The sequence below is a fragment of the Kitasatospora sp. NPDC001683 genome, assembly GCF_053596495.1.
Genome location: NZ_JBSFGK010000017.1, coordinates 1 through 54,422, shown reverse-complemented (window position 1 = coordinate 54,422; position 54,422 = coordinate 1). Strand labels below are relative to the sequence as shown.

Annotated in this window: 50 protein-coding genes and 5 pseudogenes; 18 read left to right on the top strand and 37 right to left on the bottom strand. The window is 74.1% G+C overall.

Annotation, left to right across the window (positions count from 1 at the left end; genetic code table 11):
- Positions 1-168: 168 nt before the first annotated feature.
- From ACWCYO_RS12085 to ACWCYO_RS12075, 3 pseudogenes are all read right to left on the bottom strand, one after another.
- A pseudogene (locus ACWCYO_RS12085) lies at positions 169-411 on the bottom strand (DUF6629 family protein); the annotation flags it as partial.
- Positions 412-538: 127 nt separating this feature from the next.
- A pseudogene (locus ACWCYO_RS12080) lies at positions 539-763 on the bottom strand (DUF6629 family protein); the annotation flags it as partial.
- Between the two features lie 233 nt (positions 764-996).
- Positions 997-1,836: pseudogene (locus ACWCYO_RS12075) on the bottom strand (DMT family transporter); the annotation flags it as partial.
- Positions 1,837-2,102: 266 nt separating this feature from the next.
- On the opposite strand from ACWCYO_RS12075, the gene ACWCYO_RS12070 reads away from it, so the two are divergent.
- Complete coding sequence (locus tag ACWCYO_RS12070; RefSeq protein ID WP_188302898.1) at positions 2,103-2,366, top strand: dsRBD fold-containing protein; 264 nt, start codon at positions 2,103-2,105, stop codon at positions 2,364-2,366.
- A 461-nt stretch (positions 2,367-2,827) separates the two neighbouring features.
- On the opposite strand, the gene ACWCYO_RS12065 is transcribed toward ACWCYO_RS12070, so the two are convergent.
- Entirely contained in the window at positions 2,828-3,295 is a 468-nt protein-coding gene (locus tag ACWCYO_RS12065) for a hypothetical protein (RefSeq protein ID WP_270141716.1), read from the bottom strand.
- A 188-nt stretch (positions 3,296-3,483) separates the two neighbouring features.
- Between ACWCYO_RS12065 and ACWCYO_RS12060 the strand changes: the two genes are divergently transcribed.
- A complete protein-coding gene (locus ACWCYO_RS12060) occupies positions 3,484-3,612 on the top strand; it encodes a hypothetical protein (RefSeq protein ID WP_449784168.1) in 129 nt (42 codons plus the stop codon).
- Between the two features lie 189 nt (positions 3,613-3,801).
- Here ACWCYO_RS12060 and ACWCYO_RS12055 read toward each other — a convergent pair whose 3' ends face one another.
- Both ACWCYO_RS12055 and ACWCYO_RS12050 read right to left on the bottom strand, forming a co-directional pair.
- On the bottom strand, positions 3,802-4,050 hold the full coding sequence (locus ACWCYO_RS12055; protein WP_449784167.1) for a hypothetical protein: 249 nt from the start codon (positions 4,048-4,050) through the stop codon (positions 3,802-3,804).
- Between the two features lie 83 nt (positions 4,051-4,133).
- A complete protein-coding gene (locus ACWCYO_RS12050; protein ID WP_449784166.1) occupies positions 4,134-5,024 on the bottom strand; it encodes an alpha/beta fold hydrolase in 891 nt (296 codons plus the stop codon).
- A 200-nt stretch (positions 5,025-5,224) separates the two neighbouring features.
- Between ACWCYO_RS12050 and ACWCYO_RS12045 the strand changes: the two genes are divergently transcribed.
- The gene (locus ACWCYO_RS12045; RefSeq protein WP_270150804.1) at positions 5,225-5,683 is read left to right on the top strand and encodes a MarR family winged helix-turn-helix transcriptional regulator; all 459 of its coding nucleotides are present in this window, start codon (positions 5,225-5,227) and stop codon (positions 5,681-5,683) included.
- Positions 5,684-5,729: 46 nt separating this feature from the next.
- On the opposite strand, the gene ACWCYO_RS12040 is transcribed toward ACWCYO_RS12045, so the two are convergent.
- A complete protein-coding gene (locus ACWCYO_RS12040; protein WP_449784165.1) occupies positions 5,730-6,656 on the bottom strand; it encodes an AEC family transporter in 927 nt (308 codons plus the stop codon).
- Between the two features lie 187 nt (positions 6,657-6,843).
- Between ACWCYO_RS12040 and ACWCYO_RS12035 the strand changes: the two genes are divergently transcribed.
- Positions 6,844-7,302 carry an HD domain-containing protein gene (locus ACWCYO_RS12035; RefSeq protein WP_270141707.1) on the top strand — a complete coding sequence of 153 codons (459 nt, stop codon included), beginning with the start codon at positions 6,844-6,846 and terminating at the stop codon, positions 7,300-7,302.
- Between the two features lie 292 nt (positions 7,303-7,594).
- Here the strand turns inward: ACWCYO_RS12035 and ACWCYO_RS12030 are convergent, their stop codons facing one another.
- Positions 7,595-7,969, bottom strand: coding sequence for an aggregation-promoting factor C-terminal-like domain-containing protein (locus ACWCYO_RS12030; RefSeq protein ID WP_449784164.1), 375 nt, complete (start codon positions 7,967-7,969; stop codon positions 7,595-7,597).
- Between the two features lie 499 nt (positions 7,970-8,468).
- Entirely contained in the window at positions 8,469-10,079 is a 1,611-nt protein-coding gene (locus ACWCYO_RS12025) for a carboxyl transferase domain-containing protein (protein WP_449784199.1), read from the bottom strand.
- Positions 10,080-10,367: 288 nt separating this feature from the next.
- On the opposite strand from ACWCYO_RS12025, the gene ACWCYO_RS12020 reads away from it, so the two are divergent.
- The 3 genes from ACWCYO_RS12020 (at position 10,368) to ACWCYO_RS12010 (ending at position 12,266) form a co-directional block, all read left to right on the top strand.
- Positions 10,368-10,760: a ribonuclease gene (locus tag ACWCYO_RS12020; protein WP_270141703.1), complete on the top strand. Its 393-nt coding sequence runs from the start codon at positions 10,368-10,370 to the stop codon at positions 10,758-10,760.
- Positions 10,761-10,830: 70 nt separating this feature from the next.
- Complete coding sequence (locus ACWCYO_RS12015) at positions 10,831-11,502, top strand: TetR/AcrR family transcriptional regulator (RefSeq protein ID WP_449784163.1); 672 nt, start codon at positions 10,831-10,833, stop codon at positions 11,500-11,502.
- Between the two features lie 209 nt (positions 11,503-11,711).
- Entirely contained in the window at positions 11,712-12,266 is a 555-nt protein-coding gene (locus ACWCYO_RS12010; RefSeq protein WP_270141700.1) for a universal stress protein, read from the top strand.
- A gap of 8 nt (positions 12,267-12,274) precedes the next feature.
- On the opposite strand, the gene ACWCYO_RS12005 is transcribed toward ACWCYO_RS12010, so the two are convergent.
- The 5 genes from ACWCYO_RS12005 to ACWCYO_RS11985 all read right to left on the bottom strand — a co-directional run bounded on the left by ACWCYO_RS12005 (position 12,275) and on the right by ACWCYO_RS11985 (position 16,033).
- A complete protein-coding gene (locus ACWCYO_RS12005; RefSeq protein ID WP_270141698.1) occupies positions 12,275-12,763 on the bottom strand; it encodes a hypothetical protein in 489 nt (162 codons plus the stop codon).
- A gap of 32 nt (positions 12,764-12,795) precedes the next feature.
- Positions 12,796-13,509 (bottom strand): alpha/beta hydrolase, encoded by a 714-nt coding sequence (locus ACWCYO_RS12000; RefSeq protein ID WP_449784162.1) that lies wholly within the window; start codon positions 13,507-13,509, stop codon positions 12,796-12,798.
- 368 nt (positions 13,510-13,877) lie between these two features.
- Positions 13,878-14,483, bottom strand: coding sequence for a DUF7691 family protein (locus tag ACWCYO_RS11995; protein WP_449784161.1), 606 nt, complete (start codon positions 14,481-14,483; stop codon positions 13,878-13,880).
- 34 nt (positions 14,484-14,517) lie between these two features.
- Positions 14,518-15,309 (bottom strand): VOC family protein, encoded by a 792-nt coding sequence (locus tag ACWCYO_RS11990; RefSeq protein ID WP_449784160.1) that lies wholly within the window; start codon positions 15,307-15,309, stop codon positions 14,518-14,520.
- A gap of 88 nt (positions 15,310-15,397) precedes the next feature.
- Positions 15,398-16,033 carry an alpha-ketoglutarate-dependent dioxygenase AlkB gene (locus tag ACWCYO_RS11985; protein ID WP_449784159.1) on the bottom strand — a complete coding sequence of 212 codons (636 nt, stop codon included), beginning with the start codon at positions 16,031-16,033 and terminating at the stop codon, positions 15,398-15,400.
- A 65-nt stretch (positions 16,034-16,098) separates the two neighbouring features.
- Between ACWCYO_RS11985 and ACWCYO_RS11980 the strand changes: the two genes are divergently transcribed.
- Together ACWCYO_RS11980 and ACWCYO_RS11975 are read left to right on the top strand one after the other, a co-directional pair.
- Positions 16,099-16,692, top strand: coding sequence for a hypothetical protein (locus ACWCYO_RS11980; RefSeq protein ID WP_449784158.1), 594 nt, complete (start codon positions 16,099-16,101; stop codon positions 16,690-16,692).
- 132 nt (positions 16,693-16,824) lie between these two features.
- Complete coding sequence (locus ACWCYO_RS11975; RefSeq protein WP_270141686.1) at positions 16,825-17,346, top strand: universal stress protein; 522 nt, start codon at positions 16,825-16,827, stop codon at positions 17,344-17,346.
- 33 nt (positions 17,347-17,379) lie between these two features.
- On the opposite strand, the gene ACWCYO_RS11970 is transcribed toward ACWCYO_RS11975, so the two are convergent.
- The 11 genes and pseudogenes from ACWCYO_RS11970 to ACWCYO_RS11920 all read right to left on the bottom strand — a co-directional run bounded on the left by ACWCYO_RS11970 (position 17,380) and on the right by ACWCYO_RS11920 (position 30,870).
- Positions 17,380-18,993, bottom strand: a complete 1,614-nt coding sequence (locus ACWCYO_RS11970; RefSeq protein ID WP_449784157.1) for an amidohydrolase — start codon at positions 18,991-18,993, stop codon at positions 17,380-17,382.
- The gene (locus ACWCYO_RS11965) at positions 18,990-19,832 is read right to left on the bottom strand and encodes a PaaX family transcriptional regulator (RefSeq protein WP_449784156.1); all 843 of its coding nucleotides are present in this window, start codon (positions 19,830-19,832) and stop codon (positions 18,990-18,992) included. The genes ACWCYO_RS11970 and ACWCYO_RS11965 overlap by 4 nt, the downstream gene beginning before the upstream one ends.
- Before the next feature lie 50 nt (positions 19,833-19,882).
- The gene (locus ACWCYO_RS11960) at positions 19,883-20,635 is read right to left on the bottom strand and encodes a maleate cis-trans isomerase family protein (RefSeq protein WP_449784155.1); all 753 of its coding nucleotides are present in this window, start codon (positions 20,633-20,635) and stop codon (positions 19,883-19,885) included.
- A 16-nt stretch (positions 20,636-20,651) separates the two neighbouring features.
- Positions 20,652-21,545 carry a fumarylacetoacetate hydrolase family protein gene (locus ACWCYO_RS11955; RefSeq protein ID WP_449784154.1) on the bottom strand — a complete coding sequence of 298 codons (894 nt, stop codon included), beginning with the start codon at positions 21,543-21,545 and terminating at the stop codon, positions 20,652-20,654.
- 15 nt (positions 21,546-21,560) lie between these two features.
- Positions 21,561-22,682, bottom strand: a complete 1,122-nt coding sequence (locus ACWCYO_RS11950) for a cupin domain-containing protein (protein ID WP_270141677.1) — start codon at positions 22,680-22,682, stop codon at positions 21,561-21,563.
- Positions 22,679-23,650: a carbon-nitrogen hydrolase family protein gene (locus tag ACWCYO_RS11945; protein WP_270141675.1), complete on the bottom strand. Its 972-nt coding sequence runs from the start codon at positions 23,648-23,650 to the stop codon at positions 22,679-22,681. Before ACWCYO_RS11945 ends, ACWCYO_RS11950 begins: the two co-directional genes overlap by 4 nt.
- A 2-nt stretch (positions 23,651-23,652) precedes the next feature.
- Positions 23,653-26,034, bottom strand: a complete 2,382-nt coding sequence (locus tag ACWCYO_RS11940; protein WP_270141673.1) for an oxidoreductase — start codon at positions 26,032-26,034, stop codon at positions 23,653-23,655.
- Positions 26,031-26,366: an acyl-CoA thioesterase gene (locus ACWCYO_RS11935; protein WP_449784198.1), complete on the bottom strand. Its 336-nt coding sequence runs from the start codon at positions 26,364-26,366 to the stop codon at positions 26,031-26,033. The genes ACWCYO_RS11940 and ACWCYO_RS11935 overlap by 4 nt, the downstream gene beginning before the upstream one ends.
- A gap of 171 nt (positions 26,367-26,537) precedes the next feature.
- Positions 26,538-28,151: pseudogene (locus ACWCYO_RS11930) on the bottom strand (AMP-binding protein); the annotation flags it as partial.
- 204 nt (positions 28,152-28,355) lie between these two features.
- A complete protein-coding gene (locus ACWCYO_RS11925) occupies positions 28,356-29,417 on the bottom strand; it encodes a hypothetical protein (RefSeq protein ID WP_449784153.1) in 1,062 nt (353 codons plus the stop codon).
- 142 nt (positions 29,418-29,559) lie between these two features.
- Positions 29,560-30,870 (bottom strand): hypothetical protein, encoded by a 1,311-nt coding sequence (locus ACWCYO_RS11920; protein WP_449784152.1) that lies wholly within the window; start codon positions 30,868-30,870, stop codon positions 29,560-29,562.
- A gap of 341 nt (positions 30,871-31,211) precedes the next feature.
- Between ACWCYO_RS11920 and ACWCYO_RS11915 the strand changes: the two genes are divergently transcribed.
- The 7 genes from ACWCYO_RS11915 (at position 31,212) to ACWCYO_RS11885 (ending at position 37,079) form a co-directional block, all read left to right on the top strand.
- A complete protein-coding gene (locus ACWCYO_RS11915) occupies positions 31,212-32,393 on the top strand; it encodes a peptidoglycan-binding protein (RefSeq protein WP_270141667.1) in 1,182 nt (393 codons plus the stop codon).
- Between the two features lie 169 nt (positions 32,394-32,562).
- On the top strand, positions 32,563-32,913 hold the full coding sequence (locus ACWCYO_RS11910) for a hypothetical protein (RefSeq protein ID WP_449784151.1): 351 nt from the start codon (positions 32,563-32,565) through the stop codon (positions 32,911-32,913).
- 71 nt (positions 32,914-32,984) lie between these two features.
- Positions 32,985-33,992, top strand: coding sequence for an LLM class flavin-dependent oxidoreductase (locus ACWCYO_RS11905; protein WP_449784197.1), 1,008 nt, complete (start codon positions 32,985-32,987; stop codon positions 33,990-33,992).
- Positions 33,993-34,558: 566 nt separating this feature from the next.
- On the top strand, positions 34,559-34,942 hold the full coding sequence (locus ACWCYO_RS11900; protein WP_270141663.1) for a hypothetical protein: 384 nt from the start codon (positions 34,559-34,561) through the stop codon (positions 34,940-34,942).
- Between the two features lie 121 nt (positions 34,943-35,063).
- Positions 35,064-36,164, top strand: a complete 1,101-nt coding sequence (locus tag ACWCYO_RS11895) for a hypothetical protein (protein ID WP_449784150.1) — start codon at positions 35,064-35,066, stop codon at positions 36,162-36,164.
- 82 nt (positions 36,165-36,246) lie between these two features.
- Positions 36,247-36,699 (top strand): roadblock/LC7 domain-containing protein, encoded by a 453-nt coding sequence (locus tag ACWCYO_RS11890; protein ID WP_270141661.1) that lies wholly within the window; start codon positions 36,247-36,249, stop codon positions 36,697-36,699.
- A 5-nt stretch (positions 36,700-36,704) separates the two neighbouring features.
- Positions 36,705-37,079 carry a hypothetical protein gene (locus ACWCYO_RS11885; RefSeq protein ID WP_196952843.1) on the top strand — a complete coding sequence of 125 codons (375 nt, stop codon included), beginning with the start codon at positions 36,705-36,707 and terminating at the stop codon, positions 37,077-37,079.
- A gap of 62 nt (positions 37,080-37,141) precedes the next feature.
- Here ACWCYO_RS11885 and ACWCYO_RS11880 read toward each other — a convergent pair whose 3' ends face one another.
- The 11 genes from ACWCYO_RS11880 to ACWCYO_RS11830 all read right to left on the bottom strand — a co-directional run bounded on the left by ACWCYO_RS11880 (position 37,142) and on the right by ACWCYO_RS11830 (position 47,426).
- On the bottom strand, positions 37,142-37,582 hold the full coding sequence (locus ACWCYO_RS11880; RefSeq protein ID WP_449784149.1) for a DUF6188 family protein: 441 nt from the start codon (positions 37,580-37,582) through the stop codon (positions 37,142-37,144).
- An 11-nt stretch (positions 37,583-37,593) separates the two neighbouring features.
- Entirely contained in the window at positions 37,594-38,796 is a 1,203-nt protein-coding gene (locus tag ACWCYO_RS11875; RefSeq protein ID WP_449784148.1) for an NUDIX hydrolase, read from the bottom strand.
- A 212-nt stretch (positions 38,797-39,008) separates the two neighbouring features.
- Positions 39,009-39,707: an SDR family oxidoreductase gene (locus ACWCYO_RS11870; protein ID WP_449784147.1), complete on the bottom strand. Its 699-nt coding sequence runs from the start codon at positions 39,705-39,707 to the stop codon at positions 39,009-39,011.
- A gap of 285 nt (positions 39,708-39,992) precedes the next feature.
- Complete coding sequence (locus tag ACWCYO_RS11865) at positions 39,993-40,745, bottom strand: GDSL-type esterase/lipase family protein (protein ID WP_449784196.1); 753 nt, start codon at positions 40,743-40,745, stop codon at positions 39,993-39,995.
- A complete protein-coding gene (locus ACWCYO_RS11860; RefSeq protein ID WP_449784146.1) occupies positions 40,634-40,879 on the bottom strand; it encodes an SGNH/GDSL hydrolase family protein in 246 nt (81 codons plus the stop codon). Before ACWCYO_RS11860 ends, ACWCYO_RS11865 begins: the two co-directional genes overlap by 112 nt.
- A complete protein-coding gene (locus ACWCYO_RS11855; RefSeq protein WP_449784145.1) occupies positions 40,854-42,080 on the bottom strand; it encodes a glycosyltransferase in 1,227 nt (408 codons plus the stop codon). The genes ACWCYO_RS11860 and ACWCYO_RS11855 overlap by 26 nt, the downstream gene beginning before the upstream one ends.
- Positions 42,077-43,303: a glycosyltransferase family 4 protein gene (locus ACWCYO_RS11850; protein ID WP_449784144.1), complete on the bottom strand. Its 1,227-nt coding sequence runs from the start codon at positions 43,301-43,303 to the stop codon at positions 42,077-42,079. Before ACWCYO_RS11850 ends, ACWCYO_RS11855 begins: the two co-directional genes overlap by 4 nt.
- Before the next feature lie 112 nt (positions 43,304-43,415).
- Positions 43,416-43,604, bottom strand: coding sequence for a YegP family protein (locus ACWCYO_RS11845; RefSeq protein WP_270141651.1), 189 nt, complete (start codon positions 43,602-43,604; stop codon positions 43,416-43,418).
- A 764-nt stretch (positions 43,605-44,368) separates the two neighbouring features.
- On the bottom strand, positions 44,369-44,572 hold the full coding sequence (locus ACWCYO_RS11840) for a hypothetical protein (protein WP_449784143.1): 204 nt from the start codon (positions 44,570-44,572) through the stop codon (positions 44,369-44,371).
- A 1,289-nt stretch (positions 44,573-45,861) separates the two neighbouring features.
- Positions 45,862-46,617: a thioesterase II family protein gene (locus ACWCYO_RS11835; protein ID WP_449784142.1), complete on the bottom strand. Its 756-nt coding sequence runs from the start codon at positions 46,615-46,617 to the stop codon at positions 45,862-45,864.
- Between the two features lie 26 nt (positions 46,618-46,643).
- Positions 46,644-47,426 (bottom strand): aminotransferase class IV, encoded by a 783-nt coding sequence (locus ACWCYO_RS11830; RefSeq protein ID WP_449784141.1) that lies wholly within the window; start codon positions 47,424-47,426, stop codon positions 46,644-46,646.
- A gap of 168 nt (positions 47,427-47,594) precedes the next feature.
- On the opposite strand from ACWCYO_RS11830, the gene zapE reads away from it, so the two are divergent.
- Together zapE and ACWCYO_RS11820 are read left to right on the top strand one after the other, a co-directional pair.
- Positions 47,595-48,659 carry a cell division protein ZapE gene (gene zapE / locus ACWCYO_RS11825; protein WP_270141643.1) on the top strand — a complete coding sequence of 355 codons (1,065 nt, stop codon included), beginning with the start codon at positions 47,595-47,597 and terminating at the stop codon, positions 48,657-48,659.
- 67 nt (positions 48,660-48,726) lie between these two features.
- A complete protein-coding gene (locus ACWCYO_RS11820) occupies positions 48,727-54,279 on the top strand; it encodes an SDR family NAD(P)-dependent oxidoreductase (protein WP_449784140.1) in 5,553 nt (1,850 codons plus the stop codon).
- A 47-nt stretch (positions 54,280-54,326) separates the two neighbouring features.
- Here the strand turns inward: ACWCYO_RS11820 and ACWCYO_RS11815 are convergent.
- Positions 54,327-54,422 (bottom strand): annotated as a pseudogene (locus ACWCYO_RS11815) (MarR family transcriptional regulator); the annotation flags it as partial.

Here is a 54,422-nt window from a genome sequence, read left to right as displayed (position 1 = left end):
CATCGAGCGGCAGGGAGGCGGGAGCGAGGGCAAGTCGGCAGCGCAGGCGCGAGTCGCCGGGCGGACACGCGCGGATGAGGTGATCGCCACCGGTTCATCGACGGTTGGTGGCGGGCGCCCCGACCAGTGGAGGAGCAGGAGGCTGGCCAAGGCCGCGAGGGCGCACCAGGTGGACATGAAAGCGAATCGCCAGAGCAGGGCGCAGAGGACGGCGCCCGTTCCGGTGACCAGGCCGAGGCGGCGGAGCAGACGGTCGCCGCTGAGGAGGAGGGAGCCGACCGTGGTGAGGAGATAGCCGGCGAGTAGGAAGGCCGGGTGCGGGATGCCGATGGCGTAGCCGAGGGTGTGGCCGTGCCGGGTGGCCGTCACCGGGTGGGAGACGACGGCGGCCGCGAGCGGGATCGCGATCACTGCGCCCAGCACAGTCAGCTGGACGAGCCCACCGGCGGCGGTGCGGGCCGACCGGGTGCCCGGGCTCGCAGGCCGCCTGCCACACCCCGGCGGGGACCAGGACGGGCAGCAGCGGCAGGGCGATCACCGCCCAGGCGGTGCGGGCCGCCTCGGCGAGGGGCGGGGGCAGCTCACCGTCCGTACCGAGCCAGACCAGTGCCTCGACGAGTTGGTGCACGCTCAGCATCAGCGGGAGCGCGGCGAGCGAGAAGGGCTGCGGCCACCCGGACCGCCGGGCGCGCACCAGGCAGGCCACGCCGACGCCCGCGACCGCCCCGCCGACCACGGCGTCCGCCTGGGCGCTCCAGCGCATCGGTTCGCCTACTCGCCCTTCGCGTTCGCGTCGGTGTCGGTGTTGGTGTTGGTGTCATCGCGCGCGTCACCGCCACTGACCTGGTCGGGCGCGGGGTGTTTCCTGCCGTTGCCGTTGCCGTTGCCGTTGCCGTTGCCGTTGCCGTCGCCGACCCGGTCCCGGCTGCCGTCACCGATGGCCGGCTCGTCCTCCGGCGGCACCCCGATGCTCTCCAGGGTGTCCCGGACGCTGCCGGGCATCGCCGGATGCCGTCCGATCACGATCACCCCGATCACGATCGCCACCAGCCCGGCGGCCTCCCAGGCCAGCGCGCCCGGGGTGACCCGCAGCCGGTCACCGAGGAAGCCGACTGCGCAGGCGATCCCGGACAGCGGCTGGGCGGCGGTCAGCGCCGGCAGGGACATCCGCAGCGGGGCGGCTTCGAAGGCGCTCTGCACCAGCAGCAGCCCGACCACGCCGGCCGCCACCACCGCGTACGGCTGCCAGGTGCGCAGCACCACCGCCAGCCCGCTGTGGTCGAGGCGCTGGGTGGTGGTGCGGGTCAGGGCGTCCTGCAGGCCGTAGAGCAGTCCCGCGGCGAGTGCCAGCAGGGTGGCCTCCTCGAACAGCGGCAGCCGCCGGGCGAGCGTGACCAGTAGCAGGGTCAGCCCGACCACGGTGCCGACCACCAGCCAGTGGCGGAGCTCCCCGGCGGGTGGACCGCCACCGGTCGGCTGCCCCGCCACGATGAACGCCGTCACCCCGAGGCCGAGCAGCAGCACCCCCGCCCAGCCCGAGCGGCCGAGGGTCTGACGGGTCAGCACCCGGGAGAGCGCCATGGCGAACAGCAGGTTGGTCGCCAGCAGTGGCTCGACCAGCGACACCTCGCCCTGGTTGAGGGCGAGCGCGGAGAGGAGCAGACCGCTGACCATGAACCCGGTGCCGAGCAGCCACTCGGGCATCCGCATCAGGTCCAGCAGCAGGCGCCAGTGCAGCATGTCGGCACGAGGGGCCCGTTGCGCCGCGTGCTGCTGGAGGACGAAACCGAGTCCCAGACAGCAGGCCGCGCTCAGAGCGAGGAGGAAGACCGCCACGGAGGGACCACCAGGTTGTCGCTGCCCCGCGCCGCGCCGGCGGGTCCGGGGGAGGGTCGGCGGTCGCGGCGCGCTTCCGTCAGCGTACCGCCGTCGCACCGGTCCGGGCGGATCGGACGCGGCGGTACCGCGCCGGCCACCGCGGCAACTGCCGCGCTTGCCGCCACGGGCGAGGCGGGCGCACGCTGGTGTGAGCGGCCACCACGGGCCCACCGCCCGGGTCGGCCCGGACCGGTGCGACGGGGGCCGGCGCCAGGAGGTGTGGCATGCACAACCAGTGGGACGTGGAGCTGAGCTTCGACGAAGACGGCGTGCACACGGTGTGCGACGCCAGGTTGACGGGCGCGAGGGCGCCGGGCCTGAGCGCGCACGGCGAGGCCGAGAAGAGTGCGGAGGACCGTCCGCTCGCCAGGATCGGCGAGGAGGTCGCGGCCTCCAGGGCCCTGGAGGAACTGTCCCGCAAGCTGCGGGCCCAGGCCACCGGGGAGATCGAGGACGAGGGGCACCGCCCGGGTTACCTGATCTACTGACGATCGACCGACGGCGTTCTGCACGTCGGTACGGGCGGTACGGGCGGTACAGCCGGTACAGCTCGGGGTGGTCGTGCGGGCATGACCACCCCGAGGCGGGTACTGCCGGATTCAGCGGGGTACCGGTGGCCCACAGCGACCAGCCCTCACCGCCGTGGAACTCGGCCATCCGCCGGTCGCCGTCGAAGAAGTCCGCGCACCGCGCGTCGGCGGGCTCGCGGCTGGTCGGCTCGGAGCCCGCCGCCGGATCGGGCGCCGGCACCTCGCTGCCCGCCCAGCTGTGGAAGCCGGTGGTCGGAATCCCTGCCGGCGCCGGCCGGCCGTCCGCCCGGATGGGAGTGGGAGGGCTGCGGGGCGACCGTGCGCAAGCGCCAAGTGTCCTTTGCAACAAGAGACTTGCATGTACGTCGGGTTCCGGTCGCCGTGCGGCAGGACGGTCCGTGGGCTGCCGGAGCGGTGGACTACCGGAGCGGCGCCTCGGCGCGGCACAGCCGCTCTGCGGCCGAGCGGACGGCGTCCTTCCACGCCTGGTACCCCTCGGGCGGCCCGTACGCGAGGCTCTCGACCCAGTACTCGGGGCCGACGGTCTCGAGGAACTCGCGCTCGGCCTCGGTGTCCCCCGACAGGCAGCGGTACCAGACCTCGCCTGCCACCTCGCCGGCCGTGATCTCCCCGGCCGCCAGGCGGCCCGCCAGGTCGTGGAGCAGGCAGAGGTCGGCGGTGCGCTCGTCGGGCAGGGTGGTGCCGAGCTGGTGCAACGCCTCGCGGAACACCTCGTCGGTGCTGTCACCCCGGGAGCGCCCGGCCAGGTCGCGCAGCGCGGAGGAGTCCAGGCCGGCGGCGAGCAGGTGCGCGGCGGCCATCGGCAGGTCCGCGGGCTCGACCAATCCCACGACGTACTGCCAGGTCAGTGTGTGCAGCTCGGTCATCCCGGCATTCTGTCGGACGCCCTCAGCTTCGCCACCAGGCGGCCGGATCACTCCATCCCCCCGAACACCCCCCTGGCACGATCGCCGCCCGCTCCACCCCACCCCGGGCGGCCGACATCGCGAACGTGACCTGCGCGGTGACTGCGGCCGGCACGGTCGCCAGCGCCCGCTCCGCAAGGAACATCCCGATGGCGACATCGAGCCGGCTGATCGGCCCCATCGCCGACTACGCATCCCGCGCGGCGTCCCCGCCACTCAGCATCCAGGCCGACTTGAGCACCGGAATCGCGAACACCGAGGCCGACGCCATCACATGAGCCGCACTCACCTGCGACGCTCCCCTCGACGCCCACTTTCACGACGCCCACTTCCACGATGCTCGAACAGCGGCGCAGACTGGACCTCGTGGCCCAGGCGAGTTGCGCTGGGGGCGGTCAGGGCCGTAGGCGATCAGTGGGCGGGGGCGTCGTCTCGCCGCTGGTGATGTGGCTTCGGGACGCCCGTGATCAGGTCGATCTCCGCGCCCGCCGCGGTTCACGCGGCCATCGTGCCGGAAGGCCCAGCGCAGACCGAGGTGTACCCGCCCGGTGGTCGACCGCGCCACCGTCACCGGATCGTGCGGTGAAGCGGACCGTCAGGTGCTCGCCCGCGGGCACTTCGTACAGGCTGCCCATCGGCTCGAAGACCACCAGCAGCCAATGCCGCATCTCGCGCCGCTGCCCTGCGGCGACGCCAACCCTGATCGAACTGATCACAGGAGTGATTGTGAGGCACGGCTGGTGAGGGGGCTTTGCATGGGAAGTCGGGCGGGGTCGACTTCCTGGGCGGTGGGTGGCGGTCAGGTGCGGCCTGGAGTGAGGAAGTTGAGGACCTGGTGGTTGACCTCCGGTGCGGCTGTCATGGGGAGGTTGTGGTGGGAGGCGCCGGGCACTGTGGTCACGGTGGCGTGGGGGACGGCCTGGTGGGTGGCGACGGCGGTGCGGTGGGGGTCGTGGGCGCGGGAGTGTTCGGCGTAGAGGGCGAGGAGGGGGGTGGTGAGGGTGCCGAGGCGGGTGGGGGTGGGGCGGGGGCCGGTGATGACGGGGGAGGCGGGGAAGTCGGCGTAGCCGAGGGCGTAGAGCTCGCGCCAGTCGGGGTCGGTGCAGGGGCCGTCGGTGGCATCCCAGTCGAGGTAGGAGCGGGCTCGGGCCGGGGTGCGGCGGGGGAGGAAGAGGGGGAGGACGCGCAGGAGGTAGCCGGGGCGGTAGCCGGCGAAGCACAGGGTGGGGTCGAGCAGGGCGAGGCGGCTGACCCGGGCGGGGGCGTGCAGGGCGTATTCGAGGGCGATCCAGGCGCCGTACGAGTGGCCGCAGAAGTCGGCGGCGGGGACGCCCAGTTGGTCGAGCACGGCGTCGAGCCAGCCGAGCAGTCCGGGGACGTCGCCGAGTGGGGTGCCGTCGTGAACGCTGCGCCCGGGGTCGCCGATGAGGTCGATGGCGAGGACGCGGTGACCGGCCCCGGCCCAGGCGCCGACGTTGGCGTACCACATCGTGGAGGTGGCGCCGCCGCCGTGGAGCAGGACCAGGGGGTGTCCGTCGGCGGGGCCGCAGGCGTTGATCCGGGTGGTGCCGTGGGCGGTGCGGACGGTGAGCGGTTCGACCGGGACGGGCCAGCGGGCGAGCAGCTTGTCGTACGCGGCGAGGAAGGGTGCGAGGCGCGGCGGGCGGGACGGGGCGGTGTGGGCGGACATGATGGGCCTCCGCGGTGTGGTGTGATCGCGTGCGGATGACGCACGGGACCACGCGCTGGGTCAGGCGTTGAATCGCGGGTTGGAGCGCTCGTTGGAACGCTCGACAAATCGCTCGTTGAACAAGTATCTCGCTGAACGAGAGAATAATGGCACACACGTGCCCGAGGAAGGACGAGAGGGTGCCCGAGGTTGAGGAGCCGATGCGGCTGGTCCACCTGCTGCGCGGTCTGACGGTCGAACTCGATCTGTTCGGGGCCGAGTTCGCGGCCCGCAGCGGTCTGCACCCGACCGATCTCCGGGCGCTGATCCACCTGCTCGACGCCGCCCGGGCCGGGGAGGTGGTCACCCCGGGCCGGCTCGGGGAGGCGCTGCGGCTGAACTCGGCCGGTACCACCGGTCTGGTGGACCGGCTGGAGCGGCTCGGGCTGATCCGCCGTGAGCGCGATCCGGGGGACCGGCGGAGGGTCCGGCTGGTGGTGGAGGAGCGGGCGATGGAGCTGGGGCAGGGGTTCTTCGGCGGGCTGATCGGGGACCTGGTCGTGGCGATGGGCCGGTTCGACCCGGCCGAGCTGGCGACGGCCCGGCGCTTCCTGGAGGCGATGACCTCCGTGGTGGCCGCCGCCCGGACGGAGTCCCGGATGGAGCCCCGGACGGGGTGAGGAGGAGTGAGGACGAAGTGAGAGGGCGGGCCGGCGGGGCGGGGCGCTACGCGGGCCCGAGCCCCCAGGCGATCACGGACAGGGTCACCATCGACGCCAGCGTCGACCAGAGCACCGTGTCCCGGGCGAGGTCGGTGCCCTGCCCGTACTCGCGGGCGTAGGTGTAGACGTTCTGGGCCGTCGGCAGGGCGGAGAAGAGCACCACGGTGAGCAGCTGGTGGGTGGGCAGGTGGAGCACCGGGCCGGCCACGACCAGGGTGAAGAGCGGCTGGACCAGGGTCTTGATCGCGACGGTCAGCCCGACCTCGGCACGGCGTGAGAGGCCGTCGGCGGGCGGGCGGTTGCGCAGCGACATGCCGAGGGCGACCAGGGCGGTCGGCACCCCGGCGCCGCCGAGCAGTTCGGCGGAGCGGTGGAGTTCGGCGGGCAGGCGCAGTCCGGTCGCGGAGGCGAGGGCGCCCAGCGCGGTGGCGAGCAGGATCGGGTTGCGCAGCGGCAGGGTGAGCAGGGCCCGGCGGCCGGCCGCGCCGCTGTCCAGGACGGCCAGTACGGCCGGGGTGACCAGCAGGATCTGGAACAGGACCACCGGTCCGACGAAGGAGGCGTCGCCGACGACCTGCATGGTCACCGGGATGCCGAGGTTGGCCGAGTTGACGTAACCGGCGGCCATCGCGCCGATCGCCAGTTCGCCGCGCTTGCGGCGGAAGACCAGGCGCCCGACGAGCAGCCCGAGGCCGGTCGCGGCGGCGGCGCCGGCCACGAAGGCGAGCATCGACGGGTTGGCGAAGTGCCCCAGCGGAGTGCGGGCGATCATCAGGAAGAGTGCGGCCGGCATCGCGACGTGGAAGACGTAGCGGGTCAGCACCATCTCCGCCTGCGGTCCGAGCAACCCGGCGCGGGCGACGACGTAGCCGACGGCGGTGAGGGCCCAGATCGGGGCGAAGGCGGACAGCAGCGGATGGAGGGCGGGCATGGTTCCTCGGGTCGCTCGGACGGGTCTGCCGGGTGCGGCGGGTGTCGCCCGCCCGAGGGCACCGGACCACCGAGACCGCCGAGACCCCCCCTGGGGCAGTAAACCAGTGGGCGTCGAGGAGTTGATCAACGGGCCCACCAACGAGGCCCTGGACCGGTGCCCCGGCGAACGGGCCTACGATGAGCCGATGGAGGACCAGTACCTGAGCCTGTCCGAGGTGGAGGCCATCGCGCGCCGCGCGCACCAGGGGCAGGTGGACAAGAACGGCCACCCGTACGGCGAGCACATCGCCGCGGTCGCCCGCGGGACGGCGGCCCGCGGCGGCAGCGAGGCGCAGATCGCGGCGGGCTGGTTGCACGACACCGTCGAGGACGGCCGGCTGAGCCGGGAGTGGCTGGCCCGAGCGGCGCTTCCGGAGGCGACCAAGGCGATCGTCGACGCGCTCACCCGGCGGCCGGACGAGCCGGTCGAGGCGTACACCGCGCGCATCCTGGCCACGCCCGGCGCGCTGCTGGTCAAACGCGCCGACCTGGCGCACAACTCCGACCCGGCCCGGCTGGCCGCGCTGGACCCGGCGACCGCCGAGCGGCTGGCCGCCAAGTACGCGCGGATGCGGGAACTGCTGGGGCTCACCGGGGACTCCTGAACCGCGGAGGAACCCGGAGGAACCCGGAGGAACCCGGGGGAACCCGGAGGAACCCGGAGGAACCCGGAGGAACCCGGGGGAACCCGAGGGAGCCCGGGGAGGAACCCGTGGAGCGGACTTGTCGATAGGACCAGGACCGGGAAGGCCGGGAAACCAGGACAGGGCCCGGGCCACGCGGTTCGCGCGGGCCCGGGCCCTGTCGGGTCACCCCGGTGATCCCTGTCCGACCCCCGGGGTGAGGGGGAAATGGTCAGGAGACGAGTGGAAGCCGGTACGCCGGTGGTCGGTCGGCTTAGTACCAGTGGTGGGTCTGCCAGAAGGCCCAGGCGGCGTTCGGGCTGCCGTAGCGGGTGTTCATGTAGTCCAGCGCCCACTTGATCTGGGTGCGCGGGTTGGTCCTCCAGTCGGGACCCGCGGAGGCCATCTTGGAGGCCGGCAGCGCCTGGCCCAGCCCGTAGGAGCCCGAGCTCGGGTTGGTCGCGGTCACGTTCCAGCTGGACTCGTGCGAGATGATCTGGCTGAACGAGGCCAGCTGGTTCGCCGGGACGATCTGGGCGGCGATGGCCTTCGGGGAGAGGGTGGCGGCGTTCGCGGTGGCGGGGACCACGGCGGCACCCAGGGCGGTCAGGCCGGCGGCGCCGGCGAGAATCGCGGCGGAAGTGCGCATACGGAGCTTGAAAGCGGGCATGTAGAACAGGACCTCAATCGGGTTGGGCCGAGTCGCGCCCCACCCGGGACCACGGGCCGGACAGGGGCCCTTGCGGTTGTGGAGCGCGACTCGGCGGTAAGCCGTCGACCGGCGGGACAGGAGGCCGGTGCGGCTGACGACGAGAGTCATTGTTGGCAGACCGGATCGGCCCCCGCCAAGACCCCCTTGTTACGACGCGCCCTCGTACCCGTGATGTGACCATGCAATCGAAGGGTCACCCGAGCGAGGTGCGCACGGGGCCTCTGGGCTGGGCGAATGTCGGTCGGGTGGGTGAGTGCGGGCCGCGGGGGCGGCCTCCGGGGCCGCCGCTACCGCTCGTCGTAGCCGCGAATCGCCTGTGAGCGCACTCACCGTTTGGGAGCCGGTGCGGTCACCCGACGGTCCGGTCGCAGCACTTTGGGTACAGACGATCTGTGCCCGGCGCCACAGAATCCGGCTACGGTCTGCGTGCCGATGCTCACCGGAGGTCGCCGAGGAGTCGGTGCCGGACCGTTCGGGCGGTCAGTCGGTCCGCCTCGTCGGTGACCGACAGTTCACCGAGTGCCGCGGCGATCGCCGTTTCCAGGCGTGCGCAGAAGGCCTCCGGCTCCTCGGCGGCGTCCGGCAGCTCCGGAACCACCTCGTCCACCAGTCCGACCGCGGCCAGGTCGTGGGCGCCGATCCCCTGGGCCCGGGCCAGCTCGGCGGCGTGCGCGCCGTCCCGGTGCACGATCGCCGAGGCGCCCTCCGGCGGCAGCGGGGCCAGCCAGGCGTGTCCGGCGGCGAGCACCCGGTCGGCCGGGAGCAGCGCCAGCGCGCCGCCGCCGGAGCCCTGGCCGAGCAGAACGGCGAGGACGGGTGTGCGCAGCGCGAGCAGGGTGGTCAGACAGTGCGCGATCTCCACCGCGATCCCGTCCAGCTCGGCCTGGGCGGACAGCTCGGCCCCGGCGGTGTCCACCACGGTGACCAGTGGCAGGCCGAGCTGCTCGGCCAGCCGCGCGGTGCGCCGGACGGCCCGCAGGTCGGCGGCGGTGAAGGGGCGCTCGTGCTCCGGGGTCTGCCGCTGCTGGCCGACGACCAGGACGGGACGGCCGCCGAGCACGGCGAGCGCCCGGACCAGCGCGCCGTCACGGCCGCCGGGCGCGTCCAGCAGTACCAGCTCCTCGGTGGTTCGGCGCAGCAGCTCGCGGGTGCCGGGGCGGTCGGGGCGGCGGGTGCGGCGGACGGAGTCCCAGGCGTCGGGGTGCGGGGCGGGCCGGTCGGCGGGCCGGTCGGACGGAGTGGCTCCGCTGTGAGGAGCGACTCCCCTGTAAGAAGGGGCGGCCCGATGAGAAGGAGCGGCTCCCCGAGGAGGGGGCGCGGTCGTGCCGAGGACGACGAGCGTGCGGCGGAGCAGTTCGCGCAGCTCCTGCGGCGGCACCACGGCGTCCACCAGTCCGCGCCCGGCCAGGGTCTCGGCCCGCTGGACGTCCGCCGGCAGCTCCACGCCGCGCAGTTCCTCGTACACCCGCGGGCCGAGGAAGCCGAGCCGGGCGCCCGGCTCGGCGAAGACCAGCTGGCCGAGGGTGCCCCAGGAGGCGAAGACTCCGCCCATGGTCGGGTTGCGCAGGTAGGTGAGGTAGGGGAGGCCGGCCGCGCGGTGGGCCTGGACGGCGGCGGTGATGCGGAGCATGCAGAGGAAGGCGGCCGAGCCCTCCTGCATCCTGGTGCCGCCGGAGACCGGCAGGGCGAGCAGCGGGAGCCGCTCGGCAGTGGCGCGCTCGACGGCCCGGGTGATCCGCTCGGCGGTGGCGACGCCGATCGAGCCGCCGAGGAAGCCGAACTCGGACGCGACCAGGGCGACCGGCCGTCCGTCGATCAGACCGAGGCCGGTGAGCACGGCCTCGTCGAGGCCGGTGCGGTCGCGGGCCCGGTCGAGCGAGGCGCGGTAGTCGGGATCGGTGGGCGGTGCGGACGGCGGCTCGTCCCAGCTGTGGAAGCCGTCCGGGTCGACCAGCAGCCCGATCAGCTGGTGGGCGGTCAGCGCCGCGCCCTTGCCGACGGCGGCACCGACGCCCGAATCCCTGCTCGTACCCGCGCCCGCGTCCATGTCCACCCCGTCAGAGATCGTTCCGGTCCGACCCGATCCGTCACTCTATGCGGCGCGGGCGGGCCGCTGTGGGAGTGCTGTGAAGGTGTGAGGAGCCCGACAGCGGGGCTCACGGTTGTTCGACGGCAGTCGACCCATGGATGGCTCGGGTGGTTCGTGGGCCGCCCGACGGTGCGTCACCGATGGCCCACGTACAGCTCAAGTCGCAAGCGGGAAAGGGAAGTTACCCGCAGGTAAAAAGTTGACGGAGGCCTTCCGGAGTTGTCGGTGGCTCGCCAGACTTGGGGCATGACTCGCACTCTACGCGCGTGGAAGTCCCGCGCTGCCGCCATCACCGCCGTCGCCCTGCTGACCCTCGCTCCCGTCGCCGTCGCCACCGACGCACACGCCGACGTGAGCGGCACCGTGTGCCTGTCCGCGCTTCCGCCGGAGGCCACCGACACCCTCAACCTGATCGCCTCGGACGGGCCGTTCCCGTACTCGCAGGACGGCGTGGTCTTCACGAACAGAGAGAGCGTGCTGCCCAGTCAGTCCTACGGGTACTACCACGAGTACACCGTCATCACGCCGGGTGCCCCGACCCGCGGCGCCCGCCGGATCGTGACCGGCCAGCAGGACCAGGAGGACTACTACACCGGCGACCACTACGCCACTTTCTCCCTCATCGACCAGACCTGCTGACGTCCGCCGGTACGACCGTGGCCCCGGCGGCGACGCCCGCCGGGGCCACGCGGGTTGCTAGGGTCTGCGCATGGCACAGAGCAGCGCGAACCCCCCGGGACGCCTCCGGCGCGACGCGCAGCGCAACCGCGATCTGCTGGTCGCCGCGGCCCGCGAGATGTTCTCCCGGCACGGCCTCGACGTCCCGCTGGACCAGATCGCCAAGGGGGCCGGCGTCGGCAACGCCACCCTCTACCGGCACTTCCCGACCCGCGAGGCGCTGATCGCCGAGGTCTTCGCGGACGCCGGAGCCGGTCTGGCCGAGGCCGGACGGGAGGCGCTCGCCGCCGAGGACGCCTGGACCGGCCTGGAACGCTACTTCGAGCGGATCTTCGAACTCGTCGCCGCCGACCGGGGCATCAACGACCTGGTCACCCAGGCCATCCCGACCATCCCCGGCATGCTCGAGATCAGCCGCGGGCACGCCACCACCGTCGGCGCCCTCATCGCCCGCGCCCAGGAACAGGGCACGATGCGGCGCGACGTGGTCACCATGGACCTGCTCTTCCTGCTCGGCCCGCTCTGCCGCGCCCTGCCCGCCGCCACCGAGTTGCGCCCCGACCTCTGGCGCCGCTACCTCGCTCTGCTGCTCGACGGCTTCCGCACCCGGGCCACCCATCCGCTGCCGGTGCCGCCGATCGGCGAGGAGCACCTGGACCGGATGTTCGCCGACCTGTGGGAGGCGCAGGCGCCGGAGGCCTGAGCCGGCTCGGGCGCATCAGGGTCGCGTACGGGACACCGGGAGGCGCGTCAGGACCGCGTCAACGGGCGGGGCGGTGCGGGTGCCGCGCCGCTTTGCTGGGGGCACGGCGCGGGTCGGTGCGGTGCGGCGGACTGCGGTCCCGCAGGCTTCGGCGGCGCGGCTTCGGCGCCGCGGACTTCGAAGGCGTGGACGGAGAGGCAGGGCGGGCCATGGCGGATACGGGCGCTTACCCGGGCGCGGGCGCCGACAAGGGCGCGGGCGAGGGCCGGATCGTGGTCGGTGTCAGCGGCTCGCTCGGCAGCCTCGCCGCCCTGCACCACGCGGTCGCCGAGGCCCGGCGGACGGACGCCGAGGTGCTCGCGGTGCTGTGCTGGACCCCGCCGGGGGAGGAGTCCGGGGGGCGCCGCACGGTCTCCCCGCCGGTGGTCGACGTCTGCCGCGACGCCGCCGTCACCCGGCTGCGGCAGGCGCTGGACCAGGCATTCGCCGGGCGCCACACGGGAGTTCGGCTGCGCGGCCAGGCCGTGCGCGGGGAGACCGGCCACACCCTGCTGCGCTGCGCGGACCGGCCGGGCGACGTCCTGGTGCTCGGCGCGGGCCGGGAGCGGGGCCGCCTCTCCCGGCTGATCCGGCCGTCGATCACCGCCCACTGCGTCCGGCACGCGACCTGTCCGGTGCTCACCGTGCCGCGCCCGCCGCTGCAACGGGACCTCGAGGCGCTGCGGCGCGGCTACGGGCTCCGCGCGCTGGTCGCCGGTAACTGACCCTCCGTTCAAGGCCGTTGGCGCGCGATGCGGGCGGCGGCAGCGGGCCAGGGCGGGAGCATCTCACCCTCGCCCGCCAGCATGACCTCCTCCTCCCACCAGGCGCGTCCGTCCAGCCAGGCGGTCAACCAGCGGGCGAGTGAGGGGGAATCGGCCCGCAGCGGGTCCGTCTCGTCGTTGGAGTCGACCAGCAGGACGGGCGCGTCCGGATCCAGACAGTCGAGGGCGCCGGCCATCCCGCAACCCCAGTCCAGGAACTCCAGCACGCCGTACGGCCAGCCCGGGCCGCCCGCCACGATCCGGTGCAGCGGCCAGAAGAGGTGGCGGTCCGGGCCGTACCCGCCGTCGCCCACCTCGCGGTAGAGCCGGGCGAACAGCGGGGGCAGCCGGTAGCCGATCGCGGCCTCGGCGGCGGCGAGTTGTCCGGCGGTGACCGGTGGTGGCACGGCTGGGCCGACGTACTGCCGGACCCGTTCGATCAGGGCGTCCTCGTCCATGACGGCGATGGTGCCAGTCGGCTGTGACACTCCTACGGCAGGATCCCGGCCGTCCGGGCCAGGAGGGCGGCGGTCCGGCGACCGGCGGCCAGGGTGGCGGGGTCGGTGGCGGGCAGGCAGCGGCGGGCCTCGGGACTGTAGGTGGTCATCACCACGCCGGCGTGATCGGTGGGGAGTTCGAGCAGCTCGGCGGTCGGCACCACGGCGAGCAGTTGGTGGGTGAGCTCCGCGGGCACCACCTCGTCCGCCGTGCCCAGCACCAGCCGGATCGGGACCGGGGACGGGCCCTTGGCGAGGTGGTCGAGCGGGCTGTCGCCGGTGGTGGCGGCCGGGCGGCCGTAGGCGGAGGCGATGCCGACGGCGGCGGTGGGGCGCAGCTCGGCCGGGGTGTCCGGGTGGGTGGCCACCGCTATGGCCTCCCGGCCGCCGAGCGACCAGCCGGCCAGCACGAAGCGCGCCGGATCCCCGCCGTACGCGGCGGCGTTGCGGCGGGCGAAGGCGAGCGAGGCGAGCAGGTCGGCGCGGCCGCCGTCCTCCCGGTCGGGGCGCCAGTCCGGGACGAGCACCAACAGGCCCAGCCCGGCGGCCTCCTGGGCGAGCGTGTGCAGCACGTCGCGCTCGTCGGGGCCGGAGCCGTGCCAGAGCAGCACGACCGGGGCGGGCCCGGGGGTGGCGGCGCTCGGTCGGTGGACGTCCAGCAGCCGTCCGTCCGCGTACGGAACGGCCTCCGGTCGGGTGCTCGTCATGCCGGGTTCGCCTCCGATTCGGTGGGTGATCACGGAGCTGGTACTGTACTTCCTGTCGCGGGGGAGATGATCTCTCGTCAGGCGTCAGCGGTGCTACCAGAGCACGTCCCACTTTCAGTGGGAAGAGTCCGTGCGATCCGGGCCTGGCGCTCCACGGTCGGACGGGGTCCGGCGCCTTCACGGGTGCCGGGCCCCGTTCGCGTTTCCGGGCCGGTGACGGGCGGCGTCAGGACGGCTGGCGGTCGGAGCCGAGTTCGCGGGAGATCCGCAGGCCGACCCGGGCGACCACCGGACCGAGGGCACGGACCCGGGCGGCGGTCATCCGGGAGCTGCAGCCGGCCGGGGGCGGCTCGGGGGCCGGAGGCCGTTCAGGAGACGAAGCCGATGATCCCGTAGTCCTCGAACTCCCGCGCCGCGCGCAGCCATCCGGCGACCTCGTCGACGGCCTCGGCCACCTCGCGGACCAACTCGGGTGCACGGACCTCGTGTTCGGCGAGCTCGAACTGCCGGAGCGCCTCCGCGCACTGCTCGGGCGACCACTCGCCGCAGGACAGTTCGGCGCAGTAGGGAAGGGCGGTGGGGAAGCCGCTGCCGTACTGGAAGTCCGAGACCGAGACGGCGGTGACGCCGTACGCGCGCAGGCCCTTGTCGACCTCGTCCAGCCACAGGCCGCGGAAGGGACCGAAGGAGCGGTTGTCCAGGGCGGTCGCGTCCGTCCTGCACAGGCGCTCGTACGCGTAGCCGTACTGGAAGGCGTGCTGCTCGTCGAATGGCCCGCCGTACACCACCGCGCGCAGCGCCTCGCGGGCGGTGGGGGCGCCGTCCGCGATCTGGTCGGCGAACTCCCGGTCGGCGCGGTCCAGGTTGGCGCCGAAGTACCTGAGGAGCTCGTCGAGTACGGAATCGTCGGCGCAGCCGGCCAGGGTGTGCTTGTCCTCGACACAGGTCAGGTAGGTGGTCAGGAAGGAACTCATGGGGTCACCGTAGCGGCCGTGACGGACAGTCGGCTCAGGCGGCCTCCGCCGACTCCTCGGGTGGGACGGCGACCAGGACGAACTCGGCTCCGGCGTCGTCCCGGACCAGCGCCACGCGGCCGAAGGGGGTCGGTCCGGGGCCGGTGCGGACGGTGCCGCCGAGGGCGCGCAGGTCGGCGGTGGCGCGGTCGGTGTCGGCCGTTCCGAAGTGGGTGCGCCAGCCGGGGGTGGCGCCGGGTGGGTCGGCGGGGCCGATGCTGCAGGCGGGTAGGCCGGCCACCCGGGCGAGGGTGTGGCCCGCCCTCGGGCGGTCGTAGCCGTACTCGAAGACCTGGCGGTAGAAGGCGCGGGCGGCGTCCGGGTCTGGGGAGAGGTGCTCGTTCCAGGTGAGGGTGCCGGGCTCGTTCACCAGTCCGGCGCCGTCGACGTCGCCGCCCTGCCAGAGGCCGAAGGGCGCGCCGAGCGGGTCGACGGCGAGCGCGGCCCGGCCCTGGTCGGGCACCTGGTACGGCTCGCGGACGATCCGGCCGCCGGCGGCCCGGACGGCGGCGGCGGTGCGGTTCAGGTCGCGGGAGGCGAGGCAGGTGGTCCAGGCGGCGGGCTGCGGGGTGGTCTGCTGGGCGGCGGTGATCGCGGCGCCCGGTGGCCCGGACGTGATCGCCGCGACCTGTGCGCCGTACCGGGTGGCGACCGCTTCGGCGGGGCCGGTCGGGACGAACTCCCAGCCGAACAGCGCGCCGTAGAAGCGCTCCGCGCGGGCGAGGTCCGGGGTGGTCAGGACGATCCAGCACGGGACGCCCTCGTGGTACTTCACCGCCTTCGCCATGCCGCCCTCCTGGGCCCTCGACCCCCACCCGTCAGCCTGGGCTCCCGACGGGTGGGTGGCAAGACGGGTGGGCGGGTGAACGGACGGTTCAGGCGACCCCGCGGGGACGGAACTGGATGCTGATCCGCGGGCCGACCGGGCGGGCGGTCTTCGGGATCGCGTGCTCCCAGGTGCGCTGGCAGGAGCCGCCCATCACCACGAGGTCCCCGTGGCCGAGCGGTCGGCGGACGACCGCCGCCCCGCCGGAGCGCGGCCGCAGGGCGAGGACGCGCGGCTCGCCGACGGAGAGGATCGCCACCATGGTGTCCTCGCGGGCGCCGCGCCCGATCCGGTCGCCGTGCCAGGCCACGCTGTCCCGGCCGTCCCGGTAGTAGCAGAGCCCGAGGGTGCGGAAGGGTTCGCCCAGCTCGGGCGCGTAGTGGCGGCTCAGCGTCGTCCGGGCCTCGCCGAGGACGGGGTGCGGCGGCTCGTCGTCCGCGGCGTAGGAGGCGAGCAGCCGGGGGACGTCGACCGTCCGCTCGTACATCTCGCGCCGCTCGGCCCGCCAGGGCACGGTCGCGGCCAGCTGTTCGAACAGCTGGTCCGCCCCGCGCAGCCAGCCGGGCAGCACGTCCAGCCAGGCACCGTCGCCGAGCACCAGGCGCTGCATGCCGTCGAGCGGGCCGAGCCGGAGGTCGGCGGCTTCTTCGAACAGCGAGGGCTGGAGGTGGACGGTGCCGTGCATGGGTTCAGCCTACGCCGTGAATCGAACAGATGCTCGAACATGGGTGCGGGGACTAGCCTGCCGGTATGGCGATCAACGGGTTCGGGGTCACCGAGTTCCAGCTCTTCCTGCTGCGCCGGATGGCCGACTACCACCCCGAGCTGGTCGAGGAGGCGGTGCGGCGGCTCGGCGCCACCCGTGCCGAAATGCGGGAGGCGAACAAGCGCTGGCAGGCGATGGTCCGGGCGCCCCGGTTCCCGCGCGGTGCCGCCCGGTACGCCGCCGTGCTCGGGCCGGCGGGGGAGAGCCTGCCGCGCCGGATCGGGGACCTCGCGTGCACCGCGCGGCAGTGGGTGCTGCCGCTCTGGCCCGGGCTGCGCTTCGAGGTGCTGCTCGGCCCGGCGGAGATCGGTGCGCCGGTGCTGAACGAGTGGCTGGTCCGGGCGGGCGACGCCCCGCCGCCCGCGCTGTGCACCGTGGCCGACCTGGTGCCGTGGAGCTGTGTGGTGGGCGATGTGGGGGCGGCCTTCCCGGGGGCCGTGGCGCGGGAGGGGAGTGCGCCGACCCGGTTCCGGCTGGACTTCGAGGCGTCGGACGCGGACGGGGTGGTGCGTTCCTGGACGGCCGACTTCACCTGGGGGCTGCTCCAGGAGGTCGCGCCCCGGGGGCCGGGGGGCTGAGGGCCGGTCATCGCAGCTTCCGACTGATTCAAGGCGATATTCAGTGAATGCCTTTGATTTGCAGGCCCTGTCGCGCTCGTGGCAACATAATCACAGACACTGAATCGGTTTGGCATCGGAAAGCGAAGGATCATGTCGGGCGACGCGCGCGTCATCGTCGGAGTAAGCGGCTCACTGCACAGCCTCACCGCCCTGCATCGGGCGGCGGAGGAGGCCCGGGCCCGGCGGGCCGTGCTGGTCCCGGTGCTCGCCTGGACCCCGGTCGGCGGCGAGCGCAACTACCGCGCCCGCCCCTGCCCGCCGCTGCTCCGCGCCTGGCGGGACGCCGCCGAGGCCCGGCTGGAGAGCGCGCTCGGACAGGCCTTCGGCGGCCTGCCGATCGGCCTGCCGGTCCAGCCCCTGGTCATGCGCGGCGAGGCCGGGCCGGTGCTGACCGCCATGGCCGACCGGCCCGGTGACCTGCTGGTGATCAGCGCCGGCCGGCACGGCTCGATGCGCGGACGGCTGCGCCGACTGCTGCGCGGCTCGGTCGCCCGCTACTGCCTCGACCACGCCCGCGGCGGCGTGCTGGTCGTCCCGCCGTCCGACCTGCACGAGGACCTGCGCGCCCTGCACCGCGACGGCATCGACCTGCGGGAACTCATCGCCGCCTGACGGTCGGTCAACTGTCGTATATTGGACGGTCCGTCAGCTCAGGTGCACGGTACGGCCGCCGACCACCGTCCGGACCGGCCGCAGCTCCCGCAACTCGTCCACCGAGCAGCTCAGCGGGTCGACCGGCCACAGCGTGAGGTCGGCGAGTGCACCAGGGCGCAGGCTGCCGCGCTCGGCGCTCTCGCCGGTCAGCCGGGCGGCGGCGACGGTGTGCAGCGCGACCGCCTCGGCCCGCCCGATCGCGTGCTCGGCGCCGACCACCCCGGCCGTGGTGCCGCGGGTCGTCATGCCCCACACCGACACCATGGCGCCGTACGGACCGACCGGGAAGTCCGAGCCGGCCGAGAGCTGCGCGCCCTCGTCCAGCCACTCGCGCAGCGGGAACAGCGCGGCGGTGCGCTCCTCGCCCCAGGCTCGCTGCTGGGTGAGCGCGCCGTCGTGCAGCAGCGGGTGCTGCACCGTCACCGGGATGCCGAGCGCGATCGCCCGGGCCCGCTGGTCGGCCCGGGCCAGTCCGCCGTGCTCGACCACGAGCGTTCCCGGCGGCAGGCCGGGCCGGCCCTTCAGCACCTGCTCGAAGACGTCCAGCAGCACGCGCAGCCCGCGGTCGCCCCAGGCGTGCACGCCCACCCGCCAGCCGCGCTCGACCACCCGGTCCACCGCCGCGAGCAGTTCCTCCGGCTCCCAGAGCAGCCGCCCGTGGTAGCACGGCTGCCCCTGGTACGGCTCCTCCAGCGCGCCCGCCTCGAAGCCGCCGTCGATGCCGAACTTGACGCCCCACAGCCGCAGTTGCGCGTCGTCCCGGCCGTCCGCCCGCCATCCGTCCATCCGGTCCAGCAGGGCGTCCACCTGCTCGGGCGTGCGCGCCGCGAAGCCGGAGACCAGCGCCCGGACCCGGACGGCGAGCGCGCCCTCGGCCCGGGCCGCGTCCAGCACGTCGAGGTCCTCGACCGGGACGAGGCAGTCGCGTACGGTGCCGATCCCGGTGGCGGCGTAGTCGGCGCAGGCCGCGCGCAGGCCCTCGATCCGCTCGGCGAGGGTCGGGCGCGGCAGCACCCGCTCGACCAGCTCGGTCGCCCGGTTGATCAGCCGGCCGGTCAGCCGCCCCCGCTCGTCGCGCTCGATCACCCCGCCGGAGGGCGACTCGGTGGACTCGTCGATCCCGGCCAGCCGCAGCGCGGCCGAGTTGAGCACCATGTTGTACGCGCCGCGGCGCACCAGCACCGGGTGGTCGGCGCTGGCGCCGTCCAGCTCCTCGGTGGTCGGCATCCGCTGCTCGGCGAGCAGCACCTCCTGCCAGTTGACCGTGGTGAGGATCCACTCCCCGGCGGGGGTGCGGGCGGCGCGCTCGCGGATGAGCTCCAGGAACCCGGCGAGGTCCCGGGCCCGGTGCACCGGGACGCCGTGGACGCTGTGCCCGGCCAGGATCAGATGGGTGTGGGTGTCGTCGAAGGCGGGCAGCACGGTCGCCGTCGGGGCGTCCACCACCTCGGTGCCCGGCCCGACCAGGGCGTCCAGGCCGTCGGGCTCGGCGGCGAGGGCGGTGATCCGGCCGCCGGTGACGGCGATCGCCCGTTGCGGTGGCTCGCCCGGGGCGAGGGTGTGCACGGCGGCGGCGCGGATCAGCAGGTCGGCTGGGGCGGTCATGGCAGCTCCTGGGGGTGGGACAGTCCGGTGACCTGCTCGACGTACCGCAGGCTCGGTCCGGCGAGCCGTGCGTGCACCTCGGTGAACACGGCGCGGGCCGGGACGGCGTTCCAGTCGGCGGGCAGCAGCGGTTCGGGCAGCCCGGGGTCGAGGTAGGGCAGTCGGCGCCACTGGGTGAGCATCGGCACGTAGTCCCGGAAGGCCTCGACCGGGTCGATCCGGTCCCGCCCGCGCAACTCCTCGGAGACCGGACGCCAGGCGTCGGTGAAGGCCGCGTACTGCGCCTCGATCGCCGGGAGGTCCCACCAACTGGCCACCGCCGTACGGAGCTCGGCGAAGCCGGCGTATTCGGCGGAGAGGAACAGGTGGACGTAGGCGCTCAGGCCCAGGCGCTCCAGCAGTCGGCGGGCGTCCGGCAGCAGCCGGGCGGGGGCCAGCCAGACGCCGGGGGCGGCGTTGCCGAAGCCGAGCCAGCTGAGCCGGGAGCGCAGCTGGTGGCGGTGGGCGCGTTCGGACTCGGGCACGGAGAAGACCGCCAGCACCCAGCCGTCGGCGAGCTCGGCGGGCTCCAGGCTGTGGAAGATCCGCCGGTCGCCCTCGTCGAACACCGGGCCCATCGCGGGGGACAGCCGGTAGCCGGTGCCCGCGCGGCGCTCCTGGAGCAGGGTGCCGGCCTTCTTCAGCCGGGAGATCGCCGAGCGGACGGCGGGGCCGTCGACGTCCAGCTCGGCCATCAGCGCGATCAGGTCGGCGATCGATATCCAGCCGCCGAGGCGGCGGACGAACTCGCCGTAGACGGTGTGGATCAGGGAGCTGGGCCGGGTCGTGCTCTCCGGCATGTGCGGGCCCTCCTCCCCGACGGCTAGTGGTGATCATAGCGGGGGTGGATCTACGCGTAGGCGCCGGAGAGCAGGTGCCCGGCGCCGGGGGCGACGGCGGGCAGGCCGAGCGCCCGCAGCAGCTGGTGGGTGGTGCAGATCGCGGCCGAGACCACCGGCTTGCCGAGCTGCTGCTCGGCCTCCTCGACGGCCGACAGCGAGGGCATCTGCACGCAGGCGGAGAGCACCACGGCGTCGGCCGCGGAGTGGGCGAGACCCTTGGCGATCGCGGGCAGCCGGGCCGGGTCGTGGGCGGCCACGTCCAGGTTGTCGGCGATCTCCAGGGCGGCGTGGTCGAGCACCTCGATGCCCTCCTGGCCGAGGTAGTCGACCACTGTCCGGGCCAGCGGGCGCAGGTACGGGGTGACCATCGCGACCTTCCTGGCGCCGAGCGTGCGCAGGCCGGCGACCAGGGCACCCGCGCTGGTGACCACGGGCGCGGGCGCGCCGTTCTCGACCGTACGGCGGTGCAGCCGCTGTTCGGCCTCGCGGTGGTAGCCGGGGCCGGTGGCCATCACCGCGACCAGGCAGGCGTAGCCGATCACGTCGACCCGGGCGTCCGAGAGCTCGGTGGCGCAGCGGTCGGACTCGGCGTCCATGGCACGCAGTTGCTCGGGGGTGACCCTGGTCATCCGCATCCGGCTGGAGTGGAAGGTGAACCGTTCGGGGGCGACCGCCTCGCGGGCCCGCAGCAGGGCGGGGACCTCGGTCTCCATGGTGACGTTGGAGCTCGGGACGATCTGGCCGATCCGGTACGTGGTCATCTGCGCCGGTCTCCTCTCAGCGGGCGTCGATCACGGGGTTGGCGAGTGTGCCGATCCGCTCGATGGTGGCCTCGACCAGGTCGCCGGGCTGCAGGAACTGCGGCGGGACCATTCCGGCGCCCACCCCCGAGGGGGAGCCGGTGGCGATCACGTCCCCGGCCTCCAGGGTCATGCCGGCCGAGATGTCGGCGATCAGCCGGGCGATGCCGAACAGCATGTGCCGGGTGTTGGAGTTCTGCCGCAGCTCGCCGTTGACCCGCAGCGAGAGGTCGAGCCGCTGCGGATCGGGGATCTCGTCGGCGGTGACCACGACCGGGCCGAACGGCGCGTAGCTGTCCTGGCCCTTGGAGAAGAACCACTGGCCGGAGCGGCGCTGGTCGCGGGCGCTGATGTCGTTGACGATGCTGTAGCCGAACACGTGCCGCAGGGCGTCCTGTTCGCTCACCCGGTGGGCGGGTTCGCCGATCACCACGGCGAGTTCGCACTCCCAGTCGAGCTGCTTGGTGAGGTCGGCGTTGTGCAGGATCGGCTGACCGGGGCCGGTGACGGCGGTGGCCGGCTTGCCGAACAGCACCGGGCGGTCCGGGAGTTCGCGCTCGGTGTCCAGGCTGCGGTGCGACTCGTCCACGTGCTCCAGGTAGTTGAGGCCGACGCCGACCACCTTGCCGGGGCGCAGCGGGGCGCGCAGCGACACCTCGGCGAGCGGGCGGGTGTCCGGCGCCCCGCCGAGCAGTTCCCGGGCGGTGGCCAGGGCGGGCTCCCCGGCCCGGATCAACTCCAGCAGGCTGCCGGGGAGTCGGACTCCGGCGGCGGAGGCGAGGGCGGTCAGGTCGGCGACCCGGTCGGCGCCGATCCGGGCGCCCAGCCGGGGGCTGTCGTCGCCGTCGGCGCAGTAGGTGAGCAGGTGCATCTCTCTGGACTCCTGTTACGGGGTGGTGGGCTGGTGCCCGTGGTGGTCCGGGTAGGACTCCTCGCGGTAGAGGCCGAGCGAGTGCATCACCGGGAAGTCGTTGAAGGAGAACAGGCAGGCGTCCTCGCCCTGGTCGAGGTTCGCGTGCTCGTGCCAGGCCCAGGAGGGGACGACGAAGATGTCGCCCTGCTGCCACTCGAAGCGCTGCCCGGCGATCACCGAGACCCCGCGCCCCTTGGCCGCCGTGTAGACCACCGAGCCGGTGTGCCGGTGGGCCAGGGTGGCCTGGCCGGGGCGCAGCAGCTGCAGGTGGGCGGCCATGGTGGGCATCACCGGGCCGCCGGTGACCGGGTTGGTGTACTCCATGATCACGCCGTCGTACGGGGATCCCTCGGTGGCGCGGGCGAGTCGGCACAGCGCGTGGTAGCTGGGCTCCCAGGGCCAGCCGAGCAGCGGCGAGTACGGGCGGGTCCACTTCTCGACGCCGTACGGGAGCAGGTTGCCGCCGTAGCTGAGCAGCGAGGAGTTCGCCACCGTTCCGGGCCGCTGGTGGAGCTCGGGGTGGACCTCGTAGAAGTTGGCGTCGAGGGTGTTGACCAGCGGGATGTCCAGGCCGTCCTGCCAGATCACCGGGTTGTCCTCGGCCTCGTTGCCGTGCTCGTGCCAGGTGTTGTTGGGGGTGATCGCGAAGTCGCGCGGGCCGACCTTGAGCTTCTGCCCGTCCACGACCGTCCAGGCGCCGGTGCCCTCGTGGACGAAGCGCAGCGCGGAGGCCTGGTGGCGGTGGGCGGTCATCGCCTCGCCGGGGCCCATGATCTGCAGGCCGGTGTACAACAGGCCGACGGCGGCGCTGAGTTCGCGGCGGCCGGGGTTGACCAGCATCACCACCCGGCGGCCGGCGTCGTCGGCCTTCACCAGCGGGAGGGCCTTGCGGACCAGCGGGCGCAGGTCGGCGTAGCGCCACAGCACCGGGACGGACTTCGGCTGCGGGTACCAGGGCTCGATCTCGTTCGCCACCGTCCACAGCGCGCCGGCCTCGTGTTTGGCCAACTCCCCGTAGTAGGCGAGTAGTTCGGGGCTGTCGTGGACGCGGGCCCGGCCGATCCGGTCGTCGTCGTAGCCGTTCTCGCTGGTCATGCCTCCTCCTCCGGGAGCACCAGGGGCCGCAGCGGACGGTTGTCCACGTGCAGCCGGAAGACGTCGAAGCGGTTGTAGTGGCCGACGATGTCGTGCATCTGCTTGGGCTGGATGCACCGGCCGAGGTCGATCTCGGCGTAGACGATGCCCTCCTCGTCCACCAGCGGTTCGGTGACCGCCCGGCCGTCCGGGCCGAAGATCCCGGACAGCGCGTTGCGCGGGCGGGCGAGCTGCTTGCGGACCTGCTGGTCCTCGCCGGCGATCAGGTCCACCATCTCCGGTGAGATGGTGGAGCAGGAGACCACGGTGAACAGCTTGCCCTCGAAGCAGTGGGCCGCGGCGCGCAGCGCGATCGCCTCCGCCATGTCGTAGTCCTCGGGGGCCACCGGCAGGGCGATGTAGCTCGCGGCGTGGACGAGTTCGCCCTGCGCCAGCAGGGTGAAGCGGGCCAGGGTGTTGGTGTTCTCCCCGCAGGCGAGCGCGCCGAGCGGTCCGACGGCCGTGCGGTGCACCCGCAGCGAGCTGCCGTCGCCCTGGGTCCAGGTCAGCTTCTCCGCCCAGGTCGGCACCAACTTGCGGTGAACGCCTAGGAGTTCCCCGTCAGAGCCGATGATCAGCAGGGTGTTGTGGAGCACCCCGAGGCTGTGCCGGCCGCGCTCGTTGACGCCGATCACCAGCACCACCCCGGCCTGCCGGGCGGCGGCGCGCAGGGTGTCGACGTACGGGCCGGGGACGTCCACGGCGGCGCGGTACAGCCGCTCGTACCAGGGCGAGCCCTGCACCGGGGTCATCGTCCAGTTCCAGTAGGGGTAGCCGGGCACGAACACCTCGGGGAAGACCACCAGTTCGGCGCCGTGCCCGGCCGCCTCCTGGATCAGCGCGACGGCCTTGTCCACGGTGGCGGCCGGGTCCAGGTAGACCGGGGCGGCCTGCACGGCGGCGGCGGTGAAGCGGGGCAGGTCCGGCATCGTCACTCCTTCGGCGCGGTGGTCGGCCGCCAGCGGCGGTGGACGGGCGGGGCGGGCTCGCGCAGCAGTCGCAGGCGCGGGGCGACCCGGTCGGCGCCGGGGCCCGGCGGCTTGCGGCGGCCGGCCAGCCAGGGTTCGGGCCAGCGGGCGCCCGGGCCGGTGTAGTCCTGGTCGGCCGCGGCGTGCAGGGTCCAGAACGGGTCGTGCAGCTGGGCCCGGCCGATCGCGACCAGGTCGGCGCGGCCGGCCAACAGGACGGAGTTGGCGTCGTCGTGGCCGGAGATCGCGCCGACCGCGATGGTCGGCAGGCCGGTGGAGGCGCGGATCAGCTCGGCGAAGGGCGTCTGGTAGCCGCGCCCGTACGGCGGCCGCTGGTGCGCCACCACCTCGCCGGTGGAGACGTCCACCGCGTCCGCCCCGGCCTCGGCGAGGGCTTGGCAGATCGCCACCGCCGCGGTCTCGGTGGTGCCGCCGGGCGCCCAGTCGGCGGCCGAGATCCGGACCACCAGCGGCCGCCCGGCGGGCCAGACGGCGCGCACGGCGGCCAGCACCTCCAGCGGGAACAGCAGTCGGCGGGCGAGCGGGCCACCGTAATGGTCGGTGCGGCGGTTGGTGAGCGGGGACAGGAAGGAGGAGATCAGGTGTCCGTGGCCGAACTGCAGCTCCAGCACGTCGAACCCGGCGCGGGCGGCGCGTTCGGCGGAGGCGGCGAAGTCGGCGGCGACGGCCGCCAGTTGGACTTCGTTGGCTTCGCGCGGGGTCGGGCTGCCGGGGCCCCAGGGCAGCGGTGAGGGGGCGAGCAACGGCCAGCCCTCGGCGAGCGGGCGGCCGATGCCGTCCGGTCCGGGCGCGGCCGTGGCGCCCCGGCGGCCGGCGTGGGTGAGCTGGATGCCGACCGGGGTGTCGCTCACCGCTCGCACCGCGTCCAGGAGTTCCTTCCAGGCGGCTTCCTGGTGGTCGCTCCACAGTCCGGGGCAGTGGTCGGTGGCCCGGCCCTCGGGGCCGACGGCGGTCATCCCGGCGATCACCAGCCCGGCGCCGCCGAGCGCGTGGGCGGTCAGCTGGGCCCGGTCGAAGGCGCTGGGCAGCGCGTCGGGGGAGGTGAAGGTGGCGAGCGGCGGGACGACGATCCGGTTGCGCAGCTCCAGCGCGCCCAGCTTCAGCGGCCGGAACATCGGCGGCACGCCGGGCGAGCCGCCGACGGCGGTGTCCACGGCGGCCGTGAACTTCGGGTCGCGGGCGCGCAGATTGCCGTAGGTGACCCGGCGGCTGCGGGTGAGCAGGTTGAAGGCGAACTGGTCGATGCCCAGGCCGGTACGGCGGTCGACCGTCTCGAACCACTCCAGGCTGGCCTGCGCGGCCCGCTGGGTGGACTCCACCACCGGCCGCCGCTCGGCCTCGTAGGCGGCCAACGCCGAATCCAGGGTGGGTTGTTCGCTCAGCGCGGCGGCCAGGGCGAGGGCGTCCTCCAGAGCCAGCTTGGTGCCCGAACCGATCGAGAAGTGCGCGGAGTGCGCGGCGTCGCCCAGCAGGACGATGTTGCGGTGGCGCCAACTGGCGTTGCGCACCGTGGTGAAGCGGATCCAGCGGGAGGCGTTGGGGATCAGCCGGTGGCCGTCCAGGTGCCCGGCGAGCAGCTCCGCGCAGCGCCGCACGCTCGCGGTGTCGCTCTCGCCGCGCGCCAACTCCTCCGCGGCGAGGGCCTCGAAGCCCGCCCGGCGCCAGGCGTCGGCGGCGATCTCGACGATGAAGGTCGACCGGGTGGCGCTGTACGGGTAGGCGTGCACCTGCAGGGCGCCGAAGTCGAACTCCTCGACGATGAAGGTGAAGGCCTCGAAGACCCGGTCGGTGGCCAGCCAGATGTAGCGGCAGTGCCGTTCGTCCAGCTCGGTGCGGAAGGTCTCCGGGTGGGCCGCCCGGGTGGCCGAGTTGATGCCGTCGGCGGCGACCACCAGATCGTACTCGGCGGCGAGCCGGTCGACCGGCGGGGCCGGCGTGCGGTAGCGCACGTCCACCGCCAGTTCGGCGCAGCGCTGTTGCAGGATGGCGCGCAGGCGGTTGCGGTCCAGGGCGGCGAAGCCGTGGCCTCCGCTGGTGCGGACCTGGCCGGCGTAGCGGACGTCGATGTCGCTCCAGCGGGCGAACTCGGCGCTCATCGCGGCGAAGACCTGCGGGTCGGCCTGGGCGATGCCGTCCAGGGTCTCGTCGGAGAAGACCACACCGAAGCCGAACTCGTCCTCCCGGGCGTCGCGTTCGTACACGGTGATGTCCCGCTCGGGGGCCAACTGCTTGGCCAGGGCGGCGAAGTAGAGCCCGCCGGGGCCGGCGCCGATCACCGCGATCCGCTGCGGGCCGGCGGTCGAGCGCGGGGCCGGTGTGGTCATGCGACCACCTCCGGCTGCTGCGGACCGGCCTCCGCGAGCGCCCGGCGGGCCGGTGCCGGCCAGGGCTCGGTGCCCTTGGCCCGCGGGGCGGCGTGCACCACCGACATCCGGCCGCTGGCGGCCAGACCCGTCGGGCCGTGCACCTCGAAGGCGTAGTGCAGCGAGGAGCCGCCGACCCGGACCACCCGCAGCTCGGTGCGGACCACGTCCCCGAACCAGAGCCGCTCCCGGTAGTCCGCCTCGAAGTGCACCCGGGGGATCCGCCCGAACAGCTCGGCCAGCCCGAGCCGGCGCAGCAACGCCGCCTCGGCGGCCTCGGCCCAGCGCTGCACGGCGGAGAAGTGGTAGTGCCCGGCGGCGTCGGTGTCCGACCACTCGACCCGACGCTCGATGGTGATGGCGGCCGGGAGCGGGTGCTGCTCCGCGTCCTGTCGCGCGTTCGGTTCCACGTCCGGTGTCCTCAGGTCCGGTGTCTCCACGTTCGGTGTCTCCACGTCCTGCTTCGCCGCGGCCCTTCTGCGCAGTTCGGCGCGGAGCAGCTTGCCGGTCGCGGTGCGCGGCAGCTCGCCGACGAACTCGACGGCGCGCGGGTACTTGTACGGGGCGATGGTGCGCTTGACGTGCTCCTGGAGCTCCTTGACGGTCTCCGCGCCGGCCGAAGTGCCCTTGCGCAGCACCACGTACGCCTTGACCACCGTGCCGCGCCGCTCGTCCGGCGCGGCCACCACGGCGCAGTCGGCGACGGCCGGGTGGGCGGCGAGCGCCTGTTCCACCTCGGGGCCGGCGATGTTGTAGCCGGCCGAGACGATCATGTCGTCGTTGCGGGCCTGGTACCAGAAGTAGCCGTCCCGGTCGCGGAGGTAGGTGTCGCCGGTGAGGTTCCAGCCGTTGCGGACGTAGTCGCGCTGACGCTCGTCGTCCAGGTAGCGGCAGCCGGTCGGGCCCTTGACCGCGAGCAGCCCGGGTTCGCCGTCCGGCACCGGGTTGCCGTGCCCGTCGAGTATCGCCGCCCGGTAGCCGGGGACGGGGCGGCCGGTGGAGCCGGGGCGGATGTCGGCGTCGGCGGCCGAGATGAACACGTGCAGCAGCTCGGTGGCGCCGATGCCGTCGATCAGCCGCCGGCCGGTGGCGGCGTGGAAGGCCTCCCAGACGGCGGCGGGCAGCGGCTCGCCGGCCGACACGCAGCGCCGGACTCCCTGCAGCCGGTCGGCCAGCCCGGCGGCCAGGATCGCCCGGTAGGCGGTCGGCGCGGTGAACAGCACGCTCACGCCGTGGCGCCGGACCTGCTCGGCGAGCTGCTCGGGCGTGGCCTGCTCCAGCAGCAGGCTGGCGGCGCCGGCCCGCAGCGGGAAGACCAGCAGGCCGCCCAGGCCGAAGGTGAAGCCGAGCGGCGGGGTGCCGGTGAAGAGGTCGTCGGGGGTGGGATGGAGCAGGTGGCGGGAGAAGGTGTCGGCGTTGGCCAGCACGTCGCGGTGGAAGTGCAGGGTGGCCTTGGGGCGGCCGGTGGTGCCGGAGGTGAAGGCGATCAGTGCGACGTCGTCGGCGGCGGTCGGCACCGCGGTGAAGCCGGGGCGCTGGGCGGCGCAGCGGGCGGTGAGGTCCTCCGGGCCGGGGCCGCCGAAGGGGAGTATCCGCAGGTCGGGGGCGTGTGCCAGGTCGAGCTCGGCGAGGAAGCGGTGGTCGCACAGGGCGAGGGTGGGGCGGGCGATCCGGACGAGCTCGGTGAGCTCGGCCGCGCGCAGCAGCGGCATCGTGGTGACCACCACCCCGCCGGCCTTCAGCACGCCCAGCCAACAGGCGGCCAGCCAGGGGGTGTTGGGGCCGCGCAGCAGGACGCGGTTGCCGGTGGTCAGGCCCAGCTCCTCGGTGAGCAGACGGGCGATCCGGTCGGCGTGGTCGCGCAGTTCGCCGTAGCTCCACCGGTCGGTGGGGGTGAGCAGGCAACGGCGGTCGGGTCCGAAGCGGGCGATGGTGTCGTCGAGCAGGGCGGCCGCGCAGTTCAGGCGGTCGGGGTAGCCCAACTCCGGTAGTTCGAAGAGGAGTTCGGGCCACTGGTCGATGGGTGGGAGGTGGTCTCGACAGAACGTGTCCACATGTGCTGAAGGGGAGAGCTCCATGGGCGGGCACCTCATCGTGCGAGCGGGAGTGAAGCCAGTATGGCGCGCTCGTGACGCCAGTCAATAGAGCGATACATGCTTTCGGGCGACGGGGGCCTGTGGTGCGCCTGGGGCGTGCGGTGCGCCGGGGCGAACGGGTACGCCCCGCGGCCCGGTGGGGCCTGCGGGGCGATCGCGGGGGCTTGGGGGTGCTGGAGGGTGTGCTCAGGCCGCGGTGCCGTGGAAGACGGCGTCCGGGGTGCGGCCGGCCGCGGCCTGCTGGGCGCGCTCGGTGAGCAGCCGGGCGAACGGGGTGAGGCCGGGCAGCGCGATCGCGGCGCCCGGCCCCTCGTAGTGCACGGACAGCAGCGTCGAGCCGACCCGGACCACCAGCTCCGCCGTCGACGCGCCGCGGGTGCGGGCGGCGCTCTGGTCGCCGATCGGCGGGATGGTCGCCGCGGTCGCGTCGCTCCGGGCATCGACCAGGTCGAGCCTGGTGCCGAAGGCGCGGCCGGCCGCCTCGGGGGAGGCGAAGGTGACCACGGTGAACCGCGCGGACGGGACCGCAGTGGCGCTGAACGTCGCGGTGGCGTAAGCGAGTTGCTGGTCACAAGCGTCCGGGAGCAGGCACGGCACGTCCGGCCCGCTGCCGGTCCCGGACCGCGGCCCGCTCGCCACCTGCCAGCCGCCCGGCATCGCCGCCGCGTCCGGCAGCACGCCCTGCACCTGCGCGGGGTCGCGGATGGTCCGCGCGGCGTGGGCGAAGTCGGGCCCGTTGGGGTGCAGCAGCGGGCGCGAGCCGAGGTGGATGCCGAGCGCGACCAGCGCGGTGATCAGGACCAGGGCCAGGGTGACGATGACGGCGGTGTTGCTGCGCCGGGCGGCCAGGCCCCGGGCGCCGGTGGCGGCCTCGTCGAGCCGGAGCTGGACGGTGGACGACTCCTTGCGATCGACCCGCAGTTGGACGGTGGACGGTTTCCCGGGATCGACCCGCAGCTGGACGGTCGTCGGGTCGGTCGGTCCGCCGAGCTCGGTGGTGGTCAGGTACTGGGCGAACCCCCGGTCGATGGCCAGCAGTTGGGTGACGGCGGCGGTCAGTTCGGCCTGCGCCCGCGGATCGTCCGGGCCCGCCTCGATGGCCGCCACGGCCCGCGCCCCCTCCGGCATCAGCCGCAGCCGGGCCCGTACCACCTCGGCCACCGCGTGCCCGGCCCCGCCGGCCGCGCCCCGCGCCAGCCGTACCAGCGCGCCCACCACGCCTGGTACCAGCTGTCGGCCGTCCCCCATGGCAACTCCCCCTGCCGTACGAGTCGTTGCCATCAGGCTCCCGGACCGGCGGCCGGGACGCACCCCGGCCGGACCGAACGGAGACGCAACTGCAACCGGGTGCGGACACGGCGGACACCAGGTGCCCCATGGGCTCCTCCCCTCACGAGGAGGCCAGCTCCACCATGACCGCCAGCGGCAGGGCCGGGTTGGCCGCAGCCGCCTGAGCGGTGCGGGAGTCCGGGGAGGCGAGGCAGGTGGCGAGGGCGGCGGGGGAGGAGTTCGGGTGGGCGGCGACGGCGCGCAGGGCCTTGACGGGCACGGTCGGGGTGGCCGCGATGCGGTCGAGCAGCGCGCCGGGGGTGCCCGGGTTCGCGGCCACGGCGGCGGCCACCGTCGTCCCGAACCTGTCCAGCGCGGCGGTGAGTTGGGCGGTGCTGAGGTCCGGGTCCGGGGCCACCGACTTGACCACCTTGGCGACCGGGTCGGCGGCCAGCTGGTCACGGAGGGCCGACGGCAGGTCGCGGCGCGCGGCGACGAGCGCGCGGACCCGGGGCTCCGGCGAGGCCGCGAGCTCGGCGAGTTCGGTGGGATCGGCGCCGGCGATCCGGGGGAGCAGGATCGGGCCGATCTTGACGGTCGTGGCGAGTCGGGCGAGTACGTCGAGCGGGACGGCCGGGTGCTGGGCGAGCGAACGCCGTACGTCGTGGCCGTCGTCCTCGGCCAGGTGGCGGATCAGCCGTTCGTCGATCCCCGGGTTCTGGGCGAGGTTGGACCGGACCCAGGGGATCTCGTCCCGGGTGAGCCGCTGGTACGTCTCGGCGGGCAGCCCGGGATGGGCGGCGAGCGCCTGTCGGATCATGGCGTGGTCGGCCACCAGCCGGGCGGCGGCCGCCGCCGGAGTGGTGGGATTGCCCGCCGCCTGCTCGCGGACCAGCACCTCCGGATCGTCCAGCAGGGCCGTCAGTGACTCCGCGGGCATGGCCTCGTTCGCCGCGGCCCAGCGCCGCACCACCGCCGACGGGTGCGCGGCGAGGCGCACCAAGAGGTCCAACCACGTGGTGTTGACGGCGAGTTCGGCCACCACGTCGTCGGACTCGTCGGCGGCGAGGAGCTCGGCGACCTCGTCCGGCAGCTCCGGGCAGGTGGCGAGCCGCTGCCGGACGTACGGGTCCGGAACCAGCGCCAGCAGGCGCGCCCAGCCCGGCTCTCCGCGCCCCTGCTCCACCAGGGCGACCGCCACCGTCGGTCGGGCGAGCGGATCGACGTCCCCGCTGGTCAGCCGGCCGTCGGCGACGAGCAGGAGGGCGGCGAACTCGGACCGTTCGGCCAGCTGTCGGACCTGGTCCGGGGCGAGGTCCACCCGGTCCGCGAGCGCGCCCGCCAGTTCCTCGTCGGCATCGGCGATCAGCCGTCCGAGCAGTTCGGGCGGCAGGGCGGGATTGCGGGCGACGGCGTGCAACAGCGACGGCATCCGCGCATTGTGCCCGCGGCCCGGCCGGGCCCGCCGCCGAATTTCCGCGACGGACCCCGAGCGCGGGTCCGCCGGCGCCTCGAGCCGGCTCGGCGCACGGGTGTCGACATGTAGACCGCGCGCCGCCCGGCGGCGAGGCGGAACGCGTGCCGCCCGGCGGCGTCCGGGACCGCGCGTCGCGGGCCTCGGTTCCGGACGTGAGGACGAATTCCCCGCCTTGATCCGAACGACCGTGCTGGTCCGGGCGGTTCAATGCCGTCGATCGGGCCGCCGGGGTCAATCCCCGGTGTGAACCTGCCGATAACGGCATTGACGTCACGACGCCGTTCGGAGGAGCCAGCATGCCCGAACTGTGGCTGCCCGGTGCCGAGATCCACGACCTCGGTGACCACGCACCGACCGACCACCAGTACCCGCCGAAGGCCATCGCCCACATCACCTGGGACCGCAACGCCACCGCCGCCGCACCGCAGGACTGGTGCTCCTACGAGGACCTGGTCGGGTACTTCACCGGCGCCGGTGCCGGTGACGCCCCGCACCTGGTCTGGGACCCGTTCAGCGGGCGCGCCGCCCAGCTGTTCCCCGCCGACTCCCGCTCGAAGAGCCTGCTCAGCCCCGCCCAGAGCCCGACCCGCACCAACCGGGCGGGGCGGGTGGTGATCCAGATCGAGGCGGTCTTCTTCCCGTACTGCCGCCACCAGGGCACGGTCTACCCGCGGCTGGTCGACACCCCGTGCGCGGGCTGGCAGCGGATCCACGCCTGGGTCTCCTCCTGGGGCGTGCCCGACGCCTGGCCGATGGGGCGGCCGACCGACTTCTCCGACCACCGCGACGAGCACGTCTGGGAGACCCGCGGCGGCTGGTACGCGCACGCCCACGTGCCGTTCAACGACCACGTCGACCCCGGCTCCTGGCCCGACTTCAGGGGCGGCTCCGGCACCCCGTCCGACCCGCCCCCGTCCGGGGGGTCCGTCCCGGCCCGGTACCAGGTCACCATCAACGGCCTGGCGTACGGGTACGGCGCCCAGGGCTACCAGGTGACCGCCGTCGGTCGGGCGCTGGTCGCGGCCGGCTTCGGTGCCCATTACCACTCCGGGCCCGGCCCGACCTGGACGGACGCGGACACCGAGAACTACGCCGACTACCAGGCGAGCCTGGGCTACTCCGGGCCGGCGGCGGACGGCGTACCGGGCGAGGACTCGCTGCTGCGGCTGCTCGGCTACCTGCCCGGGCCGCGCACGGTCTCGCTCGCCCACGTCGTCGCGGCGGCGCGCAGCGACCCGGGGGCGGAGCAGGGGCACCGGACGTACGGGGCCGAGGTGGCGATCGTCGAACAGGCGCTGGCGGACGAGGGGTTGCTCGAACAGCGCTGGGTGGACGGCTCGTACGGCAGTCTCACGGTCGCGGCGTACGCGGGCTGGCAGCGGCGGTGCGGGTACACGGCGGGGGCCGCGGACGGCATCCCCGGTCGGGACTCGCTGCAGCGGCTGGGTGCGGCGCAGGGCTTCGCGGTGACGGACTGAGCCGGGCGGGGCGTTGGTCCACTTCCGGGGGAGTCCGCCGGTGGCGGTGAGCGGCGGGCGCGTACTCGCCGGGGAGTAGGTGAGGTTACTTCCGCTGTCAGATGCCCGGTGAGGGGCGGGCGGGGGAGTCTGGGCGCATCGTCGTGGCCCCGACTCGAAGGAGGCACCCGTGCGTCCGGTCCGTCCGGCCCCTGAGCGGGGTGGCGCTGGGCTCGGCACGCCCTGGGGCCCGTTCCGGTACTACTGGGTGAGCACCAAGTTCTGGTTGACGCTCGGCGCGATGGCGGCCTCGGTCTTCGCCCTCACCGCTCGGCTGCACGACGCGGTCCGCGTGGCGGACGCGCACCCGACCGGTCCGATCCCGGTGTCGGAGCTCGGATTCGTCCGGTACGACACGGTGATCGTCCCGGCGGTCGCGTTCTCGCTCTACCCGTTCAACGTCATCCTGTCGGAGTACCAGCCCTGGGGGCGCCGCAACGCCGCGGGAGAGCGCCCGGGGCGAATACCCGGGGCCCGGTGACCGATGACGGCGCGCCCGGTCCGGTCCGGGCCCGGGAATGCCCGCGCGGCAGAGGGGTGTTGTCCACCCACGTGACCAGCGCGACGCCCACGGCCAGGCTCTCCGTCCTCGACCGCTCCCGGACCAGACAGGGCGAGGAGCCGGCGCAGGCGCTTCGGAACACGGTGGCCTTCGCCCGGGAGGTCGAGCGGCTGGGCTACCACCGCTTCTGGGTCTCCGAGCACCACGGCGTGCCCGGGGTGGCCGGATCGGCACCGACGGTGCTCGCCGCGGCGGTCGCGGCGACCACCACCCGGATCCGGGTCGGTACCGGCGGGGTGATGCTGCCCAACCACCGGCCCATGGTGGTGGCCGAGCAGTTCGGGGTGCTGGCGTCGCTGTTCCCGGGCCGGATCGACATGGGCCTGGGCCGCTCGGTGGGCTTCACCGACGGCGTCCGGCGGGCGCTCGGGCGGGAGAAGGACGCCGCGGACGACTTCGCCGGCCAGCTGGCCGAGTTGCTCGGCTACTTCGACGGCTCGCAGCAGGTGCACCGCGACGTCCACGCCCGGCCGGCCGAGGGCCTGCAGGTGCCGGCCTTCGTCCTGGCCACCGGCGCCGGCGCCGACCTGGCCGCCGAGGCCGGACTGCCGCTGGTCATCGCCGCCGCGCGCGGAGAGGGGCGGATGCTCAGGGCGATCGAGGAGTACCGCAGCCGCTTCCGTCCCTCCGCGCAGGCCGCCGAGCCGTACGTGGTGGTCTCCGGCACGGTCGCGGTGGCCGAGACCGAGGAACTGGCGCGCGAGCTGCTCGTCCCGGAGGCCTGGGCCGGCGCCTACTCCCGCACCCACGGGGAGTTCCCGCCGCTGGCGCCGCCCGCCGGGATCCGGGCACGGGCGATGAGCGGGCGCGAGCGGGCCGCGTTCGAGCAGTCGCTCAAGGGCCACATCGCGGGCACTCCGGAGCAGGCCGCCGCCGAGTTGGCCGCCCTGGTGGAACGCACCGGCGCGGACGAGTTCCTGGTGGCGACCAGCACCTACGACCGCACCGCGCTGCTCGACTCCTACCGGCTGCTCGCCGAGGCGGTCGGCCAGGTCTGAGCCGGTCTCCCCGATTTCTGACTTGGTGTGATGACCTGCTATTGTTCTGCACGTCGAGAGGAAATGATCTTCCGAAGCGAGGATCTCTCGAACGTGCGTCAGCGGTGCTACCAGAGCACGTCCCACTTTCAGTGGGAAGAGTCCGTGCGACCCGGGCCTGGCGCTCCACCCGAAGGGGCCCGTTCCATCCAATGGAACGGGCCCCTTCGTCATGTCCGCCCGCCGTCATGTCCGCCCGTCGGGCCGTCGACGAACATGCCCTCTTATCGCACTTTCGGCCTCGAAACTCCCGGCTGCAATCCGGTATCGGCCAAGGTCCCGTACCAGGTGATCGCTGGGCGACTCTCCGTGACGGGCGCCACGCCAGCGGCTTTGCCTCCTGGGCAGGACTGACCCACCCTCATACCTTGGCCGGAATTCGCCGCAGTTGGTGTGAATATGCCACTGGAATGTTCGTCATACGGAATCCGGCAGTAGCCTTCCGTGTCGGACCTGCCACTGCTGGTGGCGACCCGGCCGGAGCCGCGCTGCGCCCGGCCACTCAGACCCCCCTCGAAGGAGCCGGCGTGCCGGGTATCGACGAATGCCTCTCCGGAGCGATGGCGATCGCCGGAGCCCGGTCGGCGAGCCTGGTCGACTGGAGCAGCGGACTCGCCCTCGGCAGCCTCGGCGACAGCCCGGTCGGTGAGCACGAGACCGCGGCCGCCGAGGCAACCGACCTGGTGCGCGCGGCCGTTGAGAGCCAGACCTTCACCGTTGCGGAGGACCGGCACGCGCCGCTGGAGGACATCATCGTCACCGCCGGCCGCAGCTACCACCTGATCCGCTTCATCGACACCGCCTTCGACAGCCGGCTCGTCCTGCACCTCTGGCTCGACCGCGAGTCGGGAAACCTGGCCGTCGCCCGCTTCCGCCTCCAGGCCCTCGCCGAGGAACTGGTGCTGGGGTGAGCGCCGCGCCCGCCCCGACCACCGCACACCGGCCGGCCGACCGCGTGACCGCCGCTCGTCACACCTCCCGGAACGCTGCGCAGGGCCTCCCTCGGGCGACGCCGCGCCGTACCCACCGGCGGTGGCCCGCGTGACCGCCGCCGCCCGCCTGGTCGAACCGGCCCCCCGGGCCGAGTCCACCGCACCGAGGAGCCCCGGCGAGGCCGTCGCCCTGCTCGCCGCCCGCCGCGCCACCGGTGCCCTGCACGGCCCGCTCGGCCTCCTGTACCTGGTCGACGGCCAGGTGGCCGCCGCCGAGTCCCCACGCGCGCCCGGCCTCGCCGACCTGCTCACCGGCTGCGGCCGGATCACCCCCGAAGGCTGGGCCGAACTCCTGCACCGCCACGGCCCGCAGGGGCGAGTCGGCGAGGTACTGGTCGAACGCCGGCTGCTCACCCGCGGCGAACTCGAACTCGGCCACCTGGGAACGCTGTTCGACGCCGCCTACTTCGTCCTCGCCGACCGGTCCGGCGGCACCTGGCGGTTCGAGTCCGACGCCCGGCACTGGCTCGGCACGGTGGCGCTGGTCGACCCGGCGCGGCTGGGCCGCGAGGTCGAGCGCCGACGCCGACTCCTCGACGGGATCTGGCCCTGGCCGCAGCTCGACACCGCACCCGTCCGTCCGGTCGAGCGCAGCCGGTGCCCCTCGCGCCGCCCGCCCGGCCGCCGCAGCCGTGACCTGCTCGACCACGCCGACGGCCGAAGAACCCCGGCGGACCTGGCCCGGCTGCTCGGCCGCTCCGGCTTCGGCGTGACGGCGGACGTCCGCCGCCTGGCCGCCGCCGGGCTGCTCGACGCCCCGCGGCACGCGGCTCCGACCGGCACATCCCCGGCCGCGGCCCCCGCGCTGCCGCCCGTACCGCCCGCGCCGCCGACCACCATGCCCGCACCGCCGGCCGCGATGCCCGCCCGACCAGCGGCGACGCCCGGACGACCGACGACGGCGCCCACGCCGCCGGCCGCCGTACCCGCGCGGCCCGGCGGTGGCCTGCACCGCAGGGTCCCCGGCGCCACCCTCCGCAGCGCTCCGGCCACCGGCCCCGCGGCCACCGGGCCCGCAGCCCCCGCGCCCACCCGCTCCGACCGACCGCCCGCCACGGCAGCGGCCCACCCGCTGACCGTCCCCGACCCGGACATCGCGCTGCTGACCCGGGTCCGAGACCTTCTGGAGGCCCGACTTTGAACCACTCTCCGCCCGCGACCCCGCCGTACCGGCCATGAGGCGGGCGCTCAAGCAGCGTGTCGGAAGGAGACAACTGATCGCCTTGGAGACCGAGCTGCTCGCCGAGCTCCGCGCCGTCAAACGCCGCGTCCCGCACCTCGCGGGCGGCCTGGTGGCCAGCGTGGACGGCCTGCTGGTCGCGCACGACACCCACGGGACCGAACCCTCCGGCCTGGCCGCGATGACGGCCGCCTCGCTCTCGCTCGCCCAGCGGCTCGCCGACACCACCGGCCAGGGCGAGTTCCGCGAGTCGGTGGTGCGCGGCGAGCACGGCTACGTCGCCACCTACGCGGCCGGCGGCAGCTGCGTGCTGACCCTGCTGGCGCACCCGGACGTCAACGTCGGCCGGCTCCACCTGGAGGCCCGCCGCTGCGCCCGGCGCATCGCGGACCTCCTCAACGACGCCCTGGCGCCCAAGGACCCGCGCGACCTGGGCCGACCAGTCCCTTCGACCGTCCCCCCTCGACCGAACACCCCACCATCCAACGGGAGTTGAATACCATGACCGACGCAGCAGGCGCGCTCAAGCAGGCCATGACCAGCATCGAGGGCGCCATCGGCGCCGCCCTGGTGGACTACAACAGCGGCATGGCGCTCGCCACCCTCGACGGCCCCGGCGGCCTGGACCTCAACGTGGCCGCGGCCGGGAACACCGACGTGGTGCGCGCCAAGATGCGGACCATGGACATGCTCGGCCTGCAGGACGGCATCGAGGACATCCTGATCACGCTGACCAGCCAGTACCACCTGATCCGCCCGCTCACCGGCCGCACCGGCAAGGGCCTGTTCCTCTACCTCGCGCTGGACAAGGCACGCGCAAACCTGGCGATGGCCCGCCACCAGCTCACCAGGATCGAGGCCGACCTGGAGGTCTGACCAGCCACCGGCTGACGGACGGGCCCCGGTGGACGAGGCCGACGGACGGGCCCGGCGGCGGCTCACACCCCGCCGGGCTCCGTCCGCTGCGCCTCCCCGCCGGGCTCCTTCCACGGCCCCTCCCACCGGACCTCCCCGCCCGGCAGCCCCGCGCACACCGCCCCCTCGGCGGTCAGCACGCTCCACGGCGCGAGCAGCGCGTGCGGCGGCACGGACAGCACGCCGCCCTCCGCGAAGCCCAGCTCGAGGCCGCCGGCCGGGGTGATCCGAACGCTGCCGACGGTCCGTCCGACCAGCGCCAGCAGGGTGGGGGTCGGTTGGAAGGTCAGCGCGGGGAAGAAGTGCTCGACCTCCTCCGGCGCGGCGAAGGACGGCGCCGCGAAGCGGAACTCGTGCGCCACCCGTACGGTCACCGACCCGTCGAGCCGCAGGTCGAGCCGGACTCCGCCGCTGACCGCCTCGACCCGCCGACCGGCCAGCACCTCTGTGATCGCGTTCTGCATGTTCCCAGTCTTCACCCGCCGGACGGTTCCCAACCGACCGCCCGCCCGCGCACCAGCTCGACCGGCCCGCCGGCCCGCTCGCGGGCGGCCAGCGCGGCGGCCACCCGGTCCCAGGACGGCCCGGACAGCAGCGACCGGGCCTCGGCCGGCTCGCAGAGCCGCCATTCCACCAGCTCCTGCTCCTGCAGCGCGATCGAGCCGAGCAGTCGCTCCGTCACCGTGCCGCCGTCGTACACGTACACCAGGACGGCGGTGTCCCGGCCGGTCGCCGGATCCGCGTCGGGATCGGCCGCCGCACCCGGCTGCCAGTCCAGCGCCAACAGCCGCCCGGGTTCGACCTCCCAGCCGAGTTCCTCGCGGATCTCCCGCCGCGCCGCCGCTCGGGGCGTCTCCCGGTCCGCCTCGATGCCGCCGCCCGGCAGCGTCCAGTACGGCACGTCCTCGTACGGCCCGGACCACGGTCGCAGCCGTACCAACAGCACCCGCCCGTCACCATCCGTGAACAGCGCCCGCGCCTTCGCCCGGATCCGCGGCCGGGTGGCGTAGTAGGTGTCCCGGTCCATCGGCGGCTCCGGCGACCGCACCTCCGCCGCCTCCGACCCGGGCGCGGTTCCCAGGCCCGGCGCCACCTCCAGTCCCGCCCCCGCCCCCAGTCCCGCCCCCGCCCCCAGGCCCGGCGCGGCGGCCAGCCCGGTGTACTCGGGCGCCGGCCCGTCGGCGGGCAGCTCCCGCAGGGTGTGTCCGACCGGCCGGCTGTCCTCCAGCTCCAGCGGGCCGGCCGCCCGCGGCGCCCGCATGCACGCCGTCACCCGCCGGGACAGCCGGGGCGGCAAGGCGTGCGCCGCCGCCTCCGTCGTCAGCCACACCCACCCGCCCACCTCCGCCGCATCCGGCTGGATCGCCGCCACCTGCTCCGCCGTCAGTGGCTCGGCCCAGTACAGGTACGCCACGATCGGCGGACGGGTCCGGGACATCGCCCAGTCGACACATGCCAACGGGCCCAGCCGCGGCGTGAACCCCAACTCCTCGGCGATCTCCCGAAGGGCGGTCTGCCGCGGCGAACGGTCGGCCGGCTCCCACCCGCCACCCGGAACCGCCACCGGATGCTTCCGGTCGTACGGCAGCCGCACCACCAACACCCGCCCCTGCGCGTCCGGGAACAGCACTCCGGCCGCCGCCAGGATCCCCCGCCCCGCCCTGCTCGACGTCTCCACCCCGGCTCCTTCCACCACATCGCTCCCCGGGGACGACACCCCCGCAGACCCGATGGTTCCCTCCCGACGCCCGCTCTGATCACCACCAGGGGATGATGCGGCCCGCGTCCCGTTCGAGGGGCACCGGCAACGGGTTCGCGGCACAACGGGCATGACGGATGATCATGACATCGAGAACCCTGCTCGGGCGCACGGCCGTCGGGAGCGCGGAGTCAGCCGGTCTGCCCGGTCGGCCGCATGGTGATGTGGTTGATGTCCACGCCCGCGGGCTGGTCGAGGGCGAAGGCGATCGTGTCCGCGATCTGCTCGGCGGTCAACGCCGGCGCGGCCTCGGGAGTGCCGCCGCGCTCGTCCCAGAACGGGGTGTCCACCACGCCGGGGGCGACGACGGTCACGCCGACTCCGTCCTTGCCGACCAGCAGCCGGGTGTTCTCGGCCAGTGCGTGCGCGGCCCACTTGGTGACCGAGTACAGGTTGCCGGGCGTGTTGCGGACCCCGGCGACCGAACCGATGATCACGATCCGGCCCTTGGACTCCCTGAGCCGCGGCAGGGTCTCCCGCACCAGCAGGGCCGGGCCCAGGACGTTGGTGAGGACCATGTCGCGCATGTCCTCCGGGGCGTGGCTCTCCAGGTTGCCGGGCAACGAGAACCCGGCGTTGGCGATGGCGTTGTCCAGTCGGCCCCAGGTGTCCACCACGTGGCGCACGGCGGAGGCGACGTCGGGCGCGTGGCTGGTGTCGCCGGTGATCGTCAGCAGCCGCTCGTCCGCCGCGGCCGAGGCGGCGAAGGCGGCCAGCTTGTCCGCGTCACGCCCGGTGACGGCCACGCGGTGGCCCTGCTTGAGCAGGGCGCGGGCGGTGGCGGCGCCGATTCCGCTCGAGCCACCGGTGATCAGCGTGACGGGTTCCATGGGACGGCCTCCTCAGCGACGTGGTCATCGGGGCTCCGCCAGGGTCCTGGACGGCCCTGGACGCGAACTGGCGCGCGCGGTGGGCCGAATCCGGGTCGCGGGTTCCCCGAAACGCCTGCACTATACCCAGCGATCTTCACCGCCGAGCCGGTACGCCAGCGCTGACCGGGCACGATGCCGGACAATCCGGCCGAACCCGAACCCGCGCTGCCGGGCCCGGTGTTGGCGCCCGCTCGGCGCACGCGGTCCCCGAGCCGCGCACGCTCCGGTCCGGCGGACGACCCGTCACCCCAGCGCCGCCAGGGCCTGGGCCGCGGCGCGCGCCATCTGCTCGTCGTGCCGCCCGCTGGACCTGCGCAGCCGGGCGGCGCCCTCCGCCGCCGCCAGGGCGAGCAGGCCCGGCAGCAGGTCGGTGCTGCGGGCGGCGACCCAGCGGGTGCCCCGGGTGGCCATCCACCACAGGTCGGCGGCGAGGCCCGGTGGGGGTTCGGCCGGTTCGGCGGCGGGTGGCGGGCCGAGCGGGTGGCCGGCCGTGGTGAGCAGCTCGTGGAACCGGCGGGCGATCAGGTGGTGGCCCGCGGCGCTGGGGTGGAGGCGGTCGACGCTCAGCAGCCCGCGCCGTGCGCACCAGGGCAGTTCGGCGAGGTGGAGGTGCACCGCCCGGTGCCGCACGGTGAGGGCGTGCACCACGGTGTTGACCGCCCGCATCCGCCGGGCCAGCGGTCGGGCGAGCGGTGCCGGGAGCCGGAGCAGGGCGCCGGGGTCGGGCAGGCAGGCGGTCAGCAAAACGGCGCCGTGGCGGGCGAGTTCACCAAGGGTGGCGTCCAGCTCCAGGGTGGTGCGCCGGATGTCGAAGCCGGCCCGCAGGGTGTCGTTGCCGCCGACGACCACCGCCGCCAGCTGGGGCCGCCGGTCCAGTGCGTCGGTCAGTTGATGTGTGCCGTCAAGTCGGCTGTGAGGGCGCCGCTGTACGCCAGGTTGGTGAACTCGACCGCCCGCCCCTCCGGCGCCAGTGACCGGGCGAGGACGGCGGCCCAGCCGCGCCACTGCTCGCCGACCTGGTCCCCGACCCCCTCCGTCAACGAGTCCCCGAGCGCGACGAAGCGCAGCAGCTCGCCCGCGGCCGGGCGTTCCTCCGCCGCCCGGTCAGGCCCGGCGTCCAGCACGCTCATCCCGACCCCCTTCCGCAGCCATCGAGTTCCGTGCCCCTTCGGTCGCTCCGGAGTTCCGCACCCCGTGCGCCGCCAGGAAGCCCGCCACCGCCGCCGGCCAGCCGTACCGTTCGGCCTGCGCCCGGGCGGCCGCCCGTCGTGCCTCCTCCGGCCGGGCCAGCAACTCCCGTACGGCGGAGGCGAATCCGGGCCCGGTGTCGGCGGCGGCCACCCCGGCGAGACCGATCAGCCCGGACAGCGCGGAGGAGCGGCTGGCCACGACCGGTGTGCCGCAGGCCAGTGCCTCCAGCGCGGCCAGTCCGAAGGTCTCCACCGGCCCGGGGGCCAGCACCACGTCCGCACTGCCCAGCAGCCCGGCCAGCTCCGCGCGCCCGTTCAGGTGACCGAGGAAGCGCACCGGCAGCCGCAGCCGCGCGGCCCGGGCGGCCAGCCGCTCCCGCAGCGGGCCGGTCCCGGCCACCACCAGGACGGCGGGCAGCCCGCGCGCCCGCAGTCGGCCCAGTGCCTCGACCGCGCGCTCGGGCCGCTTCTCCGCGGAGAGCCGCGAGCAGAGCACCAGCAGTACGTTCCCGGCCGCCGCGTACCGGGCCCGCTGCGCCGCCCGGGCGGCGGCCGGCAGCGGCCGCATCGCCGCCAGGTCCACCCCGAGCGGGGCCCGGACCAGGTTGGGCACGCCGATCCGCCGGAACTCCGCGGCCGCCCAGTCGGTGGTGCAGAGCACCGAGTCGTAGGCGCGGGCGGTGGCGGCGTTGAGCCGGTCGGCGGCCGCGGCGGCGAGCGGACCGGGCACTCCCCAGGTGCGCAGCAGTCCGGTGGCGCTCTCGTGCGAGACCATCACCGAGCGGACGCCGTGCCGACGGGCCCAACCGCCGGTCCAGCGCAGGGTCGTCCGGTCGGACACCTCCAGCCGGTCGGGGCCGAGCCGGGTGAGCTCGGCGGCCACCGCCCGCCGGTCGGCCAGCAGCCGGTAGCCGCCGCTGGCCGGCAGCACCGGCCCGGGGATGGTGATCACCAGTCCCTGCTCGGTCTCCTCCGCGGAGCGCCGCTCACCGGGCACGATCAGCACCGGCCGGTGGCCGGCCGCCCGGTACCCGGCGCCCAGGTGGCGCAGTGCGGTGCGCAGGCCGCCGGAGACCGGGGTGACGAAGTTGGCGAGCCGCACGATCGTCAACGGCCCGGTCCGGGGCGGGGGCGTCGTCATGCCGGCAGCTCCTCCGGCAGGACCGGCACCACCGGCTCGGCCGAAGCCGCCGCCGACGGAGGGAGGGGAGCGGGCAGTCCCCGGTGCTCCGCCAGCACTTCGGCGTAGTGCCGCAGCAGCAGGTCGCCGACCGCCTCCCAGGTCCGGGCGGTCACCTCGGCCCGCCCGGCCCGCCCGTACGCGGCCCGCCGCGCCGGGTCGGCGGCCAGTTCGGCCACCGCCCGGGCCACCGCGGCGCCGTCCCTGGGCGGCACCAGCAGCCCGGTGCGGTGGTGCGCGACCAGGTCGAGCGGGCCGCCGGCCGCCGGGCCGATCACCGGTACGCCGCTGGCCATCGCCTCCTGGATGGTCTGGCAGAAGGTCTCCAGCGGGCCGGTGTGCACGAACAGGTCCAGGGCGGCGAAACAGCGGGCCAGTTCCTCGCCGGTGCGGCGGCCGAGGAACACCGCGCCCGGCAGCGAGGCCTTCAGCCCGGGCGCCGAGGGCCCGTCCCCGACCACCACCACCCGCACTCCGGGCAGGGCGGACGCGGCGGCCAGCAGGTCCACCCGCTTCTCCGGCGCCAGCCGCCCGACGTACCCGACCAGCACCTCCCCGCCCGGGGCGAGCGCCCGGCGCAGCGCCTCGTCGCGGTGCCGCGGGTGGAAGCGCACCGAGTCCACCCCGCGCGGCCACAGCCGCACCCGGGGCACCCCGTGCGCGGTGAGGTCCTGCGCGGCCGGGGTGGACGGCGCCAGCGTGCGGGCGGCGGCCCGGTGCACGGCCCGGATCCGGCGCCAGGCCGCGGCCTCGCCGAGGCCCCGCCCGGCCCGGTAGGCGTGGGCGTACCCGGCGAGGTCGGTCTGGTACACGGCGACGGCGGGCACTCCGAGCCGCGCCGCGACCCGCATCCCGCGCGCGCCCAGCACGAACGGGCTGGCCAGGTGGACGATGTCCGGCCGGTGCCCGGCGAGGGCGGCGGCCAGCTGCCGGCTCGGCAGCGCGATCCGTACCTGCGGGTAGCCCGGCAGCGGCATCGAGGGGATGCGCACCACGGGGATCCGCTCGGCCTCGACGCCGGAGCCGAAGGTCCGGGGCGGGCAGTGGGCGCCCCGTGCCGGGGCGGGAGTGACGACGAGGGGCTGGTGGCCCCGGCGGACCAGGTGCTCGGCCGTCCGCAGCACGCTGTGGGCGACTCCGTTGACCTCGGGCGGGAAGGATTCGGTGACGATGGCGACGCGCATGCCCGTGTTGTCTCCGCGCCCGGCGTGCACCCGGCCAAAGGGATCTGTCGTACAGGCGAACGCGGGTCGGCGATTTGCACCACCGACCCGCGCGTCGAACGCCGTCCGAACCTCAGGCCGATCCGGCCGTCTCCTTGAGCTCCGCGTACGGCGCGAGCTTGCGGATCGACTCGATGCTCTTCAGGCAGTCGTCCTTGCTCTCCTGCGGGTCGCCCGTCACCACGATGGACCCGTTGCTCGCCTTGAGCCGGAACCGGTGCATCCCGCTCTCGTCCTTGTACAGCTCGAATTTCCCAGCCATGCCGAAACAGCCTCTCGCTCGTGTGGCCCCCTGGCTCCGCACCGTAGGTCCAACTGCCTTGCTTCGCGCGTCAGATGATCCATCCGAGTCATCGGCCCCCTGCCGCCTGACCCGTTCGGGTCAGATGGCGCTCACTGCCGGCGACGACTTGCCAACCCCTCAACCGGATAGATCACGAAGTCGCACTGGAGTGCTGGCGGGACGATGATGTGTCGGCGCACCCCGTGGGATGTACTGGGGCTCGGTCCTCGGGGGACGCTACGTCGTACCGGGGCCTGCTGCTACGGCTGAGTGACAAGAGTGCGGCTCCCCGAAGATGTTCACGGTGTGACGAGTCGAGCCCTCTTAACTTCTTCTGACACTCGACTGTGTCGCCCAGCAGGCGGTTGCCCGCGTCCGCCACCCATGGAGGTCATCTGATGAATCTTCGGCCCTGGGTCGTAGCGTCCCTGGCCGGTGTGGCCATCGCTCTCGCTCCTGCGCCTGCAGGCGTCGCCGTGCAGGCGTCCACACCGCACGCGCCCGGCTCCGCGTGGCCCCGGGAAGAGGACGGGGAAGGGGCAGGAGAAGGGGGTGGGGAGGGGCACCGCCATCACTACAGCCCCTGGCGCCACTGCTTCAGCCCCCGCCGCGTCGTGCTCATCGACAGAACCCTCAGGGCGATTCTGACCAACAGTCGGCGTGGGCCGGAGGCTCTCGTTCTCCAGGGGAGTCCATCGTCCTCGTCCTCGTCGCCGGAGGCACCGTGGGACAACTTTTCCGTTTCAACGTATATGGACGTGAATTATCCCACCCAGACCAGCAACCAGTATGAGTTTCAGATCCGTGGCTTCTTCAGGGAACACCCGGTCTTCGTGGTGAAGGCCTTCGACCGCCACGAGCGAGTCTTCCCCTTCGCGGCCGCCCGCTGCGTCGACGACTACTACGACGACGACCACCGCCACGACGACGGTGACCGCGATGACCACGCCCGTCCGCACGATGGTGCGGCTGCCGAGGGGAGAGACCCGTCCGGCGCCCCGTCGCCCCAGGAGTCGGGCTCCCCGTCACCCCAGGAAGGGGACCACGGGCACAACGGCCAGACCACTCCGGAGACTCCCGCCTCCGGCGGCACCAGCCTCCCTCCTCCGCCCGATGGCACGGTTGTCGGTGGGAGCGTTGGCCGCCTGGGCGCGAAGCGCGTCGGGATCGCGACCGGCGGCTTGCTGACGGTTCTAGGAGCGGTGGCCGCGGCCTGGCTTCACCGCCGCCGTCGGCGGCGTGTCACTCGGCCGGAGCAGGGACCGGCAGCACCGCCGACCCCTGACGGCACATCGGACCAGGAGCCCGATGTGCCGCCGACCCAGCCGTAGTGATGGCGAACGGCCGGCCTCCCGGCGGAACCGGTCAGGAGGAAGTGCTGCCTTCGGAGGGGTCCGACGTGGCCGAGGGACTCGGGCGGGGGTCGTGGGGGCAGATCCAGTTGGGGTTCTTGATCCCGAAGCTCAGGCCCCACTCCCTGTCACAGCCGCCCCAGTATGCTCTCACCCAACCGCAGTAGGGGCCGCCGTAGCTGTGACAGGGGCGCACTGGTTCCTGCGGGCCCGGATTCGTCGAGAGCGGCCAGGACCGTTCGGCCTTGCTCAGCGACGTGCCGGAGGATCCGACCATGCGGACCCGCGTGGCATCGGAACCGTGGGACGTCCGGTCCATGAGGAAGAGGGGCAGGCCGAGGGCCGAGACGGAAGCCGCCACCGATGCGGCAGCGAGAGCGCAGCGGGTCAGGCGCATGACTGTTCCTCCTGGCTTCGTGGTCTGTGGCAGGTGCGGACGAACTCTGCACACGAGTGCCGCCACCGTGAGCGCCGGAGTTGAACGTATGGTCTGGAAAACTTCCCGGCCGCCAGCGAACCGCCAATTGGGCGGCCTTGCCCCGGTTCTTCACTCGAAGGGGTCTCGTCCCCTCCCGGAGATCGACCGGGAGGGGACGCCCGTACCCGAGAAGCCGTACGCCCTGACCGGAGGAACCGGGTCAGGGCGCTGAGTCGCGGGTCGACGGAGGTGGTGGAACTCGGGGGCGGACCTGGCTGCGGCGAGTGATGGCGAGAGATGTTTTCCCAGGCCAGAAGGCCTGTGTGGGCGCTAGCCAACCCCCTCGCACCGCACCGTAGGGGTGGCCCCGGCGCGCCGCCCGCCGACCGGGGCATCCGAGTCATCGGGCCCCGGGCCGACGTGGCCCGTTCGGGGCACGTCGGGAGCGCGGGCGTGCGCGCCGGACTCAGACGCAGTTGAGGCGCTCGGCGATGGAGCGGAGGATCCGGGCCTGGTGGTGGATCAGGTAGAAGTGGCCGCCGTCGTGGACGTCGAGGGAGAAGGCGCCGGTGGTGTGGTCGGACCAGGCGGCCGCCTCGTCCTCGGTGACCATCGGGTCCTCGGTTCCGATGAGGACGTGCACGGGGCAGTTCAGCTCGGGGCCGGGCCGGTAGCGGTAGGTCTCGGCCGCCTTGTAGTCGTTGCGGATGGCGGGCAGCGCCATCCGGAGCAACTCCTCGTCGCCGAGCACCTGTTCGTCGGTGCCGCTGAGTTCCCGGAGCTTCGCGATCAGTTCGCCGTCGTCGCCGAGGTGGACGGTGCCGCCCTCGCGGTGGCGGGAGGGGGCGGGCCGGGCCGAGACGAAGAGCGCGCTCGGCACCGTGCCGGCCTCCTCGAAGCGGCGGGCCAGTTCGAAGGCGAGGCTGGCGCCCATGCTGTGGCCGAAGAACGCCACCGGGCCGTCCGTGTTCCGCCGGAGCACGGGGAGGAGCTGGTCGGCGAGCTCGTCGATCGACTCGACCAACGGCTCCGAGCGACGGTCCTGTCGACCCGGGTACTGGACCGCCACCACGTCACAACGGGGGGCCAGCGCGCGGGACATGGGGAAGTAGAAGGTGGCGCTGCCGCCCGCGTGCGGGAGGCAGACGAGGGTCGGGGCGCCGGGATCGGCCTGGTGGTAGCGGCGTATCCAGAGCTGGTCGGTGGTGACGGTGCGAGTCATGGGTGGGGCTGTCCTTCCGGGGATCGTCAGCGCGGCTGCTCGGGTTCGATCTCCGCGTAACGGTCGCGGAGTTCGGCCAGGATCGGATGATCCGCCGCAAAAGGTACGGATCCGATGGCGGAGATCGGCCGGACGCCGACGGCCGCGTTCGTGGCGAACGCCGCTTCCATGGCCGGGAGCTGGTCCAGGGTCACGGTCCGTGACACACAGCATTCGTGAATGTCGGTCAGCAGTGCCTCGGTCACGCCGGGCAGGTGCTCCGCCTGCGGCCAGACCACCCGGTGGCCGTCGAAGAATCCCACGTTCCAGGTGGCGCCCTCGGAGATCCCCAGCTCGTCGCCGTGGAACAACGCGTCGTCGAAGCCGTCGAGTTGCGCCGCGCGACGCAGGTGCAGGCTGTCGAACAGTCCGGTGTGCTTCACCCCGGCGACCTGGCGCAGGTGCCTGACGGGCTGGACGCGCATCGGCCCCTGCGGAACCGCCGGTGCGGGACGCGTGGTGACGAGGATCCGCGGGGCGGCCGGTCCGGCCGGGTGAGGGAGGCTCAGGTCCGGATCGAAGACGGTGATCCGGACGATGATGTCGTCCGTCGTCAGATCCACTGCGCGGCAGAGTTCTTGACGGACCTGATCCAGGTTCAGTTCGGCGCCGAACACGGTTCGGCAGTCCCGTGCCAGTCGTGCGAAATGCAGCCCGAGCCCGCGTATTGCGCCGCCCTCGACGCGCATGGTTGTGAAATGTCCGTAACCGGTCAGTGCGAGCGACGTGATCTCGTCGACGCCCAACTGTCGCTCGTCGAGCTCTTCCATGGCGCACAGTGTTCCACCTGCGAGGTTGCCCGACGACAGTGACGATCATCACCACCCGGGAGGGCATTGTCGCAGGCCGTGGACTTCTGGCAAGATCACGACCGCTCGCTGGTGAGAAACCGTCACCGGTGTCGGCGCTATTGAGACTGGAACCGGGGGGGCCGTCAGTTGATCGAGAAGTTCGAGCGCGCAGCCGAGGAAGCGGGTTTCGTTCTCGACGCCTCGCAGATCGCCGCGGCCGAGCGGCTTTCCGCGCTCGCCGCCGAGTTGACCGGCCGGCGCCGCTTCTTCGGCGGGAAGCAGCCGCGTGGCGTCTACGTGTGGGGACCGGTCGGACGCGGCAAGAGCTGGCTGACCGGGGTCTTCTACGAGGCGCTGCCGGTACGGAACAAGCGCCGGGTGCACTTCCACGAGTTCTTCCGGGAGTTCCACGCCGTCTACGCCCGGCACCGCAAGGAACGGAACGCCTGCGACCTGGCCGTCGCCGAGCTGCTGAGCGACTGCCGGCTGCTGTTCTTCGACGAGTTCCACGTGCACGACCCGGGCGACGCCATGATGATGGGCCGCGTCCTGACCTCGCTGTTCGACCAGAAGGTCACCCTGGTGACCACCTCGAACTACCCGCCCGACGGCCTGCTGCCGAACCCGGTCTACCACCACATGTTCGAGCCGACCATCAAGCTGCTCGAAGGCAACCTGGACGTCCTTGAGGTCGCGGGCCCGCAGGACTACCGCGCGGAGAGCACCACCGGAGCGGCCCGTTCGCAGTTCCAGCGCGGGGCCTACATCTGGCCCGGCACCGAACAGCAGCTGCGCGAGGCCGGGCTCGAGCCGCCGACCGACGGCGAGCGGCAGCGCATCGACATCGGCGGCCGGGACCTGGTGGCCCGCGCCGTGCGCGACGACCTCGTCTGGTTCGACTTCCACGAGCTGTGCGACGAGCGCACCTCGACCATCGACTACCTGGGCCTGGCCGACCGGTTCGGCACCTGGGTGCTCTCCGGACTGCCGGAGCTGACGTCCGGCAGCAGGGACGCCGCGCAGCGCTTCGCCAACCTGGTCGACGTCCTGTGCGACCGGGACGCGAAGCTCTACCTCGTCGCCGACGGCCCCCTGGCGGACTGCCTGCGGGGCGATGCCCTGCCCATCGACATCAACCGCACCGCCAGTCGCCTCATGCTCCTTCCGGGCTCCGCCACGCCGGGTGCGACGCGGGCGACCAGACAGGCGTGAACGAGGACCGGACGGTGGTCCGAGGCCGCCGTCCGGCCGTGGCGAATCCCGTAGGAGGAGCAAGACCATGGCGGCTGAAGAGAAGCTGCGCGACTACCTGAAGCGGGCCACCGCCGAGCTTCGCAACGTCCGGCAGCAGCTCCAGGAGGCGGAGGAATCCGCCCACGAGCCCATCGCGATCGTCGGGATGAGCTGCCGGTACCCGGGCGGGGTCGGTTCGCCGGAGGACCTGTGGCGACTGGTCGCCGACGGCACCGACGCGATATCGCCCTTCCCGACCGACCGCGGCTGGGACACCGAGGGCATCTACGACCCGGACCCGGAACGCCCCGGCCGCACGTACACGCGGGAAGGGGGCTTCCTGCGGGGCGTGACCGAGTTCGACGCCGAGTTCTTCGGGATCAACCGGCGCGAGGCCCTCGCCATGGACCCGCAGCAGCGGCTCCTGCTGGAGACCGCGTGGGAGGCCGTGGAACGCGCCGGCATCGACGCGACGACGCTGCGCGGCAGCCGCACCGGGGTCTTCGCCGCGGTGATGTACCACGACTACGAGGGCCTGCTCGAAGGGCAGGACGAGCTCGCCGGCTACGTCATCAACGGCAGCGCCGGCAGCATCGCCTCCGGGCGCATCGCGTACACCTTCGGCTTCGAGGGCCCGGCGCTGACCGTCGACACCGCCTGCTCGTCCTCCCTCGTCACCCTGCACCTCGCCGCGCAGGCGCTGCGGCGCGGCGAGTGCACCCTGGCCCTGGCCGGCGGGGCCACCGTGATGTCGACGCCCGCCTCGTTCATCGAGTTCAGCCGGCAGCGCTCGCTCGCCCCCGACGGCCGCTGCAAGGCCTTCGCGGCCGCGGCCGACGGCACCGGCTGGGGCGAGGGCGTCGGCATGCTGTTGCTGGAGCGGCTCTCCGACGCCCGGCGCAACGGCCACCCCGTCCTCGCGGTGGTCCGGGGCTCGGCGGTGAACCAGGACGGCGCGAGCAACGGCCTCACGGCGCCCAACGGACCCTCCCAGCAGCGGGTGATCCGCCAGGCGCTGGAGAACGCGCGACTGCGCTCCGACGAGATCGACGCCGTCGAGGCGCACGGCACCGGCACCTCCCTCGGCGACCCCATCGAGGCCCAGTCCCTCCTGGCCACCTACGGGCAGGAGCGCGCCTCGGACCAGTACCTGTGGCTCGGCTCCCTCAAGTCGAACATCGGCCACAGCCAGGCCGCCGCGGGCGTCGGCGGCATCATCAAGATGGTCATGGCGATGCGGCACGGCGTCCTGCCGAAGTCCCTGCACTGCGCCGAGCCGACCGGGCACGTCGACTGGTCCTCCGGTGCCGTCCGGCTGCTCACCGAGGCCAGGCCCTGGCCGGAGACCGGCCGGCCCCGGCGCGCCGCCGTGTCCTCCTTCGGCATCAGCGGCACCAACGCGCACGCGATCCTCGAACAGGCGCCGGTGGCCGTCGAGGAGGAGCCGGCGCCCGCTCCCGAGCAGACGCCGCGGGCCACGCCGTCCGTCCTCCCCGAGGTGCCACCGGTGATCCCGCTGCTGCTGTCCGGCAGGTCGGCGGACGCCCTGCGGGCGCAGGCCGAGCGGCTGCGGGAGAGCATCGAGGCGGAGCCGTCCGCCGACCCGGCGGACATCGCGGCCGCGCTGGTGCGCAACCGCTCCTCCTTCGAGCACCGGGCGGTGGTCCTCGGCCGGGACCGGCAGTCCCTGCTGCGGGAGTTGGCCGCCCTCGCCGAGGACGCCCCGACCGTGCCGCGGGGAACCGCCCCGGCCGGTGCCCGACCGGTGTTCGTCTTCCCCGGCCAGGGTTCCCAGTGGACCGGCATGGCGCTCGAACTCCTCGAGTCCTCCCCGGTCTTCGCCGCGCGCATCGAGGAGTGCGACCGGGCGTTCGCACCGTACCTCGACTGGTCGCTGACCGGGGTGCTGCGCGGCGCCGAGGGCACGCCGTCCCTCGACCGGGTGGACGTGCTCCAGCCCGCGCTGTTCGCCGTGATGCTGGGACTCGCCGAGGTGTGGCGGGCCTGCGGGATCCAGCCCGCCGCGGTCGTCGGCCACAGCCAGGGCGAGGTGGCCGCCGCGGTGGTGGCCGGCGCGCTCTCGCTGCCCGACGCCGCCCGGATCGTGGCCCTGCGCAGCCAGGCCCTGCTCGAACTGTCGGGCACCAGCGGCATGCTGTCCGTCTCGCTCTCGGCCCGGGCGGTCGAGGAGCGGCTGCGGCCGTGGGGCGAGCGGCTCTCCGTCGCGGCCGTCAACGGGCCGCACTCCGTGGTGGTCTCGGGCGACAGCGGCGCACTGGAGGAGTTCCGCCTCGCGCTGGAGGCCGACGGGACGTGGGCCCGGCGCATCCCGGGCGTCGACACGCCCGGGCACTCGGCCCGCATCGACGAGGTCCGCGAGCGCATGCTGGCCGCGCTCGCCGAAACCGCGCCGAGCGCCTCGGACGTGCCGTTCTACTCCACCGTCACCGGCGGCCTGCTCGCCACCGACGAGCTCGACGCCGACTACTGGTACCGCAACATGCGCCAGACCGTGCAGCTGGAGCCCGCGACGCGGGCGCTCGTCGCCGACGGCTACGCGCACTTCCTGGAGATCAGCCCGCACCCCGTCCTGCACGTCGGGATCCGGGAGACCTGCGAGGCGGCCGGCGGCCAGGTCTTCCTGGGGGAGACGCTGCGCCGCACCGACGGCGGTCCGCAGCGGCTGCTCACCTCGCTCGCCCAGGCCTGGATCCACGGTCTCGCACCGGACTGGGGCGTCGTGCTCGGCGACCGCCGGCCGCAGCCGGTGGAGCTGCCCACCTACCCCTTCCAGCGGGTGCGCCTGTGGCCGCAGGCCCGGCAGGGCCGGACGGACGCCGACTCGCTCGGCCTGCGCAACGCCGACAACCCGCTGCTGGGCGCCGGCGTGCCGCTGCCCGAGACGGACGGATTCCTCTTCACCGGGCGCCTGTCCCGCGGCAGCCACGTCTGGCTCGCCGACCACGCGCTCGCCGGCACCGTGCTACTGCCGGGTACGGCCTTCCTCGAACTCGCCCTCCACGCGGGCCGGCTGCTCGACTGCGGACAGGTCGACGAACTGCTGCTGGAGAGCCCGCTGCCGCTGCCCGAACAGGGCGGTGTCCAGGTGCAGTTGACGGTGGCGGCGCCCGACGCCTCGGGCCGCCGTACGGTGCAGGTGTACGCCCGCCCGGACGAGCCGGAGGCCTTCGCCGTCGGAGAGCCGTGGACCAGGCACGCCACCGGCGTCCTCGCCACCTCGGCCCCCATCACCCCCGCGCCGCTGGGCAGCTGGCCGCCCGAGGGCGCGGCCGAGCTCGAAGTCGGCGACGTCTACGAGCGCTTCGCGGCGGCCGGTTTCGAGTACGGTCCCGCCTTCCGGGGGATCCGGGCCGCCTGGCGCCGGGGCGAGGAGGTCTTCGCCGAGGTCGCGCTGCCCGACCGGCTCCGGGCGGACGCCCAGGGGTTCGGGATCCATCCGGCGCTGCTCGACGCGGTGCTGCAGACCATTCCGCTGGGTGCGCTGGCCGGCGAGGACGGCGGGATCGAGCACGGCCGGATGCCGTTCGCCTGGCACGGCGTCTCGCTGCACGCCGCCGGCGCGGCCGCGCTGCGGGTCCGGCTCGCCCCGGCGGGCGAGGAGGCCGTCACGATCCGGGTCGCCGACCAGTCGGGACTGCCGGTGGCGACCGTGAAGTCCCTGGCGCTGCGCCCGGTGAAGACGGAACAGCTCGCGGCGGCGGCGCGACGGGCCGACTCGCTCTTCCGGCTGACCTGGGAGCGGCTCGCCGCCCCCCGGGCCGCGCAGCAGGCGCGGACCGTGCTCGGCCCGGACACCCCGGGGCCGGAGGGTGCCGAACGGCTGGACGGCTTCGCGCAGTTGCGCGCGGCGCTCGACGCGGGAACGGGCGCCGGAACCGAGGTCCCCGCTGTCGTCCTGGCCTCGGTCGGGGAGACCGGGGTGCGCGCCGCGGCGACCGCCGCCCTGGAACTCCTCCAGGCCTGGCTGGCCGAGCCGCGGCTGGAGGACTCCCGGCTGGTGCTGCTCACCCGGGGCGCCGTCGCGCTCCCCGGCGACCCGGCACCCGACCTCGCCCAGGCCGCCGTGCTGGGCCTGCTCCGTTCCGCCCAGTCGGAGAACCCGGGCCGCTTCACGGTCATCGACACGGACGGCGACCAGGCCTCGCGCCGGGCGCTGGCCGCGGCACTGGCGGCCGACGAGCCGCAGCTCGCGCTGCGCAAGGGCGAGCTCCACGTCCCTCGGCTGGCCCGCGCGACCCACACGGAGCCGGACGGGCCGGCGTTCGCCCCGGACGGCACGGTGCTGGTGACCGGCGGCACCGGCGCGCTGGGCCGCGCCGTCGCCCGCAGCCTGGTCACCGACCACGGCGTGCGGCGGCTGCTGCTGGTCAGCCGGAGCGGAGCGGCCGGTGGGCTGCAGGAGGAACTCGCCGCCCTGGGCGCCACGGTGACCGTCGCCGCCTGCGACGTCGCCGACCGGGAGGCCCTGGCCGCACTGCTGGACTCCGTCCCGCGGGAGCACCCGCTGACCGGGGTGGTGCACACGGCGGCGGTGCTCGACGACGGGATCGTGCAGTCGCTCACCGCGGAGCGGTTCGACACCGTGCTGCGTCCGAAGGTTGACGCGGCGGTACACCTGGACGAGCTGACCAGGGACTCGGACCTCTCGGCCTTCGTGCTCTTCTCCTCGGCCGCCGCCCTGTTCGGCGCCCCGGGACAGGGCAACTACTCCGCCGCCAACGCCGTGCTGGACGCCCTCGCGCAGCGCCGTCGGGCCGAAGGCCGGCCCGCGGTGTCCCTCGCCTGGGGGTTGTGGGCCGAGTCGAGCGGCATGACCGGCCACCTGGACGACGCGGGCATCGCCCGCATCGAACGGGACGGGCTGCGGGCGCTGTCGACCGCGGAGGGTCTGGAGCTGTTCGCCGGCGCGCTCGGTCACGAGGAGGCGGTGCTCGTACCGTTCCGGGTGGACTTGAGGCAGCTGCGTGCGCAGGCGCCCGGCGGCGTCGTCCCGCACCTGTTCCGGGCCCTGCTGCCGGTGCCGGTGCGCCGGGACGCTCCCGCGGCGGCGGCGGAGTCCTCGCTGCCGCGGCAGCTCGCCGCGGTGCCGGCGGCCGAACGCGGGCGGATCCTGGCCGATCTGGTCCGTACGAACGCCGCCGCCGTGCTCGGCCTGGCCGACGGTCAACTGGTCGACGAGAGCCGTGGGTTCTTCGACATGGGGCTCGACTCGCTCACCGCGGTGCAGCTGCGCAACCGGCTGGGCGCCGCGGTCGGGGTGACCCTGCCGACCACCCTCGTCTTCGACTACCCGACGCCGACGGCGCTGAGCGACTACCTACTCGGGGAGCTGGCGATCGAGGAGGCGCCGGTTCCGCTGATCGGCGAGCTGGACGGGATCGAGACGGCGCTGCGGGCCGTGGTCGCGGACGGTGACGAGGAGGTGCGCGGGAAGCTGTACGAGCGCCTCCAGGAGCTCGCGCGGATCTGCGCGGCTCCCGCGGCCACCGGTGCGGAGGCCGGATCCGGCGGGGGCCTGGACTCGGCCTCGGCGGACGACATCTTCGCGTTCATCCAGCAGGAGTTCGGCAAGGCCTGACCGCCACCCTGAGGCCGCGGCGGAAATGCGAAATGGCCGTTGGTCTCCGCCCCGAGCCGGCCCGGGGTGACCACCTCCCCGGCCCGGGCGGCGTCGAGCAGGTGGATCAGCGCCCGGAGATCGGTCGGGTGCAGACCGCTGCG

What these genes read in the sequence shown, in the direction of transcription:
- ACWCYO_RS12020 (WP_270141703.1), top strand. Translation starts at nt 10,368, where the DNA reads ATGACTCGCACTCTACGCGCGTGGAAGTCCCGCGCTGCCGCCATCACC.
- ACWCYO_RS11995 (WP_449784161.1), bottom strand. Translation starts at nt 14,483, where the DNA reads ATGAGTTCCTTCCTGACCACCTACCTGACCTGTGTCGAGGACAAGCAC.
- ACWCYO_RS11850 (WP_449784144.1), bottom strand. Translation starts at nt 43,303, where the DNA reads ATGCGCGTCGCCATCGTCACCGAATCCTTCCCGCCCGAGGTCAACGGA.
- ACWCYO_RS11885 (WP_196952843.1), top strand. Translation starts at nt 36,705, where the DNA reads ATGACCGACGCAGCAGGCGCGCTCAAGCAGGCCATGACCAGCATCGAG.
- ACWCYO_RS11855 (WP_449784145.1), bottom strand. Translation starts at nt 42,080, where the DNA reads ATGACGACGCCCCCGCCCCGGACCGGGCCGTTGACGATCGTGCGGCTC.
- ACWCYO_RS11860 (WP_449784146.1), bottom strand. Translation starts at nt 40,879, where the DNA reads ATGAGCGTGCTGGACGCCGGGCCTGACCGGGCGGCGGAGGAACGCCCG.
- ACWCYO_RS12030 (WP_449784164.1), bottom strand. Translation starts at nt 7,969, where the DNA reads ATGCGCACTTCCGCCGCGATTCTCGCCGGCGCCGCCGGCCTGACCGCC.
- ACWCYO_RS12050 (WP_449784166.1), bottom strand. Translation starts at nt 5,024, where the DNA reads ATGTCCGCCCACACCGCCCCGTCCCGCCCGCCGCGCCTCGCACCCTTC.
- ACWCYO_RS12045 (WP_270150804.1), top strand. Translation starts at nt 5,225, where the DNA reads ATGCGGCTGGTCCACCTGCTGCGCGGTCTGACGGTCGAACTCGATCTG.
- ACWCYO_RS12015 (WP_449784163.1), top strand. Translation starts at nt 10,831, where the DNA reads ATGGCACAGAGCAGCGCGAACCCCCCGGGACGCCTCCGGCGCGACGCG.
- ACWCYO_RS11835 (WP_449784142.1), bottom strand. Translation starts at nt 46,617, where the DNA reads ATGACTCGCACCGTCACCACCGACCAGCTCTGGATACGCCGCTACCAC.
- ACWCYO_RS11960 (WP_449784155.1), bottom strand. Translation starts at nt 20,635, where the DNA reads ATGACCACGTACCGGATCGGCCAGATCGTCCCGAGCTCCAACGTCACC.
- ACWCYO_RS11965 (WP_449784156.1), bottom strand. Translation starts at nt 19,832, where the DNA reads ATGCCGGAGAGCACGACCCGGCCCAGCTCCCTGATCCACACCGTCTAC.
- ACWCYO_RS11970 (WP_449784157.1), bottom strand. Translation starts at nt 18,993, where the DNA reads ATGACCGCCCCAGCCGACCTGCTGATCCGCGCCGCCGCCGTGCACACC.
- ACWCYO_RS11985 (WP_449784159.1), bottom strand. Translation starts at nt 16,033, where the DNA reads ATGCACGGCACCGTCCACCTCCAGCCCTCGCTGTTCGAAGAAGCCGCC.
- ACWCYO_RS11925 (WP_449784153.1), bottom strand. Translation starts at nt 29,417, where the DNA reads ATGGGGGACGGCCGACAGCTGGTACCAGGCGTGGTGGGCGCGCTGGTA.
- ACWCYO_RS11845 (WP_270141651.1), bottom strand. Translation starts at nt 43,604, where the DNA reads ATGGCTGGGAAATTCGAGCTGTACAAGGACGAGAGCGGGATGCACCGG.
- ACWCYO_RS11980 (WP_449784158.1), top strand. Translation starts at nt 16,099, where the DNA reads ATGGCGATCAACGGGTTCGGGGTCACCGAGTTCCAGCTCTTCCTGCTG.
- ACWCYO_RS11870 (WP_449784147.1), bottom strand. Translation starts at nt 39,707, where the DNA reads ATGGAACCCGTCACGCTGATCACCGGTGGCTCGAGCGGAATCGGCGCC.
- ACWCYO_RS11975 (WP_270141686.1), top strand. Translation starts at nt 16,825, where the DNA reads ATGTCGGGCGACGCGCGCGTCATCGTCGGAGTAAGCGGCTCACTGCAC.
- ACWCYO_RS11945 (WP_270141675.1), bottom strand. Translation starts at nt 23,650, where the DNA reads ATGCCGGACCTGCCCCGCTTCACCGCCGCCGCCGTGCAGGCCGCCCCG.
- ACWCYO_RS12025 (WP_449784199.1), bottom strand. Translation starts at nt 10,079, where the DNA reads ATGGACGCGGGCGCGGGTACGAGCAGGGATTCGGGCGTCGGTGCCGCC.
- ACWCYO_RS12035 (WP_270141707.1), top strand. Translation starts at nt 6,844, where the DNA reads ATGGAGGACCAGTACCTGAGCCTGTCCGAGGTGGAGGCCATCGCGCGC.
- ACWCYO_RS11940 (WP_270141673.1), bottom strand. Translation starts at nt 26,034, where the DNA reads ATGACCACACCGGCCCCGCGCTCGACCGCCGGCCCGCAGCGGATCGCG.
- ACWCYO_RS12040 (WP_449784165.1), bottom strand. Translation starts at nt 6,656, where the DNA reads ATGCCCGCCCTCCATCCGCTGCTGTCCGCCTTCGCCCCGATCTGGGCC.
- ACWCYO_RS12065 (WP_270141716.1), bottom strand. Translation starts at nt 3,295, where the DNA reads ATGACCGAGCTGCACACACTGACCTGGCAGTACGTCGTGGGATTGGTC.
- ACWCYO_RS11955 (WP_449784154.1), bottom strand. Translation starts at nt 21,545, where the DNA reads ATGCACCTGCTCACCTACTGCGCCGACGGCGACGACAGCCCCCGGCTG.
- ACWCYO_RS12005 (WP_270141698.1), bottom strand. Translation starts at nt 12,763, where the DNA reads ATGGACGAGGACGCCCTGATCGAACGGGTCCGGCAGTACGTCGGCCCA.
- ACWCYO_RS12000 (WP_449784162.1), bottom strand. Translation starts at nt 13,509, where the DNA reads ATGACGAGCACCCGACCGGAGGCCGTTCCGTACGCGGACGGACGGCTG.
- ACWCYO_RS11990 (WP_449784160.1), bottom strand. Translation starts at nt 15,309, where the DNA reads ATGGCGAAGGCGGTGAAGTACCACGAGGGCGTCCCGTGCTGGATCGTC.
- ACWCYO_RS12060 (WP_449784168.1), top strand. Translation starts at nt 3,484, where the DNA reads ATGGCGACATCGAGCCGGCTGATCGGCCCCATCGCCGACTACGCATCC.
- ACWCYO_RS11920 (WP_449784152.1), bottom strand. Translation starts at nt 30,870, where the DNA reads ATGCCGTCGCTGTTGCACGCCGTCGCCCGCAATCCCGCCCTGCCGCCC.
- ACWCYO_RS11830 (WP_449784141.1), bottom strand. Translation starts at nt 47,426, where the DNA reads ATGGAAGAGCTCGACGAGCGACAGTTGGGCGTCGACGAGATCACGTCG.
- ACWCYO_RS11880 (WP_449784149.1), bottom strand. Translation starts at nt 37,582, where the DNA reads ATGCAGAACGCGATCACAGAGGTGCTGGCCGGTCGGCGGGTCGAGGCG.
- ACWCYO_RS12010 (WP_270141700.1), top strand. Translation starts at nt 11,712, where the DNA reads ATGGCGGATACGGGCGCTTACCCGGGCGCGGGCGCCGACAAGGGCGCG.
- ACWCYO_RS12070 (WP_188302898.1), top strand. Translation starts at nt 2,103, where the DNA reads ATGCACAACCAGTGGGACGTGGAGCTGAGCTTCGACGAAGACGGCGTG.
- ACWCYO_RS11820 (WP_449784140.1), top strand. Translation starts at nt 48,727, where the DNA reads ATGGCGGCTGAAGAGAAGCTGCGCGACTACCTGAAGCGGGCCACCGCC.
- ACWCYO_RS11915 (WP_270141667.1), top strand. Translation starts at nt 31,212, where the DNA reads ATGCCCGAACTGTGGCTGCCCGGTGCCGAGATCCACGACCTCGGTGAC.
- ACWCYO_RS11950 (WP_270141677.1), bottom strand. Translation starts at nt 22,682, where the DNA reads ATGACCAGCGAGAACGGCTACGACGACGACCGGATCGGCCGGGCCCGC.